This is a genomic window from Paenibacillus sp. NPDC056933, from assembly GCF_042674385.1.
Lineage (GTDB): Bacteria > Bacillota > Bacilli > Paenibacillales > Paenibacillaceae > Paenibacillus.
The window spans coordinates 1-57,671 of record NZ_JBHUQN010000007.1 but is presented as its reverse complement, the minus strand read 5'-3'; the positions used below and the strand labels follow the sequence as shown (position 1 = coordinate 57,671).

The 57,671-nt window shown below is 46.4% G+C and carries 49 protein-coding genes, 9 tRNA genes and 1 other RNA gene (1 of these 59 running past the window's edge); 4 read left to right on the top strand and 55 right to left on the bottom strand.

Going from position 1 to position 57,671, the window contains the following annotated elements:
• Nucleotides 1-28, top strand: the final stretch of a protein-coding gene (locus ACFTRD_RS29575; RefSeq protein WP_379386220.1) for a hypothetical protein. The gene continues 107 nt to the left of window position 1, outside the view; only the last 28 of its 135 coding nucleotides appear in the window; the start codon falls outside the window, past its left edge; it ends in the stop codon at nt 26-28.
• Nucleotides 29-617: 589 nt separating this feature from the next.
• Here ACFTRD_RS29575 and ACFTRD_RS29570 read toward each other — a convergent pair.
• Both ACFTRD_RS29570 and ACFTRD_RS29565 read right to left on the bottom strand, forming a co-directional pair.
• Nucleotides 618-1,028 carry a hypothetical protein gene (locus ACFTRD_RS29570; protein ID WP_379386218.1) on the bottom strand — a complete coding sequence of 137 codons (411 nt, stop codon included), beginning with the start codon at nt 1,026-1,028 and terminating at the stop codon, nt 618-620.
• 158 nt (nt 1,029-1,186) lie between these two features.
• The gene (locus tag ACFTRD_RS29565) at nt 1,187-1,378 is read right to left on the bottom strand and encodes a DUF4177 domain-containing protein (RefSeq protein WP_379386216.1); all 192 of its coding nucleotides are present in this window, start codon (nt 1,376-1,378) and stop codon (nt 1,187-1,189) included.
• Between the two features lie 773 nt (nt 1,379-2,151).
• Here ACFTRD_RS29565 and ACFTRD_RS29560 point away from each other — a divergent pair.
• Nucleotides 2,152-3,969 carry a GmrSD restriction endonuclease domain-containing protein gene (locus ACFTRD_RS29560; RefSeq protein WP_379386214.1) on the top strand — a complete coding sequence of 606 codons (1,818 nt, stop codon included), beginning with the start codon at nt 2,152-2,154 and terminating at the stop codon, nt 3,967-3,969.
• A 237-nt stretch (nt 3,970-4,206) separates the two neighbouring features.
• On the opposite strand, the gene ACFTRD_RS29555 is transcribed toward ACFTRD_RS29560, so the two are convergent.
• The 12 genes from ACFTRD_RS29555 to ACFTRD_RS29500 all read right to left on the bottom strand — a co-directional run bounded on the left by ACFTRD_RS29555 (nt 4,207) and on the right by ACFTRD_RS29500 (nt 17,648).
• Entirely contained in the window at nt 4,207-4,782 is a 576-nt protein-coding gene (locus ACFTRD_RS29555; protein ID WP_379386212.1) for an ATPase, read from the bottom strand.
• Nucleotides 4,775-4,972, bottom strand: coding sequence for a hypothetical protein (locus tag ACFTRD_RS29550; protein ID WP_379386210.1), 198 nt, complete (start codon nt 4,970-4,972; stop codon nt 4,775-4,777). Before ACFTRD_RS29550 ends, ACFTRD_RS29555 begins: the two co-directional genes overlap by 8 nt.
• Before the next feature lie 89 nt (nt 4,973-5,061).
• Nucleotides 5,062-5,426, bottom strand: a transfer-messenger RNA (tmRNA) gene (gene ssrA / locus ACFTRD_RS29545).
• A 487-nt stretch (nt 5,427-5,913) separates the two neighbouring features.
• Nucleotides 5,914-6,396 (bottom strand): SsrA-binding protein SmpB, encoded by a 483-nt coding sequence (smpB, locus tag ACFTRD_RS29540; RefSeq protein ID WP_379386208.1) that lies wholly within the window; start codon nt 6,394-6,396, stop codon nt 5,914-5,916.
• A 180-nt stretch (nt 6,397-6,576) separates the two neighbouring features.
• Nucleotides 6,577-9,336: a ribonuclease R gene (gene rnr, locus ACFTRD_RS29535; RefSeq protein WP_379386206.1), complete on the bottom strand. Its 2,760-nt coding sequence runs from the start codon at nt 9,334-9,336 to the stop codon at nt 6,577-6,579.
• Between the two features lie 530 nt (nt 9,337-9,866).
• On the bottom strand, nt 9,867-10,100 hold the full coding sequence (gene secG, locus ACFTRD_RS29530; RefSeq protein ID WP_024629498.1) for a preprotein translocase subunit SecG: 234 nt from the start codon (nt 10,098-10,100) through the stop codon (nt 9,867-9,869).
• Nucleotides 10,101-10,319: 219 nt separating this feature from the next.
• Complete coding sequence (gene eno, locus ACFTRD_RS29525) at nt 10,320-11,606, bottom strand: phosphopyruvate hydratase (RefSeq protein ID WP_379386203.1); 1,287 nt, start codon at nt 11,604-11,606, stop codon at nt 10,320-10,322.
• A gap of 240 nt (nt 11,607-11,846) precedes the next feature.
• The gene (gpmI, locus tag ACFTRD_RS29520) at nt 11,847-13,391 is read right to left on the bottom strand and encodes a 2,3-bisphosphoglycerate-independent phosphoglycerate mutase (protein ID WP_379386201.1); all 1,545 of its coding nucleotides are present in this window, start codon (nt 13,389-13,391) and stop codon (nt 11,847-11,849) included.
• Entirely contained in the window at nt 13,391-14,143 is a 753-nt protein-coding gene (gene tpiA, locus ACFTRD_RS29515; protein ID WP_079344950.1) for a triose-phosphate isomerase, read from the bottom strand. The genes gpmI and tpiA overlap by 1 nt, the downstream gene beginning before the upstream one ends.
• 33 nt (nt 14,144-14,176) lie before the next feature.
• Complete coding sequence (locus ACFTRD_RS29510) at nt 14,177-15,358, bottom strand: phosphoglycerate kinase (protein WP_379386199.1); 1,182 nt, start codon at nt 15,356-15,358, stop codon at nt 14,177-14,179.
• A gap of 149 nt (nt 15,359-15,507) precedes the next feature.
• The gene (gap, locus tag ACFTRD_RS29505; RefSeq protein ID WP_056695277.1) at nt 15,508-16,515 is read right to left on the bottom strand and encodes a type I glyceraldehyde-3-phosphate dehydrogenase; all 1,008 of its coding nucleotides are present in this window, start codon (nt 16,513-16,515) and stop codon (nt 15,508-15,510) included.
• A gap of 107 nt (nt 16,516-16,622) precedes the next feature.
• Nucleotides 16,623-17,648: a sugar-binding transcriptional regulator gene (locus ACFTRD_RS29500; protein ID WP_076291987.1), complete on the bottom strand. Its 1,026-nt coding sequence runs from the start codon at nt 17,646-17,648 to the stop codon at nt 16,623-16,625.
• Between the two features lie 485 nt (nt 17,649-18,133).
• Here ACFTRD_RS29500 and ACFTRD_RS29495 point away from each other — a divergent pair.
• Together ACFTRD_RS29495 and clpP are read left to right on the top strand one after the other, a co-directional pair.
• Nucleotides 18,134-18,208, top strand: a tRNA-Arg gene (locus tag ACFTRD_RS29495).
• 180 nt (nt 18,209-18,388) lie between these two features.
• Nucleotides 18,389-18,985 carry an ATP-dependent Clp endopeptidase proteolytic subunit ClpP gene (gene clpP, locus ACFTRD_RS29490; RefSeq protein ID WP_063566492.1) on the top strand — a complete coding sequence of 199 codons (597 nt, stop codon included), beginning with the start codon at nt 18,389-18,391 and terminating at the stop codon, nt 18,983-18,985.
• Nucleotides 18,986-19,185: 200 nt separating this feature from the next.
• Here clpP and ACFTRD_RS29485 read toward each other — a convergent pair.
• The 41 genes from ACFTRD_RS29485 to ACFTRD_RS29285 all read right to left on the bottom strand — a co-directional run bounded on the left by ACFTRD_RS29485 (nt 19,186) and on the right by ACFTRD_RS29285 (nt 57,537).
• A protein-coding gene (locus ACFTRD_RS29485) for an IS1182 family transposase (RefSeq protein WP_379386195.1) occupies nt 19,186-20,546 on the bottom strand; the annotation gives its coding sequence in 2 pieces (ribosomal slippage) (nt 19,186-19,979 and nt 19,979-20,546; 1,362 coding nt in all).
• 555 nt (nt 20,547-21,101) lie between these two features.
• Complete coding sequence (locus tag ACFTRD_RS29480; protein WP_379386193.1) at nt 21,102-22,199, bottom strand: PdaC/SigV domain-containing protein; 1,098 nt, start codon at nt 22,197-22,199, stop codon at nt 21,102-21,104.
• Between the two features lie 363 nt (nt 22,200-22,562).
• A complete protein-coding gene (locus tag ACFTRD_RS29475) occupies nt 22,563-23,318 on the bottom strand; it encodes an SIMPL domain-containing protein (protein WP_379386191.1) in 756 nt (251 codons plus the stop codon).
• A gap of 147 nt (nt 23,319-23,465) precedes the next feature.
• Entirely contained in the window at nt 23,466-23,735 is a 270-nt protein-coding gene (locus ACFTRD_RS29470) for an HPr family phosphocarrier protein (RefSeq protein WP_017691248.1), read from the bottom strand.
• Between the two features lie 259 nt (nt 23,736-23,994).
• Nucleotides 23,995-24,933, bottom strand: coding sequence for a DNA-binding protein WhiA (gene whiA, locus ACFTRD_RS29465; RefSeq protein ID WP_379386188.1), 939 nt, complete (start codon nt 24,931-24,933; stop codon nt 23,995-23,997).
• A 6-nt stretch (nt 24,934-24,939) separates the two neighbouring features.
• Complete coding sequence (locus ACFTRD_RS29460) at nt 24,940-25,926, bottom strand: gluconeogenesis factor YvcK family protein (protein ID WP_192272393.1); 987 nt, start codon at nt 25,924-25,926, stop codon at nt 24,940-24,942.
• Nucleotides 25,927-25,939: 13 nt separating this feature from the next.
• The gene (gene rapZ, locus ACFTRD_RS29455) at nt 25,940-26,839 is read right to left on the bottom strand and encodes an RNase adapter RapZ (protein ID WP_053782949.1); all 900 of its coding nucleotides are present in this window, start codon (nt 26,837-26,839) and stop codon (nt 25,940-25,942) included.
• A gap of 52 nt (nt 26,840-26,891) precedes the next feature.
• Nucleotides 26,892-27,842 carry an ROK family glucokinase gene (locus ACFTRD_RS29450; RefSeq protein ID WP_192272391.1) on the bottom strand — a complete coding sequence of 317 codons (951 nt, stop codon included), beginning with the start codon at nt 27,840-27,842 and terminating at the stop codon, nt 26,892-26,894.
• A 419-nt stretch (nt 27,843-28,261) separates the two neighbouring features.
• The gene (locus ACFTRD_RS29445; protein WP_192272389.1) at nt 28,262-29,293 is read right to left on the bottom strand and encodes an AI-2E family transporter; all 1,032 of its coding nucleotides are present in this window, start codon (nt 29,291-29,293) and stop codon (nt 28,262-28,264) included.
• A 160-nt stretch (nt 29,294-29,453) separates the two neighbouring features.
• Nucleotides 29,454-30,413: a thioredoxin-disulfide reductase gene (trxB, locus tag ACFTRD_RS29440; protein ID WP_379386185.1), complete on the bottom strand. Its 960-nt coding sequence runs from the start codon at nt 30,411-30,413 to the stop codon at nt 29,454-29,456.
• Nucleotides 30,414-30,593: 180 nt separating this feature from the next.
• On the bottom strand, nt 30,594-32,327 hold the full coding sequence (locus ACFTRD_RS29435; protein WP_379386183.1) for a tetratricopeptide repeat protein: 1,734 nt from the start codon (nt 32,325-32,327) through the stop codon (nt 30,594-30,596).
• A gap of 191 nt (nt 32,328-32,518) precedes the next feature.
• Complete coding sequence (locus ACFTRD_RS29430; RefSeq protein ID WP_379386181.1) at nt 32,519-34,270, bottom strand: hypothetical protein; 1,752 nt, start codon at nt 34,268-34,270, stop codon at nt 32,519-32,521.
• Nucleotides 34,242-34,415, bottom strand: a complete 174-nt coding sequence (locus ACFTRD_RS29425) for a hypothetical protein (protein WP_379386180.1) — start codon at nt 34,413-34,415, stop codon at nt 34,242-34,244. Before ACFTRD_RS29425 ends, ACFTRD_RS29430 begins: the two co-directional genes overlap by 29 nt.
• 57 nt (nt 34,416-34,472) lie before the next feature.
• Nucleotides 34,473-35,345: a carbohydrate ABC transporter permease gene (locus tag ACFTRD_RS29420; protein ID WP_379386178.1), complete on the bottom strand. Its 873-nt coding sequence runs from the start codon at nt 35,343-35,345 to the stop codon at nt 34,473-34,475.
• A 70-nt stretch (nt 35,346-35,415) separates the two neighbouring features.
• Entirely contained in the window at nt 35,416-36,315 is a 900-nt protein-coding gene (locus tag ACFTRD_RS29415) for an ABC transporter permease (RefSeq protein WP_062326681.1), read from the bottom strand.
• 133 nt (nt 36,316-36,448) lie between these two features.
• On the bottom strand, nt 36,449-38,038 hold the full coding sequence (locus tag ACFTRD_RS29410; RefSeq protein WP_379386176.1) for an extracellular solute-binding protein: 1,590 nt from the start codon (nt 38,036-38,038) through the stop codon (nt 36,449-36,451).
• A 444-nt stretch (nt 38,039-38,482) separates the two neighbouring features.
• Nucleotides 38,483-40,735 carry a helix-turn-helix domain-containing protein gene (locus tag ACFTRD_RS29405; protein ID WP_379386174.1) on the bottom strand — a complete coding sequence of 751 codons (2,253 nt, stop codon included), beginning with the start codon at nt 40,733-40,735 and terminating at the stop codon, nt 38,483-38,485.
• Between the two features lie 278 nt (nt 40,736-41,013).
• Nucleotides 41,014-41,961 (bottom strand): ribose-phosphate diphosphokinase, encoded by a 948-nt coding sequence (locus ACFTRD_RS29400; protein WP_192272373.1) that lies wholly within the window; start codon nt 41,959-41,961, stop codon nt 41,014-41,016.
• Nucleotides 41,962-42,041: 80 nt separating this feature from the next.
• Nucleotides 42,042-42,866, bottom strand: coding sequence for a histidinol-phosphatase HisJ (hisJ, locus tag ACFTRD_RS29395; protein WP_379386171.1), 825 nt, complete (start codon nt 42,864-42,866; stop codon nt 42,042-42,044).
• A gap of 12 nt (nt 42,867-42,878) precedes the next feature.
• Complete coding sequence (gene hisIE, locus ACFTRD_RS29390) at nt 42,879-43,601, bottom strand: bifunctional phosphoribosyl-AMP cyclohydrolase/phosphoribosyl-ATP diphosphatase HisIE (protein ID WP_379386169.1); 723 nt, start codon at nt 43,599-43,601, stop codon at nt 42,879-42,881.
• Nucleotides 43,594-44,355, bottom strand: a complete 762-nt coding sequence (hisF, locus tag ACFTRD_RS29385) for an imidazole glycerol phosphate synthase subunit HisF (protein ID WP_062326693.1) — start codon at nt 44,353-44,355, stop codon at nt 43,594-43,596. The genes hisIE and hisF overlap by 8 nt, the downstream gene beginning before the upstream one ends.
• Before the next feature lie 68 nt (nt 44,356-44,423).
• Nucleotides 44,424-45,158: a 1-(5-phosphoribosyl)-5-[(5-phosphoribosylamino)methylideneamino]imidazole-4-carboxamide isomerase gene (hisA, locus tag ACFTRD_RS29380; RefSeq protein WP_379386166.1), complete on the bottom strand. Its 735-nt coding sequence runs from the start codon at nt 45,156-45,158 to the stop codon at nt 44,424-44,426.
• Between the two features lie 340 nt (nt 45,159-45,498).
• A complete protein-coding gene (gene hisH / locus ACFTRD_RS29375; protein ID WP_192272365.1) occupies nt 45,499-46,125 on the bottom strand; it encodes an imidazole glycerol phosphate synthase subunit HisH in 627 nt (208 codons plus the stop codon).
• A gap of 3 nt (nt 46,126-46,128) precedes the next feature.
• Nucleotides 46,129-46,758, bottom strand: a complete 630-nt coding sequence (gene hisB, locus ACFTRD_RS29370) for an imidazoleglycerol-phosphate dehydratase HisB (RefSeq protein WP_379386164.1) — start codon at nt 46,756-46,758, stop codon at nt 46,129-46,131.
• Nucleotides 46,751-48,055: a histidinol dehydrogenase gene (gene hisD / locus ACFTRD_RS29365; RefSeq protein WP_379386162.1), complete on the bottom strand. Its 1,305-nt coding sequence runs from the start codon at nt 48,053-48,055 to the stop codon at nt 46,751-46,753. The genes hisB and hisD overlap by 8 nt, the downstream gene beginning before the upstream one ends.
• Nucleotides 48,056-48,163: 108 nt before the next feature.
• On the bottom strand, nt 48,164-48,823 hold the full coding sequence (gene hisG, locus ACFTRD_RS29360) for an ATP phosphoribosyltransferase (protein ID WP_192272361.1): 660 nt from the start codon (nt 48,821-48,823) through the stop codon (nt 48,164-48,166).
• A 1-nt stretch (nt 48,824) separates the two neighbouring features.
• The gene (locus tag ACFTRD_RS29355) at nt 48,825-50,039 is read right to left on the bottom strand and encodes an ATP phosphoribosyltransferase regulatory subunit (protein WP_379386159.1); all 1,215 of its coding nucleotides are present in this window, start codon (nt 50,037-50,039) and stop codon (nt 48,825-48,827) included.
• A gap of 537 nt (nt 50,040-50,576) precedes the next feature.
• Complete coding sequence (locus ACFTRD_RS29350) at nt 50,577-51,119, bottom strand: acyltransferase (RefSeq protein WP_379386157.1); 543 nt, start codon at nt 51,117-51,119, stop codon at nt 50,577-50,579.
• Nucleotides 51,116-51,766: a pyrophosphatase PpaX gene (ppaX, locus tag ACFTRD_RS29345; RefSeq protein ID WP_379386155.1), complete on the bottom strand. Its 651-nt coding sequence runs from the start codon at nt 51,764-51,766 to the stop codon at nt 51,116-51,118. Before ppaX ends, ACFTRD_RS29350 begins: the two co-directional genes overlap by 4 nt.
• Before the next feature lie 6 nt (nt 51,767-51,772).
• The gene (gene lgt / locus ACFTRD_RS29340; RefSeq protein WP_379386153.1) at nt 51,773-52,810 is read right to left on the bottom strand and encodes a prolipoprotein diacylglyceryl transferase; all 1,038 of its coding nucleotides are present in this window, start codon (nt 52,808-52,810) and stop codon (nt 51,773-51,775) included.
• 120 nt (nt 52,811-52,930) lie between these two features.
• Nucleotides 52,931-53,869: an HPr(Ser) kinase/phosphatase gene (gene hprK, locus ACFTRD_RS29335; protein ID WP_192272351.1), complete on the bottom strand. Its 939-nt coding sequence runs from the start codon at nt 53,867-53,869 to the stop codon at nt 52,931-52,933.
• A gap of 264 nt (nt 53,870-54,133) precedes the next feature.
• Complete coding sequence (locus ACFTRD_RS29330; RefSeq protein WP_379386150.1) at nt 54,134-55,258, bottom strand: ABC transporter ATP-binding protein; 1,125 nt, start codon at nt 55,256-55,258, stop codon at nt 54,134-54,136.
• Nucleotides 55,259-55,361: 103 nt separating this feature from the next.
• Nucleotides 55,362-56,306, bottom strand: coding sequence for a PucR family transcriptional regulator (locus tag ACFTRD_RS29325; protein ID WP_379386148.1), 945 nt, complete (start codon nt 56,304-56,306; stop codon nt 55,362-55,364).
• Between the two features lie 491 nt (nt 56,307-56,797).
• Nucleotides 56,798-56,870: transfer RNA gene (locus tag ACFTRD_RS29320), tRNA-Lys, on the bottom strand.
• A 7-nt stretch (nt 56,871-56,877) separates the two neighbouring features.
• Nucleotides 56,878-56,963: transfer RNA gene (locus tag ACFTRD_RS29315), tRNA-Tyr, on the bottom strand.
• 9 nt (nt 56,964-56,972) lie between these two features.
• Nucleotides 56,973-57,048 (bottom strand) — tRNA-Phe (locus ACFTRD_RS29310).
• Nucleotides 57,049-57,068: 20 nt separating this feature from the next.
• Nucleotides 57,069-57,146, bottom strand: a tRNA-Asp gene (locus ACFTRD_RS29305).
• Nucleotides 57,147-57,155: 9 nt separating this feature from the next.
• Nucleotides 57,156-57,231, bottom strand: a tRNA-Thr gene (locus ACFTRD_RS29300).
• A gap of 5 nt (nt 57,232-57,236) precedes the next feature.
• A tRNA-Val gene (locus ACFTRD_RS29295) sits at nt 57,237-57,312 on the bottom strand.
• A gap of 9 nt (nt 57,313-57,321) precedes the next feature.
• Nucleotides 57,322-57,398: transfer RNA gene (locus ACFTRD_RS29290), tRNA-Met, on the bottom strand.
• 47 nt (nt 57,399-57,445) lie between these two features.
• A tRNA-Ser gene (locus tag ACFTRD_RS29285) sits at nt 57,446-57,537 on the bottom strand.
• Nucleotides 57,538-57,671: the final 134 nt, after the last annotated feature.

Genomic DNA, 57,671 nt, shown 5'->3' with positions numbered 1-57,671 from the left:
AGAAATCACATGCAGGTTGAAGAAATAAAAAGGGACAAGCATCACGGCTCGTCCTGATTGATCGTATTTAACTGTTATGTCTCTTTAGTGCATCTTCTAAGCGTTTGAATAAATCGCCATAATGTTCTTTTGTGGATTTATCAGCTACAATTTACATTCCTTCCAAGCTAAAAACCGCACCATGGAGATGCACTGCATGAATTACAAGTTCATTATAATAATCAGGCCCTGATGCATTGATGCGTGTATCAATATCAAAAAGGTCGTGAGCTTCCAGAAGAAGTGTATCTTTATCAACTATTTACATCTTAATCCCCCATTCAAATTTGTTCGGTTCAGGAATATATTACCTTCTTGAAAGAAAAGTGTCGAGGTGAGCAAGCCTAAACAAAATTTGAAGAGCTTTTCGTTTAAGCTTTTTTACTCATTTTGTGTTGATTTGGTTTCAACGTTTGGGTGACCATCATATGCATCCATGCGTACGCTCACTCAGTTACTGTTTTCCGCTCTTCAATGGACTGATCCCTGCAAACGGACGTTCTCATACTAAGAAGCTTAATTCTACTCACATTCAGCCATATGAGAGCTAAAGAAAAGCACCCCGATGGCGCTTTTCTCTAACGGTTATTTCCTGATTCACTTATTAGCCACACAATTACTAAGGCTGCGAGACCTGCGAGAATAATTACAAATACCAATTTACTTAAGTATGTGAGATAAACAAAACTGAATATTAAAGCAACCAGACCGACAAGTCCGAGAAGAATCACCAGAATCTTTTGAACAATACTAAGATCCCATTCATCATTGTTAAACAGTACTACAACTGACACACCTATGATAATCCCGCCTGCAAGGAATACGGAAACAAATGATGCAATGTTCATAAACGTAGTTAATAGATATTTCCCTGGGTTTTGGTAAAGGTAAGTAAACAAAGCTTTAATCGTCTCTGGTTTAGGGATTATAGTATTTAGATAGTATGTAATTCCCCCTAGAATAACAGCACTGATCAAAATCCCAATCATAGTATTCCTGTTACTAATCCATCTAAAAAATCTCTCCAAAATACCACTTCTTTCTACAGAAAATGAGTTTCTTTGATATATTTCTACAACATATCAGTGATCCCCTGCATCTAACAGAAGAAAAAGCATCCCGAAGGATGCCTAATTTACATTGAGTACTATCCTATTCTTTCGAAAATCGCCACGTTGCAGTATGTTCCATCCTCATCAGTTTGAGGTACTAAACTGTGAAGCTTCCATCCTGCTGTAAATTGACGGTTTAGCTCTTTCTCCCATTCTGCAATTGGTCCTGGATCGTGCAAAGCGTTAACGCGAACTGTTTTGTATTGTTGTGGTGGAAATTGATTCATGATGTCACCTCCTATAAATTCGTAAATTCGACATTTTAGAAGGCTTTTCCTTTCTTACACATCGATCTTCCGGCTTAGGGTAAACTGCTTCACTCCATCCCATCTGCCCCATACAACCTTTACACTTCTCCGGCTGTTTGCGGGACGGATACGCTACATCTTCCGTCTTCTGCTACTAATCTTATAATCCTCCAATGAAAAAAGGAGGTAGTAACATCCACTACATCTCCCCCGCCGTGCCGCCAAGCTCACGGGGGATATTTCTATTCCGGAATGACCTTACTGCGGATCCGCCAGCAAGTTATAGACATTGGCATCATGCGTTTCCTCAATGCTTTGATTTTACTCCATTTCAGGATGCCCGCCTGAGTCACGACCTTTGGCCGTTCTACTTCTACAATTCATGTTCCGTAAAGTTGTAATAAAAAAGAATCAGATCGGTGGAACATCATTCAGATGCTCACCGTCTGATTCTTTTTTTCTTGGAGGCGAGGGGAGTCGAACCCCTGTCCGAAGATAACGACACATAAGCTTCTACGAGTTAGTCACAGTTTTGATGTCACCCGAGTATCGCCCCGTAATCGAATATACGTTGGGACAGCCTGATTGTCTTCTTACATTATCTTACTTTAGACGGAACATAAGCAACATGTTTAATTATAGAACCTACTCTTCTTATTATACAAAATTTTCTATTAAGCTATTGTAGAAAATTAATTTTACAATCATAATATATATTAGATTCATACAATGAATTTTGGGGATGTGATTTTTTGAGCAGTTCAAAGAAATTAGGAAATGAACCATTAATTAAATCCTATAGTATCTCGCAGATGTACAGTTTATATGCTGCCAAAAAGTTAATAGTTAATAGGCAATATCAGCGTAAGTTGTGTTGGACTATAGAGGAAAAGAGAAATTTTATTGATACCGTCATGAATAATTTACCTGTACCTATGTTCCTTTTTGCCGAGAATGCTGGAGGAGAATTAGAGGTAATTGACGGCATGCAAAGGTTAGATGCAATTTGCTCATTAATTGAGCAAAAATATAGCTTGAAATCGGGTTTTTTTAATCTCGAGACAATGCCTGACACTATTAACTTGATGAGGCAAGGACATCTAAAGCAAAAAGGCGGTACTATATCGGCAGATATTTGCCGCAATATAGCTAATTATCCTCTTCCAGTCTCTATTTTTTCTTATGAAGACTCTAGTCAAATTGAAGAAGCCTTTAAGAGAATAAACTCTACTGGACGGCATTTATCTCTTCAAGAATTAAGGCAGGTAGGTGTAAACAGTAAGTTCTCAGAGCTAGTAAGAACTTTGTCATCTCAAGCAAGAGGGGATGTTTCAAAAGATATACTAAAATTAAATGAAATGTCAAACATCAGTCTCAGTAACCACAGACTTCAATATGGTATTTATACAGGAAAGGTATTCTGGGTAAGTAATGAAATAATTGATGCTGGGTTATTAAGAGGCTCTAGAGACGAAGAAATTGTTGCCTTTATTATTGCAAATATGATTTTAAACGATGGTGAACGGGCTGCTTATACCAGTGAAACTCTTAATAAATACTACGGTTATGACCCCAATCCCTTAAGTACCCGAGCTCCCCTTGAAATGACAACAATAGAGAACGCTGTAGATAGAGTAACAAGGTCTATAATTGAAAAGAAATTTAACACAGTTTTTTCAGTTATTAAAGAAGTTCTCACTCAGAATAGAATTTCTTTCAAAAATTGCATATATAATAAGTCTCCAGAGAGCAGATCTATTAAAGATCTAGCATTTCCCTTTCAGTCTGTATTCATGGCAATCCACAACTTAATTTTTAAAGAGAACTTATCTTCTGTAAATTATGATTTGTTCTACAGAAACTTACAAGGAATAGGAAATGAATTGTTTACAGCAGAATCCCTAAGCGAATTACGGTTAGTAGCCAAGATGAATACAAAAATATCTTTTGTTATGGGTAAAATTAGACCCGCATTCTCTAAATCATCAGTTGAAGATCCTGCTGTAGACGATTGGACAATGCAATGTACTAATATTATTATGAAATCACGAACTGAACAGAATCTTTATGATTTTAAAATTGGGCTTGTAACATTTGGTGAAAATAAAATAAATAAAAATGGTATTAATAAAATCATAAAAACCTTAACTGCTATTAACAATCTTGGTCCTAATAAGGTAGGTTATGTCATCGTAGGAATTGCTGACAATGAGAGGGCAGCCATAGAGTTTGAAAAACAATATTCAACATCTTATCAAAGTGTAGATAATTCATTCATTGTTGGAATTGACGCTGAAGCCAAAAGTGTAAATCAATCAATAGATAGGTACACACATTCTATTAAAGAGTATATTAAAACTCATAACTCAATTACTGAAGAGTACAGAACTCATATATTGCAAAATATGTTCACTCCTCTTTTTTATGGAAAACAGTTAATCGTATTTAAAACTAATTACTCAGAGCCAGTCATGTACGATAATAAGTTGCATGAACGTTTATTCTCAGACGTTAATGAAGTCTCTCCTTCTCAATATACTTCTATTTATAAAAGATTTTTCAGAAGTTAATTACATATCCGAAAACAATTAAATAGAAATATGTGATTACTTGATCTTCTCACCAATTAATGCTCTAAATTCATTTATGACATATTAAAGATAGCAAATAAATGACCATCAATCATAAAACTGATTAATGGTCATTTATTTTTCGTTTCTTAATGGAGGCGAAGGGAGTCAAACTCCTGTCCGAAGTAACGACACATAAGCTTCTACGGGTGTAGTCACAGTTTTGATGTCACGCTTTCATCCGTACCTAACAAGAACAGGATTAGACCAAGCAGGTATTGACTCCACACAATAGATCAAATTACTCTGTATGATTTCCGCAACAATTAAAGGCTTGTATGTATTATCAATGATGATAACCTGATCTGCGATGGCTAGAGCCGGTTTAAGGTTCTTCAATGACTGGCCATATCGATAACGAATGTCTTCTTCTGAAATCCAATGTCCACCTTGTTCAACACGAGAGGCTACACGATCTATATGCATTTGAACATCCTCAAGACCGATATAGTAAACGACAATTTCATAATTGTATTCTTTTGCTATTTCCATATGTTTTAAAACAAATGATCCGGACAATGTCGTTTCAATAGCGAAGTTTACACCATTTTTAATGAGTGATCGGATTCTTTTTACAGCTTCCCTGCCAGCAGACAGGTCAGCACTGCGTGGATTCTCTGGCTTCAACTCTCTTGCAATTTGATCTGGATCAACCAGTTCACCAAGCCACTCTTTCATTTGCATGCTGAGTGTACTTTTCCCTGCTCCATTGGTACCCGCAAACACAGTCATGACTGGTCTAGTTTCACTCATGATACTCAAACTCCAGCCGTTTCCCAGTAGCATCAAAAATAATTTCGAATTTATTACCTTCAGCATCCTCACGAACGCGTTTGTTATTCTTTATATAATAAATAGAGGCACCGGACTCTTTAGCTTGTTTCCGTGCATGTTGATTTGCTTTTTTTAAAATTTCTTGGAGCTGTTCACGATTTTCGAACATTTTGAATCCCCCCATCTAAATTTATGCTTATTATATCATAAACTGAAAAACCACCAACCAGAACACTGGTTGATGGTTTTTGCTCACTCTAATGGAGGCGAGGGGAGTCGAACCCCTGTCCGAAGATAACGACACATAAGCTTCTACGGGTGTAGTCACAGTTTTGATGTCACCCGAGTATCGCCCCGTAACCGGCTATACGTTGGGTCAGCCTGATTGTCTTCTTCAGCACACCCCAGGCGGAGATGTGACAGCGTATCCCACTACTTGTTAGCCCCTAATCCTGTCACATGGGCGATGCAGGTTAGAAGCACGCACACAGTTTCTTAGGCTGCGAAAGCGTAGTTTGTTTGTTGTTTGCCGTTTAATAGGCTTTAGCGTTGATGAAGTGGACGCGTCCCCACTACCCGCTACCCATGCTCGAACTATCCCCGTCGAATCCATAAACGCCCCCTCATATAAGAAGGGCTCCAGGATTAATCCGTGAATACGGAGCAAAGGTGCTGCACATCTTTTTCCTCCAAGGTAAAAAGATGCTTCTTTCAAACTCGGCATTCCTGTCTGCTACAAGAACATCATAACACAGGGCGAATCACCGATATAGTACAGATTACTGGAAGACGTTCCAGCAGGCTGAGCAACTGTGCAAGTTTAACCAATACAACAGATGGCTCAATCGTCTACATATTATACCGCGTCCCTTAAGCGAAGTAAAGTTTACCCAAACCTGAGGTAACGAACAATCGTACATCTATTTTACCCACTGTCTGACTGAACTAAGCAACAGCGATACAAATATGGTGACAGACCACCACGCAATCAAAAGAACTTACTAAAAAAATCCCAAGCTTCACCCCATGACGGGTAAAACTTGAGATCTCATATCTTACTTCTCAATTACTTCTAACTTAATGTTCATCTTACGGCATCGATGCATTTAATCAACGAGCAACCTTCTGCTTCTCGCGCAGTACCCGTTGAATATCACGTTGTGCATCGCGTTTTGCAGCAGACTCCCGTTTATCATACTGCTTCTTACCTTTACCCAGTCCGAGCAATAGCTTTGCATACCCGTTGCGAATATAGATCTTCAGCGGCACAATGCTGTATCCGTCCTGCTTCGACAGCCCAAGCAGCTTGTGAATCTGCCCTTTATGCATCAACAACTTGCGAGTACGGGTTGGATCAATTGGATTATGACGGTTCCCTTGTTCAAAGGGACTAATATGCATATTGTGAATATGAATCTCACCGTTCCGAATCGTGGCAAATGCATCGCCAATATTCGCACGGCCGTTACGAAGAGATTTAATCTCCGTTCCGGTAAGCACCATGCCCGCTTCATACGTATCTTCAATGAAGTAGTCATGGGAAGCCTTTTTATTCTGTGCAAGCACTTTACTCTGTCCATCACTCTTGCCCATGTCCTCACTCCTTCTCCGTAAAATAAGCCGGTACCAATGCTCTACAGCAGCGCACCATACATTTCCCCAGGTACCACATGCCAGACCTTAATTGTAGCAAGGACCGCTGTTAAAATCAAGAAAGAGGCGGTCGGCGCCGCCCCTTCTCATTACACTCATTTCATGCTCAGCGAAACGAGATTACTTTTTCTTCTTCCGTACAAAAGCCGCCGTTCCGTTGGCTGGTGCACCTTTAGTCTTCTTGCGCTTGCGGCGTGGTGCTCCGCCTTCCTGAACACCGCCTGGTGTAGCTCCTTCTCCAATAAACACACCGCTAGGTGAGGTGTTTTTGCGTCCACTACCGCCTTTGCCGGATTTGAAGCTTCCTTCACCGCGACTGCTGCCGCTGTTCAAACCATTCCCTTGTCCACTAGCTGAAGTGCCTTCCTGGCCACCCCCTGTAGAGCTATAACCGCCCTTGCCAGACCCAAAGCCAAAGCTTAACGCCCCTTTGCTCCGACCAGCGGACCCGCCGGCATCTCCAGCACGACGCTCACCTCTCGGTTTACCGCCACCTTTGCCACCTGCGCTTCCTACGGTGTTCGAAGCTCCGCTACGACTGCCACGACCGCCTTTGCTGCTATCTTCAGCTGATCTGCCGCCACGGTTGCCTCCAGCACCAGCAGAGCCACCTTTACCACCACGCGAACCACTGAATCCACCGGAACCACTCTTCGCACCACCGCGTCCACCGCCACTAACAGGACGTCCGCCTTTACCGCCACGTCCGCCTCCGAAGCCACCGGGAGGGCGTTCACCACGAGGTTTCATATCGACCATTTCGAAGTCAATCGTATACTCTTCCATGCTCACGCGTGCAACACGGATCTTCACTTCATCACCGATGCGGAAGACCTTGGAAGTACGTTCACCAATCAGAGCCATATGTTGATCGTCAAAATGATAATAGTCGTCCGTAAGCGCACTCAGGCGGATCAGACCTTCTACCGTATTCTCCAGTTCAATGAACATACCGAAGCTGGTTACACTGCTGATCATGCCTTCGAACTCTTCTCCGACTTTATCAAGCATGTACTCAGCTTTCTTCATTTTCTCCGTATCCCGCTCAGCTTCAACAGCGACACGCTCACGTTCCGAAGATTGCTGTGCAATATTGGCCATACGTGCAGCCAGATACTCTTGACGGTTCTCAGGCAAAGCCCCATTGTTCTCAATCACTTCTCGAATAACCCGGTGAATGACGAGATCGGGATATCGACGGATTGGTGATGTGAAATGACTATAGAACTCTGCCGCCAGACCAAAGTGACCCGACATTTCGGAATCATACTTCGCCTGCTTCATGGATCGCAGCATCATTGTGCTGATAACGGTCTGTTCCTTCGTGCCGTTGATATCCTCAAGCAAGGATTGAAGCGCCCGTGGATGAATCGCGTTGCCACGTCCTTTGACATGGTGGCCGAAATTCGCCGCAAAGGCGAGAAAATTTTGCAGTTTTTCCTGATCAGGATCTTCATGCACACGATAAATGAACGGAACCTTCAACCAGTGGAAATGCTCTGCCACCGTTTCGTTGGCTGCCAGCATGAATTCCTCAATGATTTGCTCCGCAATCGAACGCTCCCGTTTCACGATATCAACCGGTTTGCATTCTTCGTCCACGATGATTTTGGATTCTTCAAAATCAAAGTCAACCGCACCGCGGCGCATACGCATTGCACGCAGTTTCAAAGCAATTTCTTTCATCAGATGGAAATCATCTACCAGATCCTTATAACGCTCGAGCAATTCGGGCTCTTCACCTTCAAGGATTTTACGGACGTTGGAATACGTCATCCGCTCTTTGGTTTTGATTACACTCGTGAAAATGTCGTGTTTCACAACCTTCATCTGGTCGTTGAACTCCATCTCACATGACAGAGTCAAACGATCTACCTGCGGGTTCAAACTACAGATCCCGTTGGACAGACGCTGTGGCAGCATCGGAATAACCCGGTCCACCAGATATACACTGCATCCACGGTTGTAGGCTTCCTGATCCAGCTTGGAATTCTCCTGTACATAATAGCCCACATCGGCAATATGAACGCCCAGACGGTAGTTACCGTTTGGCAGCTTCTCCACATTGACAGCGTCATCGAGATCCTTGGCGTCTTCGCCGTCAATCGTGACAATGTTAAGTCCGCGCAGATCGCGGCGACCCTGCTGAACAATTTCTTCTTCCGTAATGGCGTCTGGCGCTTTTTCGGCTTCCTCCACCACTTCATCGGGGAAGGCTTCTGGCAGCTGATGCTTGCGAATAACGGACAAAATATCAATACCCGGCTCATCCTTATGACCGAGAATTTCGATCACTTCACCTTCGGCTGCCGCACGGCCCTCTGGATAGCTGACGATCTTTGCTACGACCTTCTGTCCATCAACCGCCCCTGCAAAGTTGGTGCGCGGGATGAAAATATCCCGGTTAATCCGCTTATCATCCGGTATAACGAAACCGTACACCTCATGGCTTTGGAATACACCAACAACCTGCGTGACAGCACGAGTAACAATACGGACAATCTCACCCTCCAAACGTCCACCGGAAGGTCCTTGAGAAGTTACTTTAACCAACACCGTATCACCATTCATGGCGCTTTTCATATCATTCGCGTGGATGTATACATCCGGGTGCTCTCGATCCTCTGGAATGAGGAAAGCAAAGCCCTTCGCATGAGCTTGTAAACGTCCGCGCACCAGATCCATACGTTCTGGCATGCCGTAGCGGTTGTTCCGGGTCAGCAAAATTTTGCCGGATTCCTCCAGCGTATTAAGCATAATCAAAAAGGCTTTAAAATCAGCCGCATCTTCAATTTCGAAGTGCTGTTCCAGTTCCTGATAAGTCATTGGTTTATAGGCGGTTTCCCGCATGAAATCGAGCAATTGTTGTTCAGTTATCATTAATATATTCACCTCGGGAAACGTAAAAGTGTAATTTCGTCTCATCTCTCTCTATGTATCGGTAACCTTGCAGACATGAAGCCTTTAACGGGGGCCTCACTATCTCATACCCTAGTATACACGAATTCAATCCGGCGCATCCGTACCCCTGCAAAATAAAACAAGCCTGCGGGGTCCCTCGCATTAATCGCGCTTTCATGCATCATAACAGCATTTATGCTACATGTGGTTTGCTCTCATCTGGTTAGCTCTTGCATCAGAAATTTTTGAGATCAAGGGCTCAAACATACATTATCGTTCGTACACTGAACAGACAGAAAAGAAACGGCCCAGAACAGGGCGAATATGTGGGAAGGGAAGGTAACCGAACGGAAGTGAGAAGAAATCGAAGATCTGGTTCATGTGGATGACTGGAAAAGACTGGACATGAATAAATTTATTAAAAAACCTTCGTTTCTTCTCGAAACGAAGGCTAATTATTCAAGCGATTACGCTCAAGCTATTAAATTGTTTGGAAATGAATCCGAGTCTTACTTGGACACAACCGTAACAATAATAGACAAAATGAAGAATCCTGCACCCAGTACAACCGTTGCACGTTGCAGGAAAAGATCCAGTCCGCGCGCTTTCGTTTTACCGAAAAGATGTTCCGCACCACCGGAGATGGCACCCGCCAAACCAGCGCTTTTCCCGTGCTGCAGCAATACTACAGTGATTAGACCGATCGAAAATACGACGAGCAGCAATTTCAAAGCAATATCCATTCATTCCACCTCCTACCCATGTGGGCATAACATCTCACCATAAAAACAGTTACTTTAATTGTAACACAGCTATGCATGTGATACAAGTATTGGCATCTCCTCAATTCACTGAGATTAAGCCATCATTTTCAACCCTATCATACGTAAGTGATTATTATGTTCTCGACAAAAAAGACAAGCCGGTTTACCCGGCTTGCCCAACAGTTGTCAGAAGACAACTTATTTTTTGAGGTTGTAGAAACCTTTGAGACCATTGTATTGTGCCAGTTCGCCCAGTTGATCCTCGATGCGGAGCAATTGGTTGTACTTCGCGATACGGTCTGTACGGGAAGGAGCACCCGTTTTAATTTGACCTGCGTTTGTTGCAACCGCGATGTCAGCGATTGTGCTGTCTTCGGACTCACCGGAACGGTGGGAGATTACAGCAGTGTATCCTGCACGTTTAGCCATTTCGATAGCATCAAATGTTTCAGTCAATGTACCGATTTGGTTCACTTTGATCAGGATGGAGTTACCGATACCTTCGTCAATACCTTTACCCAGACGCTCCGTGTTCGTTACGAACAGGTCATCACCAACGAGCTGTACTTTGTCTCCCAATTTCTCAGTGAGCAATTTCCAACCGTCCCAGTCATCTTCGGACATACCGTCTTCAATTGTGATGATTGGGTATTTCTCAACCCATGAAGCCAGAAGGTCAACATACTCAGCAGAAGTGTAAGATTTACCTTCGCCAGCAAGTGTGTATTTACCATCTTTGTAGAACTCAGTGGAAGCTACGTCCATACCCAGGAATACGTCAACGCCTGGTTTGTAACCTGCTTTTTCAATTGCTTCGATAATTGTAGTGATTGCTTCTTCATTCGAACCAAGGTTCGGTGCGAAGCCGCCTTCGTCACCTACAGCTGTGTTCAGGCCTTTGGAGCTCAGTACGGATTTCAGGTTGTGGAAGATTTCCGCGCCTACGCGAAGAGCTTCTTTGAAGCTTGGTGCGCCAACAGGAAGAACCATGAACTCTTGAACGTCGATGTTGTTGTCAGCATGCTCACCACCATTGATGATGTTCATCATTGGTACTGGAAGTACTTTAGCGTTGAAACCGCCCAGGTAAACGTACAATGGCAGATCCAGAGCGTCAGCAGCTGCGCGAGCTACAGCCATGGATACAGCCAGGATTGCGTTGGCACCCAGTTTACCTTTGTTTGGCGTACCGTCCAAAGCGATCATCAATTTGTCGATACCCAGTTGATCCAAAGCGTCCATACCGATCACTTCTGGAGCGATTGTTTCGTTTACGTTTTTAACAGCTTGCAGAACACCTTTACCCAGGTAACGGGATTTGTCGCCATCGCGAAGCTCAACGGCTTCGTGGGCACCAGTGGATGCACCGGATGGTACAATAGCGCGTCCGATTGCGCCGGACTCCAGGTATACTTCAACTTCAACTGTAGGGTTACCGCGGGAGTCAAGGACTTCGCGAGCGTACACGTCAGAAATAATAGTCATGAGTGATAATCTCCTTTATAGTTGGGATTTAATTTTGGGACCAACTTGTGTTTGCCCTTATTTCACTACGTCAGCAGAATCGTCTTCCGATCGCTGTTATCCCCTGATTTCTTTAAACTTATTTACATGAGTTGAAATCATGTGATAAAGGCGAACGCGTTGCTTCTTCAGACGATTTCTGCTTACCTTCGTTCAATGTGCAAACGCCAAACCGCCCAATTATATATGTTGTTACGTAACTTATTTACGGGTAGCGATGACAGATGTTCCTGTCATTTCTTCCGGTTTAGGCAATTGCATCAAGTCAAGAATCGTTGGAGCGATATCCGCTAGGATTCCGCCTTCACGCAGGGTAACATTCGCATCTGTAACGATGAATGGAACCGGGTTCGTTGTATGAGCCGTGAACGGACGTCCTTGCTCATCGAACACCATATCCGCGTTACCATGATCCGCAGTAATCAGCACAACGCCGCCTTTGGCGAGAACGGCATCCACAACACGGCCCATGCATTCGTCTGTTACTTCTACTGCCTTAATCGTAGGCTCCAGCATGCCGGAGTGTCCAACCATATCAGGGTTAGCGAAGTTCAGAATGATGGCATCATGTTTGTCTGCTTCAATCTCACGAACACATGCGTCAGCTACTTCATACGCGCTCATCTCCGGTTGCAAGTCGTATGTTGCAACTTTTGGTGAGTTAATCAGCACGCGTGTTTCGCCTGGAAGCTCAACATCACGGCCGCCGCTGAAGAAGAAAGTTACGTGCGGGTATTTCTCGGTTTCTGCAATACGCAATTGTTTCTTGTTGTTCTGTACCAGAACTTCACCCAGCGTGTTGTCAAGGTTTTTAGGCGAATACGCCACATAACCTTCAACAGTCTCGCTGAACAGCGTCAGGCACACGAAATGCAAGCCCACAGGGAACTTCGGACCACGGTCGAAACCACGGAAATCCTGGTTCGTGAATACTTGCGACAGCTGGATCGCACGGTCAGGACGGAAGTTGAGGAAAATGACGGAATCGCCGCTCTCCACCAAACCTACCGGTTGGCCATCCGCTTTAACGATAACCGTTGGTTCAACGAATTCATCAAATACGGATTTTTCATACGATTCTTCAACCGCTCTGAGTGGGTCAGTGTATTTTGGTCCATCACCATAAACGATGGCGCGATATGATTTCTCAACACGTTCCCAGCGTTTGTCACGGTCCATCGCGTAGTAGCGACCTTGAACCGTTGCGATTTGTCCTACACCGACTTCTTCAATTTTGGCAATCAGCTTCTGCATGAAATCTTTACCGCTATCTGGCATAACATCACGGCCATCCATGAAGGCATGAATGTATACGTCATTCATTTCTTCTTTTTTGGCGAGATCCAGCATAGCGAACAGGTGGTCGATGTGACTATGTACGCCGCCATCGGACAACAAACCATACAAGTGAAGCTTCTTACCGTTTTGTTTCGCTTCGCGAACAGCTTTGACAAGTGTTTCATTATCGTAGAACTCACCGTCACGAATCGATTTGGAGATACGAGTCAAATCCTGGTATACGATCCGGCCAGCACCAATGTTCAGGTGACCTACCTCGGAGTTCCCCATTTGTCCTTCGGGCAAACCTACAGCTTCACCGCAAGCAGTGAGTGTTGTATGTGGGAATTGGCTCATAAAACGGTCATAGTTCGGTTTCTTGGCTTGCGCTACCGCGTTGCCTTCCACCGTGTTACGAAGACCGAAGCCATCCATAATGATCAGTGCTACAGGTTTTGGAGCTGTCATTACTTCGCCCCCTCAACAAGCGCGATGAACGAAGCCGGCTGCAAGCTGGCACCGCCAACAAGCGCGCCGTCGATATCGCTTTGTCCGAGGTATTCTGTTACGTTCTCAGGTTTAACACTGCCGCCGTATTGAATACGAACTGCATCTGCAACCTTCTGGTCGTACAGATCCTTCACCAGCGTACGAATGTAAGCAATAACTTCATTCGCATCTTGGGAAGTCGAGGATTTGCCAGTACCAATCGCCCAGATTGGCTCATAAGCGATAACCACTTGTGCTGCTTGATCTGCGGACAGACCTGCAAAAGCAGCTTCCGTTTGCACTTTGCATACGTCTTTCGTTTGATTGGCTTCGCGCTCTTCAAGCGTTTCACCAAGGCAGAAGATTGGAGTCAATCCGTGACGGAATGCTGCATGCAGCTTTTTATTGACAGTCTCATCGGTTTCCGCAAAATATTGACGGCGCTCCGAGTGACCAATAATGACATAATCCACACCCAGGTCTTTCAGCATTACGCCGCTGATTTCACCTGTGAATGCACCATTGTCTTCAAAATGAAGATTTTGGGCACCAATTTTGATGTTTGTGCCTTTAACGGCTTCTACCAGGGATGGCAGATTTGTAAACGGTGCGCAGATCACAGTCTCTACGCCTTCAACTTCCGCTTTCCCTTTAACTTCCTGAATGAAGTCATTGGATTCGGAAACCGTTTTGAACATTTTCCAGTTACCTGCAATAATCGGTGTTCTCATGGTTTTCAACTCCTTCATGCTATAGCTTAAAACTTACTTGTCGTTCAATGCAACTACGCCAGGAAGTACTTTGCCTTCCATGAACTCGAGCGATGCACCGCCACCTGTAGAGATGTGGTCCATTTTGTCAGCCAGTTTGAACTTCTCAGCTGCTGCTGCGGAGTCACCGCCGCCAATCACTGTATAAGCATCTGTTGTTGCGCAAGCTTCCGCTACCGCACGAGTACCATGCGAGAATGGTTCGATTTCAAATACGCCCATTGGTCCGTTCCATACAACGAGTTTGGAATTTTTGATCACGTCAGCGTAGATCTCACGTGTTTTAGGACCGATGTCGATACCTTCCCAATCTGCAGGAATGTCGCCAACTTCAACGATCTTCGTATTTGCGTTCGCGCTGAAGTCGTCGGAGATTACGATATCGACTGGCAGATAGAAGTTTTTGCCCAGTTTTTTCGCTTTTTCGATAAAGCCCAGAGCTACATCCAGTTTGGACTCATCCAGCAGGGATTGACCTACTTCATAACCTTGAGCCTTCATGAATGTGTAGGACAGACCACCACCGATGATTACGTTATCTGCAATGTTCAACAGATTGTCGATGACATCGATTTTGTCCTTAACCTTGGAACCACCGATGATTGCTGTGAAAGGACGCTCAGGGTTGGAGATCGCTTTACCCAACACTTCCAGTTCTTTCTCCATCAACAAACCGGACACCGCTGGCAACAAGTGAGCGATACCTTCTGTCGAAGCATGTGCTCTGTGAGCAGCGCCGAAAGCGTCGTTAACGAAAACGTCAGCCAGTTCAGCAAATTGTTTTGCCAGTTCCGGATCATTTTTCTCTTCGCCTGCATGGAAACGAACGTTTTCAAGCAACATTACGTCGCCGTTGTTCAGTTCAGCGATTTGAGCTTTTACCGCATCACCAATACAGTCGTCAGCTTTAACGACCTTTTTGCCAAGCAATTCAGACAAACGCTCAGCAGCCGGAGTCAGACGCATGGATTCAACCACTTCGCCCTTTGGACGACCCATGTGGCTTGCCAAAATAATTTTAGCGCCTTTTTCGATCAAGAAGTTGATCGTAGGAAGCGTTGCACGAATACGTTTGTCATCTGTAATTTTACCATCTTCGAGCGGTACATTGAAATCTACGCGGACAAAAGCCCGTTTTCCTGTCAATTCAATATCGCGTACACTTTTTTTGTTCATCTGTATTTCCTCCGCACCCATGTATTTGGTGGACCAATCAAGAGCTGAAATCCCTTGTCAATCCTGGTGTTTTTGAGAAATTTGCAAAATGTTGATATATAAAGAGCGGAAACAATAGCATCTGTTTCCGCTCTATGTTATTGCAGATATTACTTGATCATTTTTGCAAAATGCTCCAAAGTGCGAACCAGTTGAGCAGTGTAGGACATTTCATTGTCATACCAAGCTACAGTTTTAACCAATTGTTGGTCGCCAACAGTCAGAACTTTAGTTTGAGTTGCATCAAACAGGGAACCGAAAGTGATACCTTGGATATCGGAAGATACGATTTCGTCTTCTGTGTATCCGAAAGTTTGTGGATCGGAAGCTTCTTTCATTACTGCGTTAACTTCTTCAGCAGTAACTTTTTTACCCAATACAGTTACGAGCTCAGTCAGGGAACCAGTTGCTACTGGTACACGTTGAGCTGCACCATCGAGTTTGCCTTGCAGTTCTGGAATAACCAAGCCGATTGCTTTAGCAGCACCAGTTGTGTTAGGGATGATGTTTTCAGCTGCTGCGCGAGCACGACGGAAGTCACCTTTAGGGTGTGGAGCATCCAATGTGTTTTGGTCGCCAGTGTAAGCGTGAATTGTAGTCATCAAACCTTGAACGATTCCGAATTTGTCTTGCAGCGTTTTTGCCATAGGTGCCAGGCAGTTTGTTGTGCAAGATGCGCCGGAGATTACAGTTTCAGTACCGTCGAGGATTTCATGGTTTACGTTGTAAACGATGGTTTTCATGTCGCCAGTAGCTGGTGCGGAGATAACAACTTTCTTAGCTCCACCTTTCAAGTGTTTCTCAGCTGCTTCTTTAGTAGTGAAGAAACCAGTACATTCCAGAACGATATCTACACCCAGGTCGCCCCAAGGAAGTTCTTCTGGGTTACGGTTAGCCAATACTTTAACTTCTTTGCCGTTCACTTTGAAGAAGCCATCATGTACTTCAACATCGCCATCGAAGCGACCTTGAGTTGTATCATATTTGAGCAAATGAGCCAGCATTTTAGCATCAGTCAAGTCGTTGATTGCTACAACTTCAATGCCCTCTACATTTTGAATACGGCGGAATGCCAAACGACCAATACGTCCAAAACCGTTAATACCTACTTTAATCATGAGTAAGTTCCTCCCAAGTTTTGATTGATTTTTTTATGAAGCTTATATATTCAAGACAGACGGTGAAGTCCGTCAAGACAACAATAGTGGTGATGCAAAATAAATCCTTATTCCATTTCGGCGACGATGACTTCAGCAGCAGCCTCATCAATAATCAGAATATCTTCCTGACCAAATCGCAGAACAGAATGTATGGCAGCAGCCTTGCTCTTGCCACCCGCAATCCCAATTACGACATCGGTTCGTTCAATATCTTGGAGTCGCATGCCCAGCGTAAGCATGGTATGTACCACCTCACCCTGATCATTAAAGTAATAACCGAAGGATTCCGATACGGCCCCTTGCTCCTGAAGTTCATCTATGATCTCTGTCGCAAGTTTGCGGCGCCGTGCCATCTCTACGGCATCACCGATTCCATGAATGACGATTCGCGATTTTCGGATCAGCTGCAGAATCTCCTGAACACTCGGGTCCTGGATTAATGATTCATAGGCATGATCACTAAGCAAATCCGGTACATGCAGGAGTTTGTATTGAGCCCCTACCCGTTTTGCCATCGTAGATGCAATCGTATTGGCCTGAATTTCGAGGCTTTCTCCCAGCCCACCGCGTGCCGGTACGAACCAGACACCTTTCAGCGATGTTGGCGGAGTCAGTTGCTCTGCGACTTCAGCCGTTGTTGAACCGCCAGTTACGGCGACAACATCGTTATCACTCATAATATTACCCAGAGCCTTCGCTCCGGCTCTGCCCAGTTCCCGTTTGGCAAATGGAGAAATGTCCGAATCGCCGGGAACTACAACTACCTTTTGCAGACCGTAGGCTTGCTTGATGCGTTCTTCCAGTTCGGATAATCCAAACAGCTCTTTGGCGACGGGTTCCAACTGCTGCAGCAATTCATGCCCTGCCTCACTGATCTTCATTCCTGCACTGTCAATTTCAATAAGTCCCTGAGCCTTTAACAAATCGGTCTCAGCCCTCAGAACCCGCTCGGTCATCTGCATGGAATTAGCTAACGTTCTTCGTCCAATCACATCCGATAACATGATCTGGCGCAGAATCGTATACCTCTTCTTCAAGACATCCATGAGATCAGGCAGAAGCTGCTTTTGCACTTCTAAAATCGTTCGCATGCTTTCCACTCCCGCAAGCTTCTCGTTCCAAGCTCTCTTTCATGGCCCTAAAACGTCCCGGGTTAACTTTTTAAGTCCCACGTCTATTCTACCTAAAACTGACGCGACATGCAAGTGTTTCAAAGTGTAAATTCGACACGTTTCAGGCGTTTGTACGCGCCTATTTTCACAATGTCAACCTCCCATAATGGAGGATAACCTCCTGCATACCACATATAGAAGAAAAGAAAAAATCCTATCTATATATTGCTTGCATTCACTTTTCATATAGCCTGTCCAAAACCTCTCTTAGCATTTACCTATTTGCGCTCTTTATCCATATAACTTCATCATGATCAATTTCTAGGTAATCCAAACCACAAGTATGATCATCTGCTTGCAATTAAATAACTCATGAGCTATAATCATTATTGCTGTCACATATTTGAAACTCATTTATGTGTAGGCATAAGTGCTACATAAATGAGTAGCAGGACAATCAATGTGCGCCCGTGGTCCAATGGATATGACGTAGGCCTCCGAAGCCTGAGATCCAAGTTCGATTCTTGGCGGGCGCGCCATTCTTAATTAGCAGCTCATAACCCTTTTAACCAATGAAACCGAATAGGTTTCTTTTTTTTAAAACTTAGTTTGACTTTCTTTGACTTTTTGTTTGAAATTGTTTATGATGTGGTTAATACGGTAACAGTTTATAGTAAGAACACCAATTTAACATTTACATTTCCGAGGAGGTTTTTCACGTGAGTTATATTCCAATGGTCGTTGAACAGAGCAACCGCGGTGAGCGCGCCTATGACATCTATTCCAGATTGCTGAAGGATCGTATCATCTTCCTTGGCAGTGATGTAAATGACGTTGTGGCGAATTCCATCATGGCACAGATGTTGTTCCTTACTGCGGAAGATCCGGAGAAAGACATTCATTTATACATCAACAGCCCAGGCGGGTCAATTACAGCCGGTATGGCTATCTACGATACAATGCAATTCATCAAACCGGATGTATCTACCATCTGTGTAGGTATGGCGGCTTCCATGGGTGCATTCCTGTTGAACGCAGGTGCCAAAGGCAAACGTTTTGCATTGCCTAACAGCGAAATCATGATTCACCAACCACTTGGTGGTGCGCAAGGTCAGGCTTCGGACATTGAAATTCGTGCCCGTCGCATCCTGAAAATGCGTGATACCTTGAACCGCATCATCGCTGAACGTTCAGGCCAGCCGTTGGAGCGTATCGAGAAAGATACAGATCGTGACTACTTCATGAGTGCTGCTGAAGCTGCCGATTACGGTATCATTGATAAAGTCATCGAAAACGTAGGTTCCCAAGGCATCTAAGCCGGGCGAACGCCAGTTACACTGATATATACCATATAGCCAACTCAAATGGTCATCGCCCAGTTGAGTTGGCTATATGAATAAAGGACGCCCTCGTCAATATGACGAGGGCGCCAGATTGTCGAGAAACCCTGTGCTTTTTTCAAAGTACAGGGTTTCTCATATTTCAAGTGGTCGGTTCAAAACGGAAATAGGGGAGATCACCTCCGCTTTTCCAGGCGATCCAGGTGGATCGCCATCTTCTTCATGTTCTGCACAGCTGCCGTCATCAAGGCCTGTTCCCTGACGTTTTGCAGTCCCCGCAAACGGCAATAGCGAAACCCATGGAGCTCTTTGGCATCCGCGAAGCTTCGCTCAATCGTTTCTTTTCGTTTTCGGTAGAGATATTTCCCGGATCGACTCAACCGGTTGCCTCGAACCCACTCTTTGCTGTCCTCCCAGACATGACGGGTCACCACTTTCCGGTGGTTGCGAGATCGTGTGCATTCGTTTAATAACGGGCAGTTCTTGCAATGCTGTGGATCAGAAGCGTACTGCCGATATCCCTTGCGGTTGGTCGTCTTATACGGTAATTCGTGCTTTGCCGGACAGACATAAATATTGCGCTGTACATCATATGTAAACTTCCATTTTGGGAATAAACCTTGGGTCGGGTGAAATCTTCGGTGAGCAATAACGGCAAAAATGTTTCGGCTTTGCAGCCCTTTGCAGATGGGTGAAGTCAAGTATCCGGAGTCCAGAGCAACGGCTTCTACTTTAAAACCAAATCGTTGTTGTTGACGATCCAAACGGGACAAATACGGTATAGAATCATGGACATTTCCAGCAGTGACATGTACATCCGTAATCATATTGTATTTCAGATCCACAGTACGGTGGTCTAAGTAGAAAAATCCTTCCGGTTTCCCATCACGGATCATATAACCGCTGTCGGGATCTGTTGTGCTCACTTTGACTTCCTTTTCCTCTATCACGTCCTCTCTAGGCTTTAGCGCTTTTTTCCATGTGCATTCCGGTCGGCCTCTACGGCAGTATTAAGTTCATTCACATAATCACGGGTGTTTTGTAAAATCTGTTCCTTGGTGTACTTATGCTTATTCGCATTCGCTTTAACGTGGGTTGAATCGGTAACTAAGACACGTCCGCCTACCATACGGTGCTGAACAGCTTGAAGCACAACTCCATCAAAGATCTCCTGAAAAATCTCAGTGTCTTTAAAGCGAGTACGACGATTCCAGCTAATCGTAGAATGGTCCGGCACTTTGTCGGTTAGACCTAACCCCAAAAACCAGCGGTAAGCGAGGTTGGTCTGAATTTCCCGTTCGAGTTGGCGTTCGGAACGGATGCCATAAAAATAACCGAGGAAAATCATCTTAAATAACACGATGGGGTCGATCGCAGGCCGCCCGTTATCAGTAGAATATAGTGGCCGAACCTTTTCGTCGATAAAAGAGAAATCGATATACTTGTCCACTTTGCGGAGCAAATGGTCTTGAGGAACCAATTCTTCAATTGAAACAAATTCGTAAGCCTGCTGTTTTTCTCGATTCGAACGCAACATATTTTAACACCCTTCCGAACGTTTATTTACTAATATTATACAATATTAACGCGGTGTCGTGTTGAACTAAATGTATAAAAAATAGCTGTCGAGACTTTCTCGACAGCCTGACGCCCTCGTCAATATGACGAGGGCGCCTTTTTTTATATAACATAAGAGTGCATGATATTTATTTAATCGATTTACTTTACTCTCAACGCGTTACGCTAGCAATATAACTAACACTAAATTACATCTAACGAACTAAGCACAGGCTATTATCCAACATTTCAACGAAATGAAATTCTAACGAATCACAGGAAGGTTATCATTGCTAACTATGCGCCCATTTCCACTCGACTCCCCCGTTTCTTCACTGAATAGCATCTCTACGATTCGTTACAGCATACAAAGCCTCATATTTAACCTTATAAAATGCAACAGGTTCGTTAGAGTTCCCAACATCCAATGAATACTTAAGGAGTGACTAATGGAGTCCTAAAGAACCCTAAAGGTTCTCTACAGAGGCCAGTGCAAGTCGAAAGCTGTCTAGGTGCCTGTAATATTTTCAACACTTTACTTGTTTGCAGTTAACCCACTAAACGGTTCTGTGCCCTTAGGAAGCAACTCTTTATACGTGAATGGGAATTCCGGGAAACCCTCCGCATAAGCTGTGTACTCATACAACTGGAAGAATACAACTACACCTGTGGGTGTTACATAGAAATCCTGATCTTTATTCAAGCCTTTATAGCCTTCAAGATAACCGCCACTAGCTTTAAGCTGATCTCCAACTTTTTTACTCAACGTTTCACGCACGGTTTTGTTATTTTGAATCACATCATCCAGACTCAATTCCTTACCGGAATCCAGAGCAAAGGTGTGACCCGAACGGAACGTCATGCCATGTGCACCTGCATAGTCCTGATAACTTTGCGTAATGAGCCCAAGCACACCATTTTCGTTGTACGTCACGACGTAAGAGCTCTCAAATGCATATGGGCGGTTCGCTGCGGCGTCTCCAAATTCCTTGGTTTGTTTTTTGAAATCCGCTACAAAAGCATCGACTTCGTCCTTCAGTACCTTGTTGATCGCCGCTTCTGCTTTATCGTTAGCCAGTCCGCTCACCTGAGGATATTGGATATCGACTTCGGCGTTCTTGATGCTGACTTTCACTGTTGCCGCCTTAATCGCCACACTATTCTGTTTCACTTTGCTCAGCGTAAGTGTCTTCGCTTTTCCATCCCAACTGCCCTGCACACCCAGATAATCTCTCATAGCAGAGAAGGGAATATACAATCGGCCATTAATCAGCTTCGCTTCCACTTGTGGGTAGTAGTTGTTAATTCTAACACTAGGGGAACCGTCAATCAGGCTGATCGTCATCGTATTATTGGCTGCCGTTAAGGCGTACTCCTTAGCCTTTGCATCATATTTCAAGCTTCCACCTGCAACATCTTTCACTGCAGTAAGCGATACCCAAGTAGAGCCACCCTGAAGGAGTCCTTTTTGAGTAAGAGTTGTGCCTCCAGATTTCAGGGTTACCTCCGTAGGTGTTGTCACTTTCGTCGATACCGAAGCTGCCTGCACGGAACTATCCTGCCATACAGCCCCACTCCCTACAATAATTCCTGCCGCCAGTAGTGCACTCGTCCATTTTTTCCATGATGTCATATATATAACTCCTCTCTCGAATTCACATTTGAGTGTCATTGCGTATGTATCCTGACCTGATCGTATGTCTCATACGCTCACCTCTTTATTATAATTAACCCAGTTCCCGAAAGGTTTACAGCTCCAGTTACAATGTTGTTCGATCCATGAGCTGATAATGAAGGTTTTGTTACGAACAAATAGACAAAAAAGATACCAAATAACAGCATTTTATTTCGCCATATTTCAACTCTTCTTTTCAAACTTCATCAAAGTCTGCCTTTATAACAAAAAAGACGTTGTCTAATGGACAACGTCTTTGTCATTAATACCTTCGCCCGATCAAGCATATCTTTAACGGACACTCGGCATTAATTATTTTGCTTATTTCATTTCATAAGTAATATTCAGCGTTGTGCTTACTTTGACCTGTCCTGTTTCAATGGCTGTGCCACCTACTGCATCTGACTTCGCTTGGGACATCAACGATTCGGTTGCATACATTACAGGCACATTGGCATCACCTTGGCTCACGGAAAGAACAGTACCCAGTTGGCGTTTAACTGCCTTGGCAATCGCTCCAGCTTTCACATCAGCATTGGCAACAGCTTTCTCAATCACTTGAGCTTCAAAACTTTCCGGTTTTTCGACCGTAAAGCGCACGTTTTCAATGTTGTTGGCACCAGCTTGGGAAGCGGCATCCAGAAGCTCACCGATCTTGTCCATATCACGGTATGTGACAGTCAGTGTGTGATGCGCTGTGTACCCTTTAATCTTCTGTCCGTCTTTATCGCTATACGTGTAGTTAGGCTGTACGTAGAACTGACTGGTTTGAATATCATCTGCACTGATTTTCCATGTGTTTTTCAGCAGATTGGTTACCTTCTGAATTTTCGCCGCATTCGCTTTTTGAGCAGATGCCGCTGTTTCCGCAGTACTATTCACTCCAATGGAAAGATAAGCGATATCCGGCTTCACCTGAATCTCTCCTGTACCCACAACGTTAATCACGTTTTGCTGAACTCCCTGAACTTCAGCAGCATACGCATAATTCCCCGGTGCCACCCATGCAGTACCTCCAACAAGCAATGTTCCTGCAACCAATACGGCGCCCAGCGGTTTCATCCATAGTTTACCCATCACGTTAGCCTCCTTAAGTTTTAACATCTCAAACTCAAATCGATTTGATACCTAACAGACGGGCTTAATTCCATAATGTTGCACTTGACAGCCTCAAAACGCAAAAAAGCCCCTTTCGGGACTTCTTCATTGGCTTCAAATCATATCTTATTGGTTTTCAAGTTCTTCCTTGCTTACCAGACTAACTAAAGCGTTTACAGCCTGTTCGGCGTCCGCGCCTTCTGCGCTAATCTGGATTTCCGTACCTGTGCTGATTGCAAGGCTCATGATCCCCATGATACTTTTTGCATTTACTTTTTTGTCGTCCTTCTCGACGAACACTTCAGATGAGTACTTATTCGCTTCTTGAACGAACAGTGCCGCAGGTCTGGCATGGAGACCCGTTTTCAAACGGACAACTACCGGGTGCTTTGTCATGGAAACTTACCCCCTATTATGAAATCTGGACATTAAATACACAATTATATTTATACAACATTATACCATTAACGCGTGCAGGACACTAGAAGAAAAACTCAAGGCGATTGAGATGCCATTATTTTGACCCATTTCAGTCTATTTAGATCATCTTCATACTCCTGAGTAGGTTCCTGTAAATCCTTGCAAACTTGCTTTAAGCTGACCTTTCGGCAAGAAACCAAAACAATGAGCATTGCAGGTTGCCATCACCCTTTATTTAACCGTATCTCTCGTTACGAACCTTCTCAGCCAACTCATCAATCTTGCGGAGTCGGTGATTTACTCCCGACTTGCTGACTGTACCCTTAAGCAGCTCGCCTACTTCCTTTAGATTGATATCCGGATGGGCGAGTCTGACTTCAGCCACTTCACGAAGCTTTTCAGGCAACGACTCCAGACCAACTTCCTTTTGCAACAGTCTGATATTATCAATCTGTCTGACTGCTGCTCCAATCGTTTTGTTCAAGTTAGCCGTCTCGCAATTGACGATGCGGTTAACGGAATTACGCATATCTCGCATGATGCGCACATCCTCGAACTTGAAAAGAGCCTGATGCGCACCAATGATACTGAGCAGCTCAATGATCTTCTCGCCTTCCTTAATGTATAGGATGAATCCTTTTTTGCGTTCTATACACCGGGCATTGAGATGAAATTCATTTGCCAGGTCCACCAGGGCCTGACAGTGCTCCTCATACATGGATGCAATCTCCAGGTGATAAGACGAACCTTCGGGATTGTTGACCGAGCCTCCTGCCATAAATGCTCCACGAAGATAAGCGCGTTTACAACAGTTTTTTTTGAATAGCTCATCACTGATCCCGGGAGTAAACAGAAATCCTTCAGAAACAATGTGCAGATCTTTAAGAATCTCCTGTACCATGGTTGGAATCCGAACAATATAAACATTGTTCTTTTTCAGCCGCATTTTTTTGCGGACAAGCAACTCCGTATGCACTTGAAAATGCTTTTTAAGCAGAGAGTATGCCCGTCTTGCGATGGCGGCATTCTCCGTCGAAATATCCAAGATGACTTTTTTATTCGATAACTGCACCGCACCAAGCATACGGATGAGGGCTGAAAGTTCCGCCTTTTCGCAGCACGGTTCGCTTTCGATCATCGTTAATTCTTTTTTGGTCTGTGCTGCAAACGACATGGGACTTCACCTCTTCCGTAACATCCAATTTTGTACAAGCTGATAGATGTGATGGCTCAGCTTGTCGGCATCATGACGCAGATAGGTTCGGAATAAGACCAACGTATCCGCAACGACTTGATAGCCGGCACTCTTCAGCACATTCATATCCAGCACAACCGGTTTAGCTCCTTTTTCCGCATACTTATTCTGCACCTGCAGCGGAATATCACCATTATTTACAATGACATAGTCGAAAATTTGATGCCCCACATGCTCATGTACCGCCTTAAGGTGGTCACTCACCGTGTAATTATCCGTCTCTCCCGGCTGTGTCATCACATTGCAAATAAACATCTTCACTGCGTCAGCCTCAACGACAGCCTCAGCCAGCTTAGGAACAAGCAGATTGGGCAGAATGCTCGTGTAGAGACTACCTGGTCCAATCAGAATGGCGTCTGCCTGACGAATGGCTTCAACAGCCTCTGGCAACGGCTCCACGTGATCCGGTTCAAGGAAAACGCGTTTGATCCGTCCGCCCGCTTCAGGGATCTTGGACTCACCCGTAATAATCGAGCCATCCTCCATCTCTGCATGCAGAACGACGGCCTGCCCAGCTGCGGGCAGCACCTCACCCCGAACGGCAAACACGCGGCTAAGTTCCCGCACAGCGGTCACGAAGTCGCCTGATATATCCGTCATTGCAGCCAAAATCAAGTTACCGAGGCTGTGGCCTGCAAGCCCTGCGCCTGTATTGAAGCGATACTTCAGCATATCCGACAACAACGGTTCTACATCAGCCAACGCCGTGAGTACGTTACGAATGTCTCCCGGGGGCGGCATCTGCAGCTCATTACGCAAGATGCCAGAACTTCCTCCATCATCCGCAACCGTCACGATAGCCGTGATGTCCAGCGGCTTTTCCTTCAAACCGCGCAGCATCACGGATAATCCGGTTCCGCCGCCCATGACTACAATTCTCGGACGTTCTCTTCGTGGTCCGGCTTCTTTCATCCCTTCACCCTCTTCAATGACGGTCCCGGTCGGCGTCGCGATGGCTCACGGTGACAGCCTCAGTCTCGCTGCTTCCCAACATTTTGCCCAAATATTCCGATATTGCTACCGAACGATGCTTGCCTCCGGTACAGCCGATTCCAATAATAACCTGGCTTTTGCCTTCCTTCCGGTATTGCGGAATCAGAAAATGCAGCATATCCAGCAGCTTGGTCAGAAACGCTTGCGTTTCCGGCCATTTCATAACATATTCGTATACATCACTATTCTGTCCTGTATTCGGACGTAAATGCTCAATATAATGCGGATTTGGCAAAAAACGAACATCGAACACCAGATCCGCATCGATCGGAATGCCGTATTTGAACCCAAAGGAAGTAATATTTACCGACAGCATATGGCTTTCCAGATGGGAAAAACGGGATATGATACGCTCTTTCAGTTGAGCAGGCTTCATTGTACTGGTATTCAAAACCTGAGTTGCGGAATTTTTGAGCTCCTCCAGCATTTTGCGTTCCAGCCTGATGCCATCCAGCGGCATGCCCTCAGGGGCTAATGGATGTCTGCGCCTGCTCTCCTTATAGCGTTGAACAAGCACAGAGTCTGTCGCATCCAGGAATAGTATTTCGCAATGAATGGTAAAATGATCTTTAATATAGTTCAGTGACTCGGACAAAGCCGTAAAGAACTCTCGCCCGCGCAGATCGATGACAAGTGCAACTTTGCCAATTTTGCCGTTCGATTGTTCGATCAATTCCGCAAATTTCGGAATCAATACCGGCGGAAGATTATCCACACAGAAGAAACCAAGATCCTCCAGGCTTTGTACTGCAATCGTCTTGCCTGCTCCGGACATGCCCGTAATGATAATGAGCGTGGCGCCTGTGCCCGGTGAAACTTCACCTTCAAGCATAAATGTCCCCTCCTTATCATATTGCTGTCGGATTTATATTGCTACGAGGTTACTAGGAACGCAAGAGAAGACCGGCTGCGCCAACAATACCTGCATTGTTGCCAAGTGTTGCTTCAAGAATCTGAACCCCTTGTTGCAATGGCTCTGGTGTCAGTGCTGCAAAAACAGTTCGTACTTCATCAAACAAAATATTACCCGCTTTGGATACCCCACCGCCGATAATGAACATCTCCGGGTTAATCACAGCCGCTACAGCCGCCATCGATTTGCCCAGATAGAATGCCGCACGGTTTACAATACGCAACGCAACTTCATCGCCTGCCTTGGCTGCATCAAACACTTCCTTGGCTGCAATCTTGTCGACGAGCGCCAACGATGTATGGTCCCCACGCTCTACAGCGTCTTTGGCCATACGAATAATTCCGGTTGCCGAAGATACGGTTTCCACGCATCCCATTTTACCGCATCCGCACTGAATCGCTTCAAGATCAGGAACAACACTGACATGGCCGAGCTCACCAGCCATACCGGAATAACCCTGGTAGATCTTGCCGTTCAAGATTAATCCACCACCAACGCCTGTACCAAGCGTATAGCATACACAATTGTCCACGCCCTTGCCGGCACCTGCCCAGGCTTCACCGAGCGCAGCCACGTTGGCATCGTTATCTATTTTGACCGGCTTGCCCAGACGTTCTTCCAAAATCGAACGAATGGCTACATTCCGAAATCCGATGTTAGGGGCAAGAACGATAATTCCCTCGCGTACATTGGTGAACCCAGCCACGCCCGCGCCCACACCTTCAAGCTGCTCCCAGCTGTAAGGCGATTCGGCAACGATATGACGGACATACTTCTCGATGTTGGCAATGACCGTGTCAACGCCCTTATCCACTTCTGTCGGTCCTTCATACGTATGCATAAGCTGACCGTGTTCATCACATATACCGACCTTGATTGCTGTTCCGCCGAGATCGACCCCAACGTAGATTTTCTCAGACATGCTACAAGCCACCTTTATCTATCTAAAATAGTTTAATCCTACGTACCAACTATAATTGAAGGATACGCCTGGGTCAAGACGATAAGACCTTTGCTGGGATTAGCTTCCCCGCTATTGTGAACAACATCACAGGCTATTTTTGAATACGGATACAACCTCATTTGTCTCTATTAAAAACGCAGGCTTCATTCCTTCCTCCATAGAGGAGGAAGCCTCAACTCATGATATTGCATATCCGCTCGTTCCATGCGTAAAAGATGACCATTGTCATCTGAATTTCATGACAATACTTACCAGTCGCGTCTCAGGCAGTTCGCTAAGACGGCGCAGAAAAACGCCTTCCCGCAAACGGAAGGCGTTTTACACTTTTTTGGACCAATATCCTTGAACCGATCATTCAGCAGACATTCAGCTACAGGTCACAGTTTCGTTTCCACACGTACGGGTTCCTCCGTTTTTTCCATCTTGTTGACGTCCAGAATATCCAGCAGGAAAACAAAGATCGGGATACCGATGATGAGCCCCCAGATCCCCAGGAAATGTTGAGACAGAATCAGTACGATAAACGTGTAGAACATCGGCAATTTGGTTTTGTGTGCCATCAGTTTTGGATTCAGGAAATACGTCTCCAGCGCATGAATGATAATGATCATGATGACCACGATCACACTGAGCTGCAATCCACCCAGTTGATAGCCGATCAGACACAGCGGAATCAGTGAGATAATCACCCCCGCAACGGGTACCAGACTCAACATGAATACCAGAATGGTCAGAGCGAACAGATACGGGAATCCGAGTATCCATAGTCCCAGAATCGTCAAAGCTGTATTAAACACCGCAATCAACAATTGCGCCTCGATGACTTTACCAAAAGAAGATACAAATTTATCCCCAAGGTATGCCACTTCATTATAGAACCAGCCGATCTTGCTTGTTTTGAACTTGGATGTAAACTTGGAGATCTCCTTCTTCTGCAACAAGAAGAACAGACTAAGGATGATGACCAGCAGAATAAACTCAAGCCATTTGCTTAACGCAAAAATATATTTCAATGCGTCATTGGTATAGTTTTTAATATCAAACGATTGAAGATATCCCGCAATTTTGGAGGCAAAGTTATCACCATCTGCGGTATCCAGAAACTTCATTATTTCATTGGTCAACTGAACGACCTGATCCACAATCCGTGGTGAATACCTGGAGATCCCCAGCACAATGGCTGCAATAACGATAAGATAGAGCAATATGACGACGACTTTATAGTTAACCGGAAATAACCGATTCAACTTCTCCGTGATAAAATGCTGTAGCCTGTTCATGACATACGTCACCAGGAATAACAGCAAAATCATGTGCAGCATACTCCCCATGCTGAAAAGCACCAAACAAAACAACAGCAGAATCAAAAATCGTCGCACTGTTGCATTCTGTAACCAATCTTTTATCATTTCCCCCAAAGTCTTCACCTCACAGCTAATATGCCCAATATGTATACGATCTCATGCCCATTTTGGTTTCAAAAAAAGAGAAGCCTTCCGGCTTCTCACATGATGAGACTTCCCGTTGTCTCTTCTACCTAACTTATGCCAAATCATACACTCTTCATGCTTATTTATCCAGTGTTTCGCTCCAGTCATGAACAATGCTGCCCTCAAGGAATTTCTCGCAATCCATTGCAGCCATACACCCAGATCCTGCTGCCGTAATGGCCTGACGGTACTTCGTATCCTGTACATCTCCGCAGGCGAAAACACCCGGAATGTTGGTCTCGGTCGTACCTGGTTTAACGACAACATAGCCGTGTTCATCCAGTGCAATTTGGTTGCCCAGGAATCCCGTATTGGGTGTATGGCCAATCGCTACGAATACACCATCTGCTTCAAGCAGTTCTTCCTGTCCGGTCTCATTGTTTCGTACCTTCAGTCCCTTGACTCCCAGCGCTTCAGGCACAACTTCAAGCGGTGTGCGGTTCAACGCCCACTTCACCTTCTCATTGCTGCGAGCCCGATCCTGCATGATTTTCGATGCACGCAATTCCTCCCGGCGGTGAACCAAAGTAACGTCTGTTGCAAAACGGGTCAGGAAGCTGGCTTCCTCCATCGCAGAGTCTCCACCGCCGACCACGACGATCTTTTTACCACGGAAAAAGAATCCGTCACATGTAGCACATGTGCTTACCCCACGACCGACGTTCTCCTGTTCTCCCGGAATCCCGAGATAACGGGCTGAAGCCCCAGTCGAGATGATAATCGATTCAGCTTCCAGCTCACCGATTCCGCCGACCTTAATCTTGAATGGCGGTTTGCTGAAATCCACTTCTTCCACCCAACCATTCTTGAATTCAGCTCCAAACCGCTCCGCTTGCTTACGCATATTGTCCATCAGTTCCGGACCCATAATGCCCTGTGGAAAACCAGGGAAATTCTCAACTTCCGTTGTCGTCGTCAATTGACCACCCGGCTGAAGACCTTCGATAACCAGTGGGTTTAGATTAGCACGAGCCAGATATATCGCTGCTGTCAGACCCGCAGGTCCTGTTCCGATCACAATCGTTCTGTATTTAGACATATAGATACAGCCTCCTTGATAAGGTTGAGAGTGTGTTGAATGGCGATTAACTTTAACTTGCTACTATGATGTTACCCTACAGGTTTGTCGAGACCTATCCGTTAAGTTTACCCGTTTTCCTGGCCAATGTATCCTTCATGCAATGAAGTCCATTCAGAAGATAGCCAGAGCATGTACAATCTACTGGATTGGTGGAGTGCTGTTGCATACTCGGTTGATCAGACGAGCATATTTGCTCACCGTTGCAGCGGATATGCCGTACCTGTCGGCTATACTTTGATAGGTGACCGGACGACTTTGGATTTTGGCAGCCAAATACTCCAAACCTGCTGCCAAACCCTCAATTTGTTTGGTGCCTGGCACTTCAGGATGTACACGAGATACATAGTCCGTCCACAGGCGCTCCATCTCCTGCTGCAATTCGGCCTTGGCTTCAGACATCTGTAACGCCCGGTCCACCACCGCCTGCCAATGCGTAGAAGGTTTCATCTCCGTACGCTCCGCCGATGACGCGCTCTTCTGAATGGATCGTTTGCTCAGAGTAGTCAGGGGCTGAAGAGCAGGAGAGTCATCCTGTGTAGAACCTTCTGAATGCAGATCGTTTAATACAGCACGCGCGACATTCACCAGTTCTTCATCTTCACCGGGCTCCTGGATAAAGGATTGCAGCGCCTGCTGCACCTCATAATCCCCAATCATGCCAAGAGCTTGAATGACCTGAAGTTTAGTCGCCCGATCACCATGTCGAAGCGCCCAGAAGAAGGAAGAACGGATCAGAGGATCGTTTTTCATCTCTTCAGGTATGCCGTTACCATAGTTCTCCCACTGTCTGAATTGCTCGTCAAATGGCAGATGATAGTGGTAACTTAGCTTCTCGGGATCTTTCTCTCCCTGTCGTACAGCCTCAAGACCCGATAGATAGTACCGAGAAACCTCGGAACCTGGGTCCAGCTTGCCCACATGACGCCACAGACGTTCAGCAGCATCGTAACGTTCCGTATTATAAGCGGCCACTGCTGCATAATGCGCGAGCGCCGGATCCGCAGCGGTTTCTTCCTCTTTCAATAAGCGCCGAAAATGTATATAAGCCGTATCATGTTGACCCAGGATACCCATCGTCGTAGCCAGTTTGTAGACCTGTTCGTGCTGGAAAGGTACGATGACACGCAATTTTTTGATCAGAAGCAGCACTTGATCAGCCCGATTCTCGTTCTGGTGAAAGATCGCCAGATTACACAGCGCATGCAAATTGCCAGGTTCCTGTTCCAGTACTTCGGCAATCGTCTCTTTCGCTTTGGGAAACAGTCCCATATAATAATAGGCAAGGGCCAGATTGTTGCGAGCAGCCAAATAATCGGGATAATCCGGCGACATGTCTTCCAACAACTCAGCAGCCTGTGCAAACTTCCCTTGTTCCAGCAATTCCCGCGCCTGATCGTGCTCTACTACACCTTTACGTGATTTGATCCGGTTCAGCTTGGCTGGCCGATCCAGCTCGTAATACAGGAGCTCCATCATCTCTTCGGCTTCCGTCATGAACTGACCCTGGGTATCCTCCTCCAAATACGTTACGAGCGCTTGCTCGGCTTCCTCGAACCGATCCATATTGGCATAATTGTTTGCCATGTAGAAATAACATTCCGTCATGGACGGATCTACCTCATCCAGCACATGTGCAAGAACGGCATTTGAAGCTTCGTAATCCCCCTTCTCTGATAATATACCCGCCATATTACAATGATTCACCGGATTTTCCGGTTCATATTCAACAGCTTTACGAAAATATTTTAATGCCTTGTCGACGTGATTACGGTCCAGCGAGCGGACAGCTCTCTCAAAAAAGAAAGAAGCATCCAAGTGAATCGGTATTACGTTGGCAAGGTGTCCCTCAGCCCGCACTAGCTTGCCCTTCATCTTCCAAGGCACCTCCTCTTTGAATTCATTCATACTCTCCAGTATACCACATCTTAAGGCCCACTTCTCAATATGTAGTTTCATGTCGTTTATGCCAAAAATGCGCAAAAAAGATGACATTCCATCATTCACTTCGAATGAAATGTCATCTTGCTGCTTCACCAGCTCTTTCTTCTAAAGAAAGATTGAAATCAGCGTTTCAACGCCAGGGATGGCGAAAGTGAAATATGAATAGTCTTATGGAACGGGGTCAAGAAGTTGACCAGCACAACCTTGCATTTGTCAGGCAGTTTCGCCTCACGCACGGTTGCAGCCAAATGTCCCAGCTCGCCACCGTTCAGTTCAATCCAGTCTTCTCCACAGGTATAACGCAACGCTCCGCCCTTCCAGAGATAATGACCTTCATCCGTCTCTAGCAACTCCCCATGGGATAATTCGCCCTCGGCACCAAATACAAAGGACAACTGCATCATGATCTGCTCCGGTTCAGCTCCCGATAGATCCAGCGTCCATCCATTCTCCGATTGCAATACTTCGGTCTGTACGCGGAACGTCTGCTCATGCGTGACCGTCCGGCTTTGGTGGGGCAACAGATACCAGGGACTGGTAGCTGTTTTCGCCGTATCTGGCAATTGATCCGCAGGGATCGGACTATAATAACCCTTCTTTTGTTCACCTGTTAGGAGGTATCCGGAAGATAATCGAGTCATCTGCTGCATCGGCACATAACCCGGATTAAAATAGGAGGCGAGCTGCACAGCAAGCAGACGCACGTCACCATGTCGCAGGGCAAAGAACGAAGGGACTTCCGTCATTACGGTTACACTCGTAAGACCAGATCGTATTCGCGCTACAGGTGCACCAAAATCCGTATGCATACGGCTATGTGAGATCTGCCCATGATGTCCTGCAGACTCCATCTGCTCTAAATAGCCCTCTCGCATAAATTGCCCATTCAGTATAATCTCATAATGGTCAGGCAGCTCATTACGAACCTTGCGTGCCTGCTGAAGCTCAGGCTCCAGCAGAAGCCTGACGAGCGCATTGACGGAGCATACACCGGGATCTTTTAACGATTCTCCGGCCCAATCGGCCATACCAGCAAAGACCGAATCTCCATCCAGTCTGGCCAGAATGGCATACGGCAGATAGTACGGTGACAGGTCATGAACACTCCCCAGATCCTGCCGACCCGAATAATCCGTGACGATCTCGCCAGTCGGATGTACCAGATACACCATCATGCGAAGGTTAAGTCTCACCGGTTCCAACAACTCTGGACGATTCAGCAAGCGGGCCGCATGGATCAACATGATATCGCTAACCGCGCTGTAAATTCCGTTGCTCCGTTCAGTCCATTCCCCGTCCGGCGTAATATCCATGCCTTCAGCCAGCCATTGCTCTGCACGCTGCACGGCTTCCTCCAAGTCAAACAACTGATGCAGGAAACCGAGCGCCGCGCATAACACCCACCGATGATTCGGCGTATGACAGCCCCCGGTCAACATGACCGGAATCGTTCGCTCCAGAAACAGGCGAATGTTGTTCAGCACAGGTTGCATCGGCTCCCAATCCTGCTGCTGAAGCAGCTGGTACAGCTGGGCATATCCCACGACGACAAATGCGGTGTCCGGCGGAGAATGATAATTGGTCCAGCCGGGAGAGATGGAACCGTCTGTATGCTGATTGTGAAGCACATACTCCGAAGCCAGCAGCAGGCGATTTAGCAGTTCCTCATCCCGGTAATAGATGGAATCGGGATTGGCAAGTGCCGCTCCCCAATAACACATATCCGTAGGTGTTCCAGTCGTGTGGTTGACCCAGGCAATACCAGTGGAAGGATCAATCGTTCCTCCATAATAACGGCTTTCCGGGTCAAGTTCCTGTCGGGATATTCCCCTTTGCACTGCTTTGTCATTGCTGTCCACCAGCTGCCTGTACATATATAGTCCCCTCCAAACGAATGCATTTGCCGATGTCGGAATATCTGGTGAAATCGATCCAATAACGGTCGAATGCGGGCAGATACCGCCGTACATTGGAGTTCTTCTTTCCAACAGTAATAACAAGTTTCAGGGAAGTCCCCATTACATGGTTGGTCCTCCGCCCATCATAAATCACATGCAGTATTGTTTACCTCCTGCCCTAACCCTTGACTGCCCCAAGCATGGCACCGCTAACAAAATATTTTTGCAGCCACGGATAGACAAGCAGAATCGGTACGGTAGCGAAGATAACCGTGGCAGCCTTGAGACTTTCCGGAGTCAAAGCTGTGCGGTTGGCGCCCTCCATCTGCGTAAGCTCGCTGACCATGTTGTTTTGTACCATTTGGAAGAGCTTCAGCTGAAGCGGATACAGCTTCGGATCATTAATGTACATCAGGGAATCCTGGAAGCCATTCCAGCGTCCAACCGCATAGAAAAGGGCCAAGGTAGCCAGCACCGGCATGGATAATGGCAGGATGATTTTAAAGAGTGTGTGTACATGCGAGCTGCCATCAATCTCTGCAGACTCCTCCAAGCTTTCCGGAATGCCTCTGAAGAAGGAAATCAGGATAATCAGGTTAAACGGACTGACCAGCCCCGGCAGAATCAACGCCCAAACTGAATTAAGCAAATTCAGGTCACGGATGAGCAAGTACTCCGGAATGATCCCGCCACTGAAAAACATCGTAATGATGATCACATACATGAAGAGCTTGCGCCCTTTCAATTTTTTCTTGGTTAACGGATAAGCGGCAGCGAGTGTGAACATCATGCATAGCACTGTAGTGGCAACCGTAAGAATCGTCGTATAACCCAATGAATAGATCATTGACTGATCAGAAAATACCTGAGTATAGGCATTCCAATTGAATTCTTTGGGAAAAATGGTCACTTCACCTGACGTAATTGCCCGGTTAGAACTGAACGATATTGCAATCGTGTGCAGAAACGGAGCCAAACAGAATATAACAAACAAGGTAATAAAGGAGATATTAACGATATCAAAAATCCGGTTTGAGGTGCGTTCACTCATATGCGCACAGCTCCTTTACTGATGGTCTATACAAACAAGCCGATTGGCGTATCTTTCATTCTTTGATGATCTACAAAATGCCTTCCCCGGTTGCCTTTTTCGAAATATAGTTGGAGCCAAGGACGAAGATCAGTCCCACAACTGCCTGGAACAATCCGACTACCGTTGCGAGCGTGTACTGTCCCGATTCCAGACCGACTCTGTATACAAAGGTACTAAGTACATCCGAATATTCACGAACGGCCGTGTTACCGATAATATAAGGACGATCAAAACCAATGCTGACCATATGTCCGAGATTAAGAATAAGCAGGGTTACAATGGTTGGTTTGATACTTGGCAGCGTAATATGCCAGATTCTCTTCAGCCGCGTTGCTCCATCAATCTCGGCCGCTTCAAACAATTCCTTGTTCACGCCGGTTAATGCGGCCAGATATAAAATGGTTCCCCATCCTGCACTCTGCCAGACACCTGTGAACAGATACGTCACAAGCCAAGGATTCTTCTCTGTCAAAAATGGTATCGAATTTAAGCCCATGCTCTCCAGTACGCCATTAACCATACCGGATTGATTGCCGAACAATTGGTATACAATCCCTCCGATAATAACCCAGGAGATAAAGTGAGGAATGTACAGAATCGTCTGCGATATTTTTTTAAACCATTTAAATCGAACTTCATAGAGCATAATTGCCAATATGATTGGAGCAGGGAATGAAACGATCAGATCAAGAAAATTCAGCATAAAGGTATTGCGTAATGTGGTGTAGAAGTCCCGCATCCCAAATACCTCGCGAAAGGCATCGAAGCCGATCCACTCACTACCGCTGATGCCCTGAAACAGGTTAAAGTCTTTAAAAGCGATCTGCACACCATACATCGGGCCGTAGCGAAAGATCAAAAAGTAGATAAGGGGCAGGGAAATCAGCGCGTACAACTGCCAATACCTTTTCAAGTATGTGATGGTCAAGTCGGTTTCCTCCTATCAACAAAGAAACGGCTGTGCCGCCAAGAAGGCGGCACACGTTCCTTTCAAAGTTAAGCAGTCGTATGGGTATCTGTCTCGACATCATGAATAATAAAGTGGTGTATTTCACAGAGAGCTATTTAACAGCTTCTTCAAGTTCTTTCTTCAGCTCTGCGCCGCCCAGCGACATGAAATCACTCATCTCACGTTCATATACTGCATCGAATTCTTCAGGCTTTGCCATCGCTGTTTTTACTATGATGACATCCAGCTTGTCTTTGAGTGCAGTGCTGTATTTCATCTCCGCCCCAATCGGTTTATCAAAAATAATTGGTCCTACCGTGTCGGTGTTGGCAATATCAATGGACTGTTTCAGCATCTCCTGATTATTCTGCGGGAAACCCAGAATCCATGCTTTTTCGTTCGTTGCCTGATCACCAATATTTTTACCATTGGAGATAATAGCTGTATCCCCTGCATTGAACAGACGATCCTTCGCTTCCTGGGATGCATCTTCCTTCACGACCGGAATACCATCTACCAGATCATAGTTCTCGCCTTCCACACCACTGTAGATATCAATCAGATTATTGTCAGAGGCCATCCAGTCCAAATATTTAATCGCTTCCACAGAACGTTTGCTGCTCTTCGGAATCATAATGTACATCCCGTTTGTTCCATAGCGGGACTTGATGTGTTTGTTGTCCGCATTCGGATTAGTGTACACATCAACCGGCTGTACTTTGCTGTCTTTCACATTTTTGTGCAAATTATCCATCGTACCGTCACCATAGAACATGGCATCGACATCTTCAGACCAGTAACCCACATTGCCATTCTGTATATCTTTGCCTAACTGCGTTTTATCCTCATCCAAGCTGAAGTCTTTACTGATCAGCCCTTCATTGTAGAGCTTGTTCAGGAATTTCATTGAATCCTTGAATCCCTCATGAAGCGGCAATTCATACCGTTGACCATAAGTAAGATCTCCACTGACAGGTTTGATGAATGAGTATATCAGTGTTTCATACTGAGCCGGAGCCAGTGCCATGCCCATTGGGATGTTCTTGCTGCCGAGCTGGCCAGGATCTTTCTCTTTAAACGCTTTTAACGTTGTATACAATTCATCGGTTGTCTTCGGCACGGGCATTCCCAGTTTATCGAGCCAGTCCTGACGAATATAGGAGCTGTATCGACCTGTAATGGCACGTTTACCCGGAACGGCGAACTGTTGCCCTTCCACTTGCCCAAACTTTAATGTATCTTCACCCAGGAACTTCTTCAGATTCGGTCCATACTGATCGATCAGTTCACCGACATCTGTCAATCCGCCCTGTTGGGCATAGCGATAAAACACGCTGGAGTCATAAACAAAGACAATATCAGGGACATCTGTGTTGCTAGCCATCAAGACATTCAGCTTGGTAACTTCCTCGGAACGCTGAACGGGTACGAACTGTACATCAATGTTGTTGGGATCGCCGAACTTCTCCTGAATCATTTTAGATAGATAGTTGTTCGTAATTGTGTACGGCGAGGGGCTGTTACCACGATCAAAAATCTCCACCTTTAAGGTAACGCGCTCACCCTTACCTGATGCACCGCCTTCTGCTGATTCTTGATTCGATCCAGACGAGCATCCCGCAAGCAAAGACACTCCCATTACCATCGTAAGCGCCAATCCCATCCATTTCTTGAGACTCCCTTTAGTTGCTTTTCTTGTCATTTTGTCATCCCCTTTGGCTATGCGTGAATGTTTAAAGCTTGCCCAGAGTATTCCACATCATTGCGTACTCTTGCAATAAACTCGTTTCGTAAACGCTTACATACGGATAATGGTTTATCTCCAGTGACGTTTTTCGTATACTGACCATTTTCTGCACAGCCCTGTTAAGGCCCGTAGAGCCTTAGTCCTCGCCATTCAAGCATCCTCCTGCCAGGTTCAACCGCGGCCTATGCCAATAAACCATTTTCAGACACTGACTATATTCGTAAAAGGGCCAAAAACAGGCGTAAATCAGTGGGCTCTTGCATAGACACAGGTTTCCTTTTGGCTTCAGGTTTACACTCGTAGCAAAAAGGTGGACTCCTGCACGGCTTCTCCTGAGAAAAGTCTGCATGAATTCCACCCATCGCTTGGCATAATGTAATGTGAAGCTAGAGTCTATGATTATGACTCGGTTTCGTGATGCTCACGTTTCAAACGTCGATAGTCTCCCGGTGTAATACCCATAACCCGTTTGAATACACGTCCCAAGGTAATTCCATTGGCATATCCCACCTTCAAGGCAATGTCCTGAAGCGAAAGATCCGTTTTCCGCAAAAGACGCTCCGTTTCCTTCATCCGCAAATCTGTAAGGAAGTCTACAAATTTCATATTGAACTCTGTCTTGAACAAATAACTTGCATGTTTGCCGGTAATCTGGAATCGATCGCTTAGATGCTTCAGGGAAAGGTCGGGATTCGCAAACTGTTCTTCGATATAGTTCTTCATTTCATTGACCATCGCTTTATAGCTTTTGGTCTCGGTTGCCGATACATACGTTCTGAACAGATCCGTTAGGCCATCAAACAGAATATCTTTGACATCCTCAAGCGTATCCGCCTCTTTCATCAGCATCAATTGCTTGTTTATGTTATCCTCTGACAAATCCTCTTGCAGCTTTTCAGACATGACCGCCACTTCCCGACTAAGCATCTGTAGCATCGCCCGAACCAAGGAATGAATGTCATCATCCGGGAGCTTATCACGTTCAAAACCCGCGAAGATCTCCTCCAGTTGATCACGCCATTGACTGCTCGACATCCGAAACCTTTTGACAAAATCTGCAATCATCTGCAAATACGTATACGTTTCAAGCAGCTGCTGCTGGGTTTCTCCATATCCGGCCACGGCCACATCCCCATCCCTCAGCAATTTGCGGTGCATGACCGTCTCAGCCGCGACATATGATTCCCGAATGACCTTGATCCCATCTGCGATCGGTCCGATACCGAAACTCAATGATATCCTCAGATTCTGCTCAACCCAGGACCGACATTCCTCTGCAACCAGGAGGATCTGCTCAGTCATGTCCGGGTTATGGTCTGTGGATAGGAAAAGGATGGCAATCTGATCCGAGCTGATCCATTCTGTCCAGCATTGCATGCCCGCATTGCGTGAGAGCTCTTGCAGAACGTTCATTAGCGCAAATTTGAGTGTATTCTGCTCACCTCTCGTAAACCGTTCCTGGAATCCCTTCTCATATCGATTGATCTCACCAACCACAACGGCGAAGCATGATGAAGCTTCAACTCCCGTTAACGGTGATAGATCCTTTAGTCGCTCTACCGCATGATCCAGATTCTCCCCATTCAACAGATCGTTAAACAGTTTGCTGCGTTGCAGCAGTACATTTTCTCTGCTCTTCTTATCCGAATCCATCATATGGTTGATCAGATTCTCCAGCACACCATCAATCAATTTCATCTCATCGGTGCGAGAGCCGGACTGTTCCAGCACCCGAATCTGATGGGCCTCTATTCGATTCATAATAATTTGAATAGGTTTATAGTTGCGACGGGTGATATAGATGATGTAGACAACAGCGCAGATGACTGTCACAATCGCAATGACAACCCACACATAGGAAACCACTGAGACCCAGCCATAAAGGTTGCCCTCCTTGATTCCACTGGAGATCGTCCAACCCAATCGTTCCAATGAGAGTCTGTTTAGCTCTTGTCCATCTTCACTGCCTTCACGATCTGAATGCGCATTGTACACAACCTGACCATCTTGGTCATATATCGTCATGAAGGAAAGCTGTCCATTGACCATACTATCAATACTTTGCTCGACACTGCTCATCTTGATATTGATTACAAGTACTCCGTCCGAGCCAAAAGGCAAAGGCATATCCTTATTTACCGTCAACACCCGAATAGGCATACGCTGATTAACCCCTGCATCGTATTCCCGGACAGGCTGCCAGCCTGGAGTAAGGGAGCCGGAATTAATCCGGTCGATCCACACTTTGTCTGAAAAGCTGTCCATATCCTTGGAACCGCTCAATGTTAAAACGCTTTCATTTTTCTTGTCATATAAATAAATGGACTGAATCCAAGAGTTAGCACTTGTCAGCTCACGCAAGCTCTGTGCAATGCTGTATACCGTCTCTTTACCTGTCTGATGTTGGCTGTTGAAATATAGCTTGTAAGCCTGATCGTTCTGTACCGCCTCCAATACCGATAGCTCAATCCCCCTGACCGTCCGATCCAGACTGTCCACGAGATAACTGGAGGAGATGCGGTCTGCTTTCCTTGTTTCTTCCCTGGAGATGTCATTAATGAAAACAAAAGCGATAAAAATGAGTACGGTCATGGTAAGGAAGAAAATAGGAAAATACGAAAACAGTAACCGATAATACCAAGTACGGGACAATAGACCCCACTCCTCACTCCACGACGCCGCTGTATGTCTGCCGTGGTTCTACTGTTCATTACATCATCTCTGAAATTGAAATACCCACATAACACATTACCATATACAATTTGATGTTATTATAGCACAAGCCGCCGACCAGCAAAGCATGGAATCGTTTACCTGCTTCTCACTCATCTACCCGCTATACTACATACAATATAAAAAAACCGTGTTGAGCAGCAAACTACTCAAACACGGAACATTAAATCTGGATTAGCACACTCTGTGTTACATGGTTAGATGCCGGAATCTTTAAACAGTGTCGCCATGGAGCCACCATCCACAATAATGCGAATAGCACTTGCAAGCATCGGAGCCACTGGTAACACCTTGAAGCATTCGGGATGGTCGTCTGGCAGCGCTATCGAGTCCGTGACCACCACTTCAGCGATGGAAGGATGATTCAGCTTGCCTAATGCTCCGTCGGAGAACAGCCCATGTGTTGCGCATACGTATACATTTTTGGAGCCGCGCTCCTTCAATCCTTCAACCACATTGAGAATGGTAGTTCCGGTATCAATCAGATCCTCAATAATAATCGGGGTCCGACCCTCCACATCCCCAATGACATGCGTAATGATTGATTCGTTATGGCTTGGCCGCTTCTTGATCATGATGGCAAATGGGGAGTCCAGACGATTCGCCAGTTTCTCCGCCATCGATGCTCGCCCCGCATCAGGAGAGACAACCACCGGATTTTCAATCCCCTTGCTCAGCAAATAGTCACTAATAAGATCCAATGATGTCATATGATCCACTGGAATATTGAAGAATCCCTGAATTGCTGCTGCGTGCAGATCAATGGTTACTACCCGGTTCGCTCCGGCGGTAGTCAACACATCTGCAACCATCTTGGCCGAAATTGGCTCGCGCGGGGCGGATTTACGTTCCTGACGGGCATATCCGTAGTAGGGAACAATAATATTTACTGTGCGGGCAGAAGCCCTTTTGGCTGCATCAATCATGACGAGCAGTTCAACAAACAACTCATTGATCGGATGAGATAATGATTGTATCAGAAACACATCACAGTTGCGGATCGTTTCTTCGTAGTGAACGTATATTTCTCCGCTCTTGAACCGGGACAGTTTGATCTTGCCTAGTTGTACGCCCAGCTTGTCGCATACCTGTTCTGCCAGCTTAGGGTTCGATGAACCGGAAAAAATACGTAACGAATGCTGCATAATGCCCTCCCGAGGGTTGAAGTCCCTATATAATCCCTTATCTACAAGGTTATTTCCTACCCTCATTATACTCCACTGTTCTATACATTTAAAGAAAGGAACGAACGTTGGCGGCCTTCAAAAACAGCGACCTCCGTGCAGCCCAGTTCACGCAGGAGTGCCTCGGCTTCTGGCAGGTAATCCCCCAGTTTCAGTGGATCGTGTGCATCGGAACCAAGTGTCAGCGGAATCCCCAATTGGATGGCCTCCGTTAACATCCGGCGGCCAGGGAACATCTCTGCGCATGGCTTTGATAATCCTGATGCATTGAGCTCCATGGCACAGCCACTCTTTGCGATGGCTTGCAGTGCTGCATTTTCCAGGGCTATACGCTCTCCCGTCTGCTCTGGTGCTGGAGTAAAGCCAAAACGTTTGATCACATCCGTATGGCCCATAATATCGTACATTCCTGTAGCTGCGGCTTTGCTCACGGCATCATAGTACTGACGATAGACTTCCAGTACGTCTTTACCCTCCCAATGATGGGTCTGGCGAAAATCCGTAATGTCCCATTCTCCGAGAAAATGAACGGATCCAATCACATAGTCCCATGGATACCGTTCAATAATGGCCCGAATTTCGGTTTCCCAGCCTTCTATATAGTCTCCTTCGAGACCAACACGTACATCGATCTGACCGCGGTACCGCTCCTTCAGAGAGAAACACTCTTCCACATAACGTGGCAGCTCGTCCATCGGCATTGCCATCTCAGGATAATAATGAGCGGGGTCTACATGCAGCAAAGGCATATGATCCGACAGCCCAATCTGCGACAGGCCAATTTCCACCCCACGCTGCACATACGCCTCCAACTTGCCAACGGCATGACCACACCGCTCATGGTGTGTATGATAGTCTATGCGCACAGGCCTCGCCTCCTAATCGCGGCGAGGCCGCTCGTGGCGACGGCTCAGCTCTGACATGATGTCATCCAGCGGCAGCTTGCGCTCTTGCAGCAGCACGAGCAAGTGGTACATCAGGTCACTGACCTCAAGACGAAGCTCGTCATTGTCTTTATTTTTGGCGGCGATGATCGTCTCGGACGCTTCTTCACCGATTTTTTTCAGTATTTTATCTACGCCCTTATCAAACAAATACGTCGTGTATGCACCTTCCGGACGCTCGCGTTCACGCTCTGCAATCACAGATTCCAGTTCAGCCAGTACTTCAAAACGACTTTCCGAGCTGGAACTTGCAGAAGTAGTTCTTTCTGAAGCACTGTCTGCCGAATTCTCTGGCAAGCCTATGATCTCATTATGGAAACAAGTCACTTCTCCTGTATGACAAGCAGGTCCGTTCGGCTTCACTTCAACCAGCAAGGTGTCGCCATCACAATCGTATTTCAATGAAGTAATCGTCTGTACGTTGCCTGAAGTTGCCCCCTTGTGCCACAGCTCTTGACGCGAACGTGACCAGAACCACGTTTCACCCGATTCGAGCGACAATTTCAGGGATTCCCGATTCATATAAGCCATCATCAGCACTTGACGAGTCTCTGCATCCTGAACAATGGCAGGTACCAACCCATCGCTCCACCGAATGTGCTCCACAACCTGTTCCAAGGATAGCCTTTCCTTGATCTCATTACTTACGTTAGTCACGGATCTCCACCCCTTGTTCTCTCAAATGTTGTTTTAACGCCGGAACGGCGATTTCTTTGTAATGGAATATCGTTGCTGCTAGACCTGCATCTGCCTTGCCTGTCGTGAACACATCATAGAAATGGGATTCCTTACCCGCACCGCCCGAAGCGATGACCGGAATGCGTACGGATTCGGATACCGCTGCGGTCAGCTTCAGATCAAAACCATCCTTCGTTCCGTCCGCGTCCATACTAGTTAGCAAAATTTCCCCAGCCCCTAATGTCTCCGCCTGTTTAACCCACTCCAGTGCCTTGATCCCTGAAGGTTTACGCCCCCCATGCGTATAGACTTCCCACTCGCCCCATGCCTCATTGTACTTCGCGTCTACTGCCACCACGATACACTGGGAGCCAAAGCGACGTGCCCCGTCTGCAATCAGCTGAGGATTAAGCACGGCCGCCGTATTTACCGCAATCTTGTCTGCTCCTGCACGCAGAATGCGCTTCATGTCTTCCACCTTGGAGATCCCTCCACCCACGGTAAAAGGAATAGCGATCTCGCCTGCGGTTTGCCGCACCACTTCTTCCATCGTTTCGCGGCCTTCCACCGAAGCGGAGATATCGAGAAATACCAGTTCGTCCGCGCCCTCGCGGTCATACAGCGCCGCCAGCTCCACCGGATCACCCGCATCGCGGAGATTGACGAAGTTAACGCCTTTGACAACCCGGCCGTCCTTCACGTCCAGACAAGGAATGATTCTTTTTGCCAGCATGCTCCTCTTCCTCTCTCCTGATGATCGTTAACGTGCACATGTTTAATTGAACATATATAGTACTGCTATTATTTATTTACAGCACGAACCGCTTCGGACAGATCAATGCTGCCAGTATACAGTGCTTTGCCCACGATTGCTCCTCCGATACCATCTTCCGCATGCTTGCTCAAACGAAGCAGATCATCCATCACACTAACTCCCCCGGAAGCAATCACCGTACGACCACTCGCCTTCGCAAGAGAAACAATCGCTTCGACGTTAGGACCCTGCATCATGCCATCACGGGAAATGTCAGTGAAAATGAAGGTTTCCGCACCGAATGCCGCCAGCTCTTTCGCCAGTACCTCAGCCTGTACCTCCGATGTCTCCAGCCAGCCTCGTGTCGCTACATATCCGTTGCGCGCATCGATACCAATAGCTACTTTATCTCCATACCTTCCCAGCACTTCTTCCGTGAAGGCACGATCCTCAATAGCTGCTGTCCCGATAATAAGTCGACTCACACCGAGACTCAGCAAACGTTCCACATCAGCTACTGTACGAAGACCTCCACCAACCTGAACAGGTACGTTAACGGCCGAAGCAATTCGACCAATCAGCTCGTCGTTAACGGGATGTCCTGCTTTTGCACCGTCCAGATCCACCAGATGAACGTATGTACCGCCTTGCTTTTCCCAGGAAAGGGCAACTTGAACCGGGTCATCGTTATATACCGTCTCCTGATTATAATCTCCCTGCACCAGTCTTACACATTTGCCGTCCCGGATATCAATTGCCGGATATATGATAAAAGATGACATACAAGGCCTCCTGAAAATATTCATATTTGTGCTCTATATAAATTGAACTTAAGAATATTTACACTTGCCACTCCGATGACAGGACAACCTTCCGATCGCTGTTATCCCCAGATTTTTTTGAATCCCTTATTTAAAGGGGAACATCCGGGGATAAAGGGGAAGTGTATGCTTCCGATGGAGCTTTCTTTTAGAAAGCTTTTAGCTCCGCTTCTTCAGGTTATTTCTGTCCTCTCCGTTATCGTGTAAATGTTTAGTTCAATTTATATAGATTAGATTTTATATAAGTTTAGCTACGTAGTTACTTTACAAGGTTTTATTTGAAAAATCATATGATCCCGAATTATGATTTCGCCTTCGATCCAGTCAATGCCAGAAAGTTTCCAAGCAGCTTCATACCGAGTTCTCCGCTCTTCTCCGGGTGGAACTGCATGCCGAAGTTCGAGCCTCTGCCAACAATCGCTGTAACCGGATGTCCGTAATCCGTCACGGCCAATAGATCGCTTTCCACTTGAGTACGAGCATGATAGGAATGGACAAAATAGACATGACCTGCTTCCAGCCCCGCGAATAGCGGATTTTCCGGGTGCAGGAACTCCAATCGATTCCAACCCATATGCGGAACCTTTAATTCTCCAGGTGCGAATCGCACCACTTTACCCGGCATAATATTCAGTCCTTCATGCTCGCCATGCTCCTCACTTGAGCTGAACAACAACTGCATGCCCAGACAGATCCCAAGGAGCGGTTTTGTTCCCTCAGCCGCCTCCTTCACTACTGCGTCCAATCCACTCTCCCGCAAGTGTACCATGGCATCGCCAAATGCACCCACACCTGGCAGAATCACTCCATCTGCACCAAGAATAGCATCCCGGTCACCTGTAACCAGCGTTTCGTAGCCAAGACGTTCGACCGCTTTGCCGACGCTGTGCAGGTTCCCCATACCGTAATCGACAATTGCAATCGCCATCGTCTACAGCACTCCCTTCGTGGAAGGCACACCTGTTACACGTGGATCAATCGTTGTCGCTTCATCCAGCGCGCGACCCAATGCTTTGAATATCGCCTCGATCATGTGATGCGTATTTTGTCCGTAGTGCACAATAACGTGCAATGTAATGCGTGCTTCCAGTGCCAGTTTCCACAGGAACTCATGTACCAGCTCGGTTGAGAAGCTGCCCACTTGCTGGGACGGGTATTGTGCACGGTACTCAAAGTGAGGGCGGTTACTGACATCAATGACGACCTGAGCGAGAGCCTCATCCATCGGCACAAATACACTGGCATAACGCTTGATGCCCCGCTTGTCACCCAATGCTTCACGAAGAGTCTGTCCCAGACAGATCCCTATATCCTCCACCGTGTGGTGGTCATCAATATCAACATCGCCGCGCGCCTGTACGTTCAAGTCGAATTGTCCATGCTTTGTGAACAGATCGAGCATATGATTCAGGAAAGGTACGTCCGTTTCAATCTCGGATTGCCCGGTTCCATCTACGGTAAAAGAAAGCTGAATATTCGTTTCATTTGTTTTACGATCTACCTCTGCTTGACGTACAGCACCTTTATTCTGAAGGTCCAAACCATTATTCTGCTTATCCATTATCCGCTTCCGCCTTTCCTTCCTGTTCTAGCCGTACAGCGATCGCACGGGCGTGTCCTTCGAACCCTTCATGCCGGGCCAGCTCTATAATTGCCGCTCCGTTTTGGAGCAACGCTTCCTTACTGTAATAAATCAAACTCGATTTTTTGATAAAATCATCCACGTCCACAGGTGAACTGAATCGGGCCGTTCCATTGGTCGGAATAATATGATTCGGTCCGGCAAAATAATCCCCTACCGGCTCCGAACTATACGGGCCAAGGAAGATCGCTCCGGCATTTTCAATCCGGCCAACATGAGCCATGGGCTCCTGCACCATGATCTCCAGATGCTCCGGTGCAAGCCGGTTCACCACATCGATTCCCTCATCGATGGAATCGACCACAATAATCGCGCCATGCTGCTCCACCGAGGCAGCTGCGATATCACGACGCGGCAGCTCCTCAAGCTGGCGCTGCACTTCGGCCTGCACGGCTTCCGCCAGCACGGCCGAAGTCGTGACGAGAATGGCCGACGCCATCTCGTCATGCTCCGCCTGCGACAGCAGGTCGGCGGCGACATACACCGGGTTCGCCGTATCATCGGCGAGTACCACAATCTCACTCGGCCCTGCGATACTGTCGATATCGACCGCGCCGTACACCTCGCGCTTCGCGAGTGCCACGTAAATATTGCCCGGTCCACAGATCTTGTCGACCGGGGCAATGCTCTCCGTGCCGTAAGCGAGGGCGGCGATTGCCTGTGCGCCGCCAACTCGGTACATCTCGCTCACGCCCGCTTCCGCAGCAGCCACGAGAATGTACGGGTTAATGCCTTCGCCGCCATTGGTAGACGGCGGCGTCACAAGTACAATCTCCGGCACGCCTGCCACCTGTGCCGGAATCACATTCATCAGCACCGACGAAGGGTACGCTGCTTTGCCGCCAGGCACATAGACGCCTACCCGCTTCAGCGGCCTTATCACCTGGCCCAGCAGACTGCCGTCTGGCTGCCAATCCATCCACGAGTTGCGTTTCTGCTTCTCATGAAACGCACGAATGTTGGCGGCGGCTTGCCGAATCGCCGTCACGAAGGAAGGCTCCACGGCTGCATAAGCCGCCTGAAGCTCTTCCTGCGGCACGCGAAGCCCCGCAGCCGTCAGCTTTGTGCGGTCGAGCTGCTCCGTGTAGCGCAGCAGTGCTGCATCTCCTTCCCGACGAATGTCGCTGACAATGCGCCGTACCGCTTCATTTTGCTCCGGCGTACCATACTCGACTTCCCGCTTCAGATCAAATTCCCGTGCAGGTACAATTTTCATGCGTACAACCTCCCTATCCCCTTTAGTGCCTGTGATGCCTCAAATACCCAATTATGCTATATGATCAAACGTCCATTCGTTACTTCCATTCCATCTTGTCCGCTGCATTTATCCCCTAAGAATTCCCGCCGACACTTCATCCGATGCTGGAATGACTTGTTGGAGAGCATCGCATAACGCCTGAATCCGTGCATTCTTCATCCGATAGCTTACCCGGTTGGCAATAAGGCGGCTCGTGATATCCAGAATACCCGTCATCTCAACGAGTCCGTTCTCGCGCAGCGTCTGTCCTGTCTCCACCAGATCGACGATTCGATCAGCCAAACCAATCAGCGGTGCAAGTTCGATGGACCCATTCAGCTTGATCACTTCTACCTGTTGTCCCTGCTCACGGAAATATTGGGAAGCGATTCTCGGGTACTTTGTTGCTACCCGCTGTTGAATGCCAGGCGTCCAGTCGGGTAGCCCAATAACAGACATGCGGCACTGTGCGATGCCCAAGTTCAACAATTCGTACACATCCCGATTTTCCTCAAGCAGCACGTCTTTGCCCACAATGCCAATATCTGCTACACCGTATTCTACATACGTTGGGACGTCTACCGGCTTCGCCATGATGAACTCCATCCCGGCTTCCGGTACTTCAATGACCAGCTTGCGCGTATCGTCCACGTCCACGGGAATATCGAGCCCTGCTTCGCGGAACAATTTGGAGGCTTTCTTGTAGATTCGGCCCTTCGGCATCGCAACCTTCAAAATATCGGACATCTCAGCGTTCCCCTCCCTTTTCAGGTCCGAACGTGATAACCTGCTCAGCCTGTATCGACTTGTTGCCTGTTAGAGCTCCAACGTTTGTTGTACTCGTCTCTGCTCCATCTTCAGGAAGGAGAAACGTGACTACATTGTGCCCGCTACTGCGGAGTCTTGCTGCTTCCGTTAGAGCCTCGGCTCGGCATTCCGACGTATATTGAATACGCACAGGTTTCTTTTCTTCTATTGTAATACCGTGAACACCATCGATAATCCGGTTCGTTTTGAGCGCAAACCCTGTAGCTGGTAATGACCGACCAAACTGCTGTAACAGATTGTCATATCGCCCGCCACTGCATACCGGGGACCCAAGTTCTGCTGCATACCCTTCAAACGTCATGCCTGTATAATAGGAGAAATCACCAATCATCGTCAGATCAATCAACACATGTTCAGACACACCGTACGCTTCCAACACTTCGAATACAGCACACAGATGTGCAATGGATTGCGCTGCCTCAGCACTTGAGCTCAGCTCTGTTGCATGGGTGCACACTTCTTTACCGCCACGCAGACGCAAAATTGCTTCAAGCTGCTCCTTTAGTTTGGGCTCCAGATTCAATGCTTCAATGGATTGACGATAGCCGACATAATCACGTCCGAGCAACCCTTCTTTCAGCTGCTCCTGTTGTACGGTTTGACCTGGAATGACCTCTTCCAGCAACCCATTCAGGAATCCCATATGACCCATCGCAATTTTAAAGGAAGCTACGCCCGCTGCCTGCAAAGAAGCAATCGCAAGTGCTACAACTTCTGCATCTGCCTCTGGTGAATCATCACCAACCAGCTCTACACCCGTTTGAAAAAATTCTGCCTCACGTCCCGCTTCCTCTTCAATGGAACGAAACACATTCGCATGATAGGACAGACGCAGCGGTAGTTCTTCATCTTTCAGCAAAGAAGAAACGACCCGTGCAATCGGAGCCGTCAGATCCGATCTTAGCACAAGCGTAGTACCCCGGCTGTTCAGCAATTTAAACAGTTTGCGATCCGATGTGGAGCTTGCAACCCCTACAGTATCGTAATATTCAATCGTTGGCGTAATGATTTGACGGTAACCCCAGCGTTCCATGCATTCCAGTACATTCCGCTCAATGGTTCGCAGCTTGGTCACCACAAGTGGTGTGTAGTCACGAAAACCTGTCGGTTTTTCAAAGCCTTTTGGTTTGGACATTGGTATTATTCACCCCGAGTCAGTAATTTAAGATTGTTAGACGTTCTATTTCAAACAGGATTTATGTAGTGTAAATCCCCATTCTATCTTGTAACCGATCTCTCATTGTTGCTGCCAGGCAGCCCTCAGAACGTATTAAGTCAGTGTTCATTTATGCTTCTTTTTACTTCATTTCCATCTCGATTCTTTAACATGGTAAAGTGCTAACAAACTAAAGGATATGGGATATGATAACATGAATGACTATCCATCGTCAACAATACGACCTCTTAAGTGAACTTGGCACAGATTCTCCATTTTGATCCCATTGCTGAAGAATAATCTATTTTCCGATACTAAAAAAAGCTGCCATCAGCAGCTTCCTTATTCCAGCCCGTTCAACGTATTGCTTGTCCTTTGACTGATCACATTCAAGTTAATTTCCGTATCCTTGTTAATCTTCTTTCAGATGTTTCTTTGATCTGTTTCCGATATGTCCTTAAAATCTTTCCCGCAATGTCTGTCTTCACCTGTTCTTGATTGCTTATGATGAGTCTCCTACTCCAATGTTCCCGGAACAGATGGTTCACTCTTTACGCTAATCTCCTCCGTTGAAGCATTCGAGCGAGACAGATCACGAAGTGGATTCCCTCCAACAAAGGCCCCCGGAGCAACATCCTTATGAACAACCGATCCTGCGGCTACCACCGCATTATCCCCGATGGTCACACCCGGCAAGATCGTTGAATTGGCACCGATCAGCACATTCTCCCCGATAATTACCTCACCGAGTCTGTACTCCTTAATGAGATACTCGTGAGCCAAGATCGTGGTGTTGTAACCAATCACGGAATTCTCGCCTACCGTAATTTTCTCTGGAAAGAATACATCCACCATCACCATCAATCCAAATGCCGTATGTTTACCAACCTTCATGCCAAGCATGCGACGATAGATCCAGTTCTTGACCGATAAAATCGGGCAGTACCGTGACAACTGAATCCAGATGAAATTGCGCACACCTTTCCATGGACTCACTGTCTTGTAGATATGCCAAAGTGCATTATGGCCTTCTACTGGATAGCGTGTTACCTTTCTCATGAACGTCCCGTTTCAATAAGCGTAAGCAAGTCCTTCATGTCGTGCAAAATATAATCCGGTTTATATTCGCTCAGTACGGCTTCTCCCTTAAGGGACCAGGCCACACCTGCAGCCAACGCTCCCGCGTTCTGCGCCGATTGAATATCAACCGGACTGTCACCCACCATCAATGTTTTGGCAGGATCTGCACCCAACTCTTGGATCGCTTTCAAGACAGGTTCAGCATGCGGTTTGGGATGGATCACATCGGTAACCGTCACTATCGATTTCATATACTTCATCAAGTCGAAACGCTCCAGCACCTTGAGTGTGGATGGGCGAATCTTGGTCGTGACCACACCCATCACAATTCCTGCCTGATGAAGGGCTTCAATGACCTCAATGACGTGTGGAAATGGCTGCACCATCGCATCGTGATGCACATCATTGTATGCCCGATATCCTTTTACATACTCGGCAACATCCTCTTTCCCTGAGAATGTACGCATCTGATTCTCCAGTGTCCCCCCCATATGAGGGATGATCTGTTCCCGCGTCCACGGTGTGGACACCTGCAGATCCTCCATAACGTGAAGGAAAGAGCTGATAATCAGCTCATTGGTATCAATAATCGTTCCATCCAGATCAAACAAAACCGTGTTAATCATGCTGCATTACTCCTTTTTCTCTTCAGCTTGCTTAGGTTGCTCTTTGGCCGGCTCTGGAGTTACCGCGTCTTCTTTACCTGCAACCGAACCCGTATGCACCATATCATCTGATGATTCCGAAGGAACTTTGGAGGATACAATCGGATCGCTATAACGCACAACTGCCTTGCCCGTCATTCTTCTCACGACAATGAATACTACCGCAGCAATAATGATGGCAATAGCCAGCAGTTGCGAGATTCTTACATTACCATAGGCTGGATCCAGATAACCTTGCTCGAAGCCCATAGCTGTCATCGGAGACCATAATCCATTAACCAGTGATGCAACCCACTGCGGAGCCTGGAATCCCAGACTATCGGTACGCAGCGCTTCGATAAAGAAACGACCAATGGAGTACCAGATGAAATAGGACATGAACAGCTCACCAGCACGAAGGAACTTCTGCCGACGCAGTACCAGTAACAGGACCAACCCAACAAGACTCCACATCGATTCATACAAGAACGCAGGATGATGGAATACACCTTCCACATTCATCTGATTGACGATAAAGTCTGGCAAATGAAGCTTGTCCCTCAAAAATGATTCTTCCACTGGACCGCCATAGGCTTCCTGGTTTACAAAGTTACCCCAGCGCCCAATCATCTGCCCGACGATAAGTCCAGGTGCACATATATCAGCCATGCGCCAGAAATTATACCCTTTACGACGGAAGAAAATAACTGCACATATGATTGCACCAATCAGTGCGCCGTAAATGGCGATGCCGCCATTCCATATTTTAAAGACATCCCAAAAGTTATCCTTATAATCATCCCATCGAAATGCCACGTAGTATATCCGGGCACCGATAATGGCAGAAGGCACACCAAGCAGAACCATGTCCATGAACACTTCCTGCTGAATGTTGTACCGTTTGCCTTCCCGAATGACGAGCAGCAAACCAACAAGTGCTGCCGTACCGAGAATAAGCCCGTACCAATGAACCTTTAACGCTCCGATGGAGAACGCAATTGGATTCAACAGTAATAATGTATCCATTCATTCACACTCCTATAAATTGACTCATTCAAACGCATGACCAATTGCTACATGTCTCTACCCTTCTAGAAAGGAGTAGTCCTGTAAACAATTGGCCCTTCATTCTACATCGAATTCTTCTTAGTCCATGTCTTCCATATCTTCAGAGATGGTTGCTGTCAGCTTGTTCGTAAATTGCAGCGCAGCATTAAGACCCATCTGTTTCAAGCGATAGTTCATGCCCGCCACCTCAATGATAACAGCCAAGTTCCGACCCGGACGGACAGGGATCGTAACAAGTGGTACATCGGTATCAATGATACGAGTAGTCTCTTCATCCAGACCAAGGCGGTCATATTGCTTATCCTGCTGCCAAGCTTCCAGACGTACAACCAGTGTAATTCGTTTGTTATTACGAACAGCACCCGCTCCAAACAATGTCATGACGTTGATGATACCGACGCCACGGATCTCCAGCAGGTGACGGATCAATTCCGGTGCAGTACCATGCAGCTGAAAATCCGATGTCTGTCGAATTTCTACCGCATCATCGGCAATCAGTCGGTGACCACGTTTCACCAGCTCCAGTGCGGTTTCACTTTTACCAATGCCGCTGCTTCCTGTAATCAACATCCCTACACCATACACATCACAGAGTACACCATGAATCGTTGCTGTAGGCGCCAGTTTCTTCTCCAGGAATCCAGTAATCCGGCTGGATAGAATCGTTGTAGCCATGTTACTGCGAAGTACAGCCAGGTCTTGCTCTTCACTGATATCGATCAATTCTTGTGGTACTTCAAGTCCACGGGTTACAACGATACACGGCGTTTCTTCCGTGCAGAGGCGCTGCATCCGATCGCGGCGCTCATCTTCTGGCAGCATTGCAAAAAAGGCCAGCTCTGTTCTACCAAGCAGCTGTACCCGTTCCTGGGGATGATATTCGAAATAACCGGCCATTTCCAGGCCAGGACGGTTCAAATCGTCTACGGTAATGATTCTCTTCAATCCGTGAGATCCAGAAACAACCTCCAACTGGAATTGTTGTACCAATTCAGATACCTTCACTTTTTTCGCCATTTGTCTCTTCCTTTCAGCATTCGCTGCCCTCTATGTATATCAGCATTAGCGTCATTCCATTTGCATTAATAGCGCATTCATGTTGTTTGTTACAGCATCTAACCTTCAAATAATCTTAAATGAATTCCGGGCTGAATGCAATCTTGGCTTCACTCACCGATGAGTCAAAAAAGCCCCTTCCAGCAATAACGGAAGGGGCTCAGATTACAATGTATGATTGCGTTAACTGACAGATTCCATCGTTACCGATGAATCTCAGTGCTATTAGTCTTGAAGAAGAACGTTTACTTCAGTCTCTTTGTCAAAGATATGAACTTTGTTCATGTCAATTGCCATTTTAACTGTGGAACCATCACGAGTGTTGGAACGTCCGTCTACACGTGCGATTGTAGTATCATTACCTACACCGCTCAAGTAGAGGAGCATTTCGTGACCCAAGTTCTCTGTTACGTCTACGTGTGTAGAGAATACAGAGTTCGGGGATGCCTCCAGGAATACTGGCTCTTCGTGAATGTCTTCTGGACGAACACCCAGAATCACTTCTTTGCCAATGTATCCTCTTGATTTCAGCACTTGTGCTTTACCTTGTGGGATTTCAACGTCCACACCAGGGGCTACGAAATGCAGGCTAGCACCTTGCTCAGCCAATTTACCCGAGATAAAGTTCATTGTCGGGGAACCGATGAAACCAGCTACGAACAGGTTAGCCGGGTGGTTGTAAAGCTCTTCGGGAGAAGCTGCTTGTTGGATGATACCATCCTTCATAACAACGATCCGATCACCCATCGTCATTGCTTCGATTTGGTCATGCGTTACGTAGATAACAGTTGTTTCCAAACGTTTCGCAAGCTTAGTGATCTCAGCACGCATTTGACCACGCAGTTTAGCATCCAAGTTGGAGAGAGGTTCATCCATCAAGAATACTTGTGGATCACGGACAATCGCACGTCCCAGAGCCACACGCTGACGTTGACCACCGGACAAAGCCTTAGGTTTACGCTCAAGCAAATGCTCGATATCCAGGATTCTAGCTGCTTCACGTACGCGTTTGTCGATCTCATCTTTTTTCACTTTACGCAATTTCAGACCAAACGCCATGTTTTGGTATACGCTCATATGCGGATACAAGGCATAGGATTGGAATACCATCGCGATATCGCGGTCTTTAGGAGCAACATCATTAACGACACGGTCACCGATATAGAGTTTACCTTCAGAAATTTCCTCAAGGCCTGCGATCATACGCAGTGTTGTCGATTTACCACAACCGGACGGACCTACCAGTACCAGAAATTCTTTATCTTTAATGTCCAGGTTAATATCAACTACTGTTGCTTTATCAGAACCCGGGTATTTTTTGAAAATATGCTCTAAACGTACACCAGCCATGATTATTGCCTCCTCAGAGATCGTTTTGTAATCGAATACATTTTGTAGTTTTATATTAACCCATTTATGTGATGTTTGACTATTCGCAAACTGCACAAAAATATCAGAGCTTTTTCGTCACTTTGTACATAAGCAGCAAAAGCCTTACCAGCACAGCACTTTCGAAGCTTCTCACATCATATCCAATCTCTTGTTTGATCTTATCCAGACGATATACCAAAGTATTTCGATGAATGAAGAGTCGCTTTGCCGTCTCACTGACATTGCAATCCAGATTAAAAAAGGTCTCCAGGGTAGCGAGTGTCTCACTATCACTAAACAACATGGTTCCCTTGCCCGTTTCCTGTATAAAACGGAGACGTTGTTGGTCCGGAATGCTCGCCACCAAACGTTCAAGATGCAGATCCCATGGGAGATGGATATGTTGTACGACATGGAAAGACCTGCCCAAATGAATACTTTCTTGAAGAAGAGCCGTAACGGTCGACAACTGTTCGGCTGGGATGCATGGCAGGGATGCAGACAGATGGAATACACCCGCCCACTCACTGGCTAACAACTCATACAGCCCCTGACAAAAGGCTTTTAGTAAGTCCTTTCTGGCTTCAGTCGTATCGTCCTCAGCTTCACCTGTAACGATCTGTTCATCACCAAGAAATAGCCATTCTTGCTCTCCAACCGGAATCAACATAACGTCTTCACCAAAGTAACTTTCGAGCAACTTGTTCAGTTCCTTGGAACGAATACGATGGGCATCCGGTGTCTCACACTGCAACAAAAATGGAATTTTCTCTGTATTCAATTCACCGGCCAATACAAAATGTTCAGGAACGGATTTCTGTTCGGCTGGGTGTTTGATCTGTTGTCGAAGCCACTGTCCCAATTCAGCGAGCAGCTGTTCTCTATCGTTTTCATATGTTACAGACTGCTCTTCATCTAGCGGCTCCTTGTGACTATTAATGAGAAGTTCAATCAGGCGCTGTACCTCGAGCGTAACAGAGTCGACAGAGCACCCCCAATATAAAATAGTTCCTTCTTGTTCATTCATTCCCACTCTAAAAAATATACGGTCTTCTGTCCGCCAACTGCTCACTTCTGTTACGAAACCATCCCTTCTCACATCATCAACTATGTGGCGATCAGTCTCTGTTGTATCAGAATTAAGAGCGAATGGATTTGTTTTACGATCAATTGAATTCGTTGAAGACCGATTCCATTCTTCTATAGTTATCATGGATTCATGTAATGTAGTACCTAGAATTGCTTCGATTCGTTGTTTTAGATCAGGTATGAGCTTCATATAATGAACGCCACCACTCTGCTTTTTTCTATTATTTTATCATATCTTGAGCAGCATCGCCTTTTTCGTTCCCACTATGGGTTAGCTCCTATGATATTCTCACTACTTACTCTTAAAAAATCATTCAAAGTAAATCAATTTTGCCCTCAGCTATCAATCCATTTAAGATCACAATTCATTTTTTCACAACAAAAAAAGTGATCAATCAAATTAATGATCAATCACTCTTTTCAAAAAGATGAGTCATGAAGGGCTCGAACCTTCGACACCCTGATTAAAAGTCAGGTGCTCTACCAACTGAGCTAATGACTCGTAAAACTGGTGGAGGATGATGGATTCGAACCACCGAACCCGTACGGGAGCAGATTTACAGTCTGATGCGTTTGGCCACTTCGCTAATCCTCCAGGATTACATGGTGGCTCGGGACGGAATCGAACCGCCGACACGAGGATTTTCAGTCCTCTGCTCTACCGACTGAGCTACCGAGCCTTATTTAATTATTGGATTAATGGCGGAACCGACGGGATTCGAACCCGCGATCTCCTGCGTGACAGGCAGGCATGTTAGGCCAACTACACCACGGTTCCAGGCATTAATGGTGCCGGCGAGAGGACTTGAACCCCCAACCTACTGATTACAAGTCAGTTGCTCTACCAGTTGAGCTACACCGGCGTATATGGTGGAGGCTGAGGGGATCGAACCCCCGACCCTCTGCTTGTAAGGCAGATGCTCTCCCAGCTGAGCTAAGCCTCCTGGGTAATATGGTAGCGGCGGAGGGGATCGAACCCCCGACCTCACGGGTATGAACCGTACGCTCTAGCCAGCTGAGCTACACCGCCATATTCATATAATTGATCTTGATTGCTTGTCCATCTTAAGGTAAAGATGGCGGAGAGAGAGGGATTCGAACCCTCGCACCGCTTACGCAGTCTAACCCCTTAGCAGAGGGTCCCCTTATAGCCACTTGGGTATCTCTCCAAATAGACAATCATGAACAATGCTTACAAGGATTGCTCCCTGAAAACTAGATCCGAAACGAAACCTGCGATTAAAACCTGCAACTTGGATAAGCCCTCGACCGATTAGTACTGGTCAGCTCCATGCATTGCTGC

What these genes read in the sequence shown, in the direction of transcription:
- ACFTRD_RS29410 (WP_379386176.1), bottom strand. Translation starts at nt 38,038, where the DNA reads ATGACAAGAAAAGCAACTAAAGGGAGTCTCAAGAAATGGATGGGATTG.
- ACFTRD_RS29325 (WP_379386148.1), bottom strand. Translation starts at nt 56,306, where the DNA reads ATGAATGAACAAGAAGGAACTATTTTATATTGGGGGTGCTCTGTCGAC.
- ACFTRD_RS29480 (WP_379386193.1), bottom strand. Translation starts at nt 22,199, where the DNA reads ATGACATCATGGAAAAAATGGACGAGTGCACTACTGGCGGCAGGAATT.
- ACFTRD_RS29475 (WP_379386191.1), bottom strand. Translation starts at nt 23,318, where the DNA reads ATGGGTAAACTATGGATGAAACCGCTGGGCGCCGTATTGGTTGCAGGA.
- hisD (WP_379386162.1), bottom strand. Translation starts at nt 48,055, where the DNA reads ATGAAAATTGTACCTGCACGGGAATTTGATCTGAAGCGGGAAGTCGAG.
- hisA (WP_379386166.1), bottom strand. Translation starts at nt 45,158, where the DNA reads ATGTCATCTTTTATCATATATCCGGCAATTGATATCCGGGACGGCAAA.
- rapZ (WP_053782949.1), bottom strand. Translation starts at nt 26,839, where the DNA reads ATGCTTGAAGGTGAAGTTTCACCGGGCACAGGCGCCACGCTCATTATC.
- ACFTRD_RS29400 (WP_192272373.1), bottom strand. Translation starts at nt 41,961, where the DNA reads ATGCAGCATTCGTTACGTATTTTTTCCGGTTCATCGAACCCTAAGCTG.
- ACFTRD_RS29460 (WP_192272393.1), bottom strand. Translation starts at nt 25,926, where the DNA reads ATGAAAGAAGCCGGACCACGAAGAGAACGTCCGAGAATTGTAGTCATG.
- ACFTRD_RS29355 (WP_379386159.1), bottom strand. Translation starts at nt 50,039, where the DNA reads ATGTCCAAACCAAAAGGCTTTGAAAAACCGACAGGTTTTCGTGACTAC.
- ACFTRD_RS29435 (WP_379386183.1), bottom strand. Translation starts at nt 32,327, where the DNA reads ATGAAGGGCAAGCTAGTGCGGGCTGAGGGACACCTTGCCAACGTAATA.
- ACFTRD_RS29570 (WP_379386218.1), bottom strand. Translation starts at nt 1,028, where the DNA reads ATGATTGGGATTTTGATCAGTGCTGTTATTCTAGGGGGAATTACATAC.
- secG (WP_024629498.1), bottom strand. Translation starts at nt 10,100, where the DNA reads ATGGATATTGCTTTGAAATTGCTGCTCGTCGTATTTTCGATCGGTCTA.
- ACFTRD_RS29555 (WP_379386212.1), bottom strand. Translation starts at nt 4,782, where the DNA reads ATGAGTGAAACTAGACCAGTCATGACTGTGTTTGCGGGTACCAATGGA.
- ACFTRD_RS29565 (WP_379386216.1), bottom strand. Translation starts at nt 1,378, where the DNA reads ATGAATCAATTTCCACCACAACAATACAAAACAGTTCGCGTTAACGCT.
- hprK (WP_192272351.1), bottom strand. Translation starts at nt 53,869, where the DNA reads ATGGCGAAAAAAGTGAAGGTATCTGAATTGGTACAACAATTCCAGTTG.
- smpB (WP_379386208.1), bottom strand. Translation starts at nt 6,396, where the DNA reads ATGGGCAAGAGTGATGGACAGAGTAAAGTGCTTGCACAGAATAAAAAG.
- hisH (WP_192272365.1), bottom strand. Translation starts at nt 46,125, where the DNA reads ATGGCGATTGCAATTGTCGATTACGGTATGGGGAACCTGCACAGCGTC.
- gpmI (WP_379386201.1), bottom strand. Translation starts at nt 13,391, where the DNA reads ATGACAGCTCCAAAACCTGTAGCACTGATCATTATGGATGGCTTCGGT.
- ACFTRD_RS29420 (WP_379386178.1), bottom strand. Translation starts at nt 35,345, where the DNA reads ATGAGTGAACGCACCTCAAACCGGATTTTTGATATCGTTAATATCTCC.
- ACFTRD_RS29350 (WP_379386157.1), bottom strand. Translation starts at nt 51,119, where the DNA reads ATGAGAAAGGTAACACGCTATCCAGTAGAAGGCCATAATGCACTTTGG.
- ACFTRD_RS29510 (WP_379386199.1), bottom strand. Translation starts at nt 15,358, where the DNA reads ATGAACAAAAAAAGTGTACGCGATATTGAATTGACAGGAAAACGGGCT.
- ACFTRD_RS29550 (WP_379386210.1), bottom strand. Translation starts at nt 4,972, where the DNA reads ATGTTCGAAAATCGTGAACAGCTCCAAGAAATTTTAAAAAAAGCAAAT.
- hisG (WP_192272361.1), bottom strand. Translation starts at nt 48,823, where the DNA reads ATGTCCGATATTTTGAAGGTTGCGATGCCGAAGGGCCGAATCTACAAG.
- ACFTRD_RS29445 (WP_192272389.1), bottom strand. Translation starts at nt 29,293, where the DNA reads ATGATAAAAGATTGGTTACAGAATGCAACAGTGCGACGATTTTTGATT.
- lgt (WP_379386153.1), bottom strand. Translation starts at nt 52,810, where the DNA reads ATGGATACATTATTACTGTTGAATCCAATTGCGTTCTCCATCGGAGCG.
- ACFTRD_RS29470 (WP_017691248.1), bottom strand. Translation starts at nt 23,735, where the DNA reads ATGACAAAGCACCCGGTAGTTGTCCGTTTGAAAACGGGTCTCCATGCC.
- rnr (WP_379386206.1), bottom strand. Translation starts at nt 9,336, where the DNA reads ATGATAACTGAACAACAATTGCTCGATTTCATGCGGGAAACCGCCTAT.
- ACFTRD_RS29425 (WP_379386180.1), bottom strand. Translation starts at nt 34,415, where the DNA reads ATGGGGACTTCCCTGAAACTTGTTATTACTGTTGGAAAGAAGAACTCC.
- tpiA (WP_079344950.1), bottom strand. Translation starts at nt 14,143, where the DNA reads ATGAGAACACCGATTATTGCAGGTAACTGGAAAATGTTCAAAACGGTT.
- ppaX (WP_379386155.1), bottom strand. Translation starts at nt 51,766, where the DNA reads ATGATTAACACGGTTTTGTTTGATCTGGATGGAACGATTATTGATACC.
- ACFTRD_RS29430 (WP_379386181.1), bottom strand. Translation starts at nt 34,270, where the DNA reads ATGTACAGGCAGCTGGTGGACAGCAATGACAAAGCAGTGCAAAGGGGA.
- ACFTRD_RS29450 (WP_192272391.1), bottom strand. Translation starts at nt 27,842, where the DNA reads ATGTCTGAGAAAATCTACGTTGGGGTCGATCTCGGCGGAACAGCAATC.
- trxB (WP_379386185.1), bottom strand. Translation starts at nt 30,413, where the DNA reads ATGTCTAAATACAGAACGATTGTGATCGGAACAGGACCTGCGGGTCTG.
- hisB (WP_379386164.1), bottom strand. Translation starts at nt 46,758, where the DNA reads ATGGATAAGCAGAATAATGGTTTGGACCTTCAGAATAAAGGTGCTGTA.
- gap (WP_056695277.1), bottom strand. Translation starts at nt 16,515, where the DNA reads ATGATTAAAGTAGGTATTAACGGTTTTGGACGTATTGGTCGTTTGGCA.
- whiA (WP_379386188.1), bottom strand. Translation starts at nt 24,933, where the DNA reads ATGTCGTTTGCAGCACAGACCAAAAAAGAATTAACGATGATCGAAAGC.
- eno (WP_379386203.1), bottom strand. Translation starts at nt 11,606, where the DNA reads ATGACTATTATTTCTGACGTGTACGCTCGCGAAGTCCTTGACTCCCGC.
- ACFTRD_RS29330 (WP_379386150.1), bottom strand. Translation starts at nt 55,258, where the DNA reads ATGGCTGGTGTACGTTTAGAGCATATTTTCAAAAAATACCCGGGTTCT.
- ACFTRD_RS29500 (WP_076291987.1), bottom strand. Translation starts at nt 17,648, where the DNA reads ATGCGAACGATTTTAGAAGTGCAAAAGCAGCTTCTGCCTGATCTCATG.
- hisF (WP_062326693.1), bottom strand. Translation starts at nt 44,355, where the DNA reads ATGCTGGCAAAAAGAATCATTCCTTGTCTGGACGTGAAGGACGGCCGG.